This window comes from Parachlamydia acanthamoebae, from assembly GCF_000875975.1.
GTDB lineage: Bacteria > Chlamydiota > Chlamydiia > Chlamydiales > Parachlamydiaceae > Parachlamydia > Parachlamydia acanthamoebae.
Genome location: NZ_BAWW01000066.1, coordinates 173014 through 230684, shown reverse-complemented (window position 1 = coordinate 230684; position 57671 = coordinate 173014). Strand labels below are relative to the sequence as shown.

53 protein-coding genes, 1 tRNA gene and 4 pseudogenes (2 of these 58 only partly in view) are annotated in these 57671 nt (G+C 39.5%); 31 read left to right on the top strand and 27 right to left on the bottom strand.

The genetic code is table 11. The annotated features are described in order from the left end of the window. On the top strand, positions 1–1237 hold the 3' portion of the coding sequence (locus AOM43_RS10705; RefSeq protein WP_059360252.1) for a hypothetical protein. Its footprint begins 80 nt before the window's first position; 1237 of the gene's 1317 nt are visible here — the last part of the coding sequence; its start codon lies beyond the left edge, outside the window; it ends in the stop codon at positions 1235–1237. Positions 1238–1313: 76 nt separating this feature from the next. Here AOM43_RS10705 and AOM43_RS10700 read toward each other — a convergent pair whose 3' ends face one another. The 7 genes from AOM43_RS10700 to AOM43_RS10670 all read right to left on the bottom strand — a co-directional run bounded on the left by AOM43_RS10700 (position 1314) and on the right by AOM43_RS10670 (position 8552). After that, positions 1314–1976 (bottom strand): hypothetical protein, encoded by a 663-nt coding sequence (locus tag AOM43_RS10700; protein ID WP_059360250.1) that lies wholly within the window; start codon positions 1974–1976, stop codon positions 1314–1316. A 256-nt stretch (positions 1977–2232) separates the two neighbouring features. After that, a complete protein-coding gene (locus AOM43_RS10695; RefSeq protein WP_059360248.1) occupies positions 2233–3276 on the bottom strand; it encodes a hypothetical protein in 1044 nt (347 codons plus the stop codon). Positions 3277–3295: 19 nt separating this feature from the next. Beyond that, positions 3296–3760: a hypothetical protein gene (locus AOM43_RS10690; protein ID WP_013924316.1), complete on the bottom strand. Its 465-nt coding sequence runs from the start codon at positions 3758–3760 to the stop codon at positions 3296–3298. 85 nt (positions 3761–3845) lie between these two features. Beyond that, positions 3846–5237 carry an NAD(P)-binding domain-containing protein gene (locus tag AOM43_RS10685; protein ID WP_059360246.1) on the bottom strand — a complete coding sequence of 464 codons (1392 nt, stop codon included), beginning with the start codon at positions 5235–5237 and terminating at the stop codon, positions 3846–3848. A gap of 9 nt (positions 5238–5246) precedes the next feature. After that, positions 5247–6254, bottom strand: a complete 1008-nt coding sequence (locus AOM43_RS10680) for a 1-acyl-sn-glycerol-3-phosphate acyltransferase (RefSeq protein ID WP_059360244.1) — start codon at positions 6252–6254, stop codon at positions 5247–5249. A gap of 8 nt (positions 6255–6262) precedes the next feature. Continuing rightward, a complete protein-coding gene (locus AOM43_RS10675; RefSeq protein ID WP_006340241.1) occupies positions 6263–7801 on the bottom strand; it encodes an Rne/Rng family ribonuclease in 1539 nt (512 codons plus the stop codon). A 367-nt stretch (positions 7802–8168) separates the two neighbouring features. Next, the gene (locus AOM43_RS10670; protein WP_013924319.1) at positions 8169–8552 is read right to left on the bottom strand and encodes a hypothetical protein; all 384 of its coding nucleotides are present in this window, start codon (positions 8550–8552) and stop codon (positions 8169–8171) included. Positions 8553–8615: 63 nt separating this feature from the next. Between AOM43_RS10670 and AOM43_RS10665 the strand changes: the two genes are divergently transcribed. From AOM43_RS10665 to AOM43_RS10650, 5 genes are all read left to right on the top strand, one after another. Further along, positions 8616–9878, top strand: a complete 1263-nt coding sequence (locus tag AOM43_RS10665; protein ID WP_059360242.1) for a hypothetical protein — start codon at positions 8616–8618, stop codon at positions 9876–9878. A gap of 114 nt (positions 9879–9992) precedes the next feature. After that, a complete protein-coding gene (locus AOM43_RS10660; RefSeq protein ID WP_006340245.1) occupies positions 9993–10466 on the top strand; it encodes a YceD family protein in 474 nt (157 codons plus the stop codon). Between the two features lie 35 nt (positions 10467–10501). Further along, positions 10502–10687 (top strand): 50S ribosomal protein L32, encoded by a 186-nt coding sequence (gene rpmF / locus AOM43_RS13145; protein WP_079891743.1) that lies wholly within the window; start codon positions 10502–10504, stop codon positions 10685–10687. Positions 10688–10792: 105 nt separating this feature from the next. Further along, the gene (plsX, locus tag AOM43_RS10655) at positions 10793–11806 is read left to right on the top strand and encodes a phosphate acyltransferase PlsX (RefSeq protein WP_041534457.1); all 1014 of its coding nucleotides are present in this window, start codon (positions 10793–10795) and stop codon (positions 11804–11806) included. Positions 11807–11850: 44 nt separating this feature from the next. After that, the gene (locus tag AOM43_RS10650) at positions 11851–13122 is read left to right on the top strand and encodes a trypsin-like serine peptidase (RefSeq protein ID WP_059360240.1); all 1272 of its coding nucleotides are present in this window, start codon (positions 11851–11853) and stop codon (positions 13120–13122) included. A gap of 223 nt (positions 13123–13345) precedes the next feature. Here AOM43_RS10650 and AOM43_RS10645 read toward each other — a convergent pair whose 3' ends face one another. The 3 genes and pseudogenes from AOM43_RS10645 to AOM43_RS13140 form a co-directional block, all read right to left on the bottom strand. After that, positions 13346–13597, bottom strand: coding sequence for a hypothetical protein (locus AOM43_RS10645; RefSeq protein WP_059360238.1), 252 nt, complete (start codon positions 13595–13597; stop codon positions 13346–13348). A 29-nt stretch (positions 13598–13626) separates the two neighbouring features. Next, positions 13627–14040: a hypothetical protein gene (locus AOM43_RS10640; RefSeq protein WP_039378372.1), complete on the bottom strand. Its 414-nt coding sequence runs from the start codon at positions 14038–14040 to the stop codon at positions 13627–13629. A gap of 396 nt (positions 14041–14436) precedes the next feature. Then, positions 14437–15156: pseudogene (locus AOM43_RS13140) on the bottom strand (IS1 family transposase). A 76-nt stretch (positions 15157–15232) separates the two neighbouring features. Here AOM43_RS13140 and AOM43_RS14010 point away from each other — a divergent pair. The 4 genes and pseudogenes from AOM43_RS14010 to menC all read left to right on the top strand — a co-directional run bounded on the left by AOM43_RS14010 (position 15233) and on the right by menC (position 18140). Further along, positions 15233–15484, top strand: a complete 252-nt coding sequence (locus AOM43_RS14010) for a phosphate acetyl/acyltransferase (RefSeq protein WP_059360234.1) — start codon at positions 15233–15235, stop codon at positions 15482–15484. Positions 15485–15506: 22 nt separating this feature from the next. Then, positions 15507–15848, top strand: a pseudogene (locus AOM43_RS14005) (hypothetical protein); the annotation flags it as partial. A 55-nt stretch (positions 15849–15903) separates the two neighbouring features. Next, on the top strand, positions 15904–17079 hold the full coding sequence (locus AOM43_RS10605; protein WP_059360230.1) for a trypsin-like peptidase domain-containing protein: 1176 nt from the start codon (positions 15904–15906) through the stop codon (positions 17077–17079). An 89-nt stretch (positions 17080–17168) separates the two neighbouring features. Beyond that, positions 17169–18140 (top strand): o-succinylbenzoate synthase, encoded by a 972-nt coding sequence (menC, locus tag AOM43_RS10600; protein ID WP_059360228.1) that lies wholly within the window; start codon positions 17169–17171, stop codon positions 18138–18140. Positions 18141–18227: 87 nt separating this feature from the next. Here the strand turns inward: menC and AOM43_RS10595 are convergent, their stop codons facing one another. Continuing rightward, on the bottom strand, positions 18228–18518 hold the full coding sequence (locus AOM43_RS10595; RefSeq protein WP_226987541.1) for a DUF6176 family protein: 291 nt from the start codon (positions 18516–18518) through the stop codon (positions 18228–18230). A 181-nt stretch (positions 18519–18699) separates the two neighbouring features. On the opposite strand from AOM43_RS10595, the gene AOM43_RS10590 reads away from it, so the two are divergent. Next, on the top strand, positions 18700–19011 hold the full coding sequence (locus AOM43_RS10590; RefSeq protein WP_059360226.1) for a GNAT family N-acetyltransferase: 312 nt from the start codon (positions 18700–18702) through the stop codon (positions 19009–19011). A gap of 128 nt (positions 19012–19139) precedes the next feature. On the opposite strand, the gene AOM43_RS10585 is transcribed toward AOM43_RS10590, so the two are convergent. From AOM43_RS10585 to AOM43_RS10555, 7 genes are all read right to left on the bottom strand, one after another. Continuing rightward, a complete protein-coding gene (locus AOM43_RS10585) occupies positions 19140–19841 on the bottom strand; it encodes a lysophospholipid acyltransferase family protein (RefSeq protein ID WP_006340326.1) in 702 nt (233 codons plus the stop codon). Then, entirely contained in the window at positions 19838–21010 is a 1173-nt protein-coding gene (gene lpxB, locus AOM43_RS10580) for a lipid-A-disaccharide synthase (RefSeq protein ID WP_006340327.1), read from the bottom strand. The genes AOM43_RS10585 and lpxB overlap by 4 nt, the downstream gene beginning before the upstream one ends. After that, entirely contained in the window at positions 21007–21696 is a 690-nt protein-coding gene (locus AOM43_RS10575) for a lipid-A-disaccharide synthase N-terminal domain-containing protein (protein WP_013924332.1), read from the bottom strand. The genes lpxB and AOM43_RS10575 overlap by 4 nt, the downstream gene beginning before the upstream one ends. Next, positions 21693–22412 carry a glycosyltransferase family 2 protein gene (locus AOM43_RS10570; protein WP_006340330.1) on the bottom strand — a complete coding sequence of 240 codons (720 nt, stop codon included), beginning with the start codon at positions 22410–22412 and terminating at the stop codon, positions 21693–21695. The genes AOM43_RS10575 and AOM43_RS10570 overlap by 4 nt, the downstream gene beginning before the upstream one ends. 65 nt (positions 22413–22477) lie before the next feature. Then, a complete protein-coding gene (locus AOM43_RS10565; protein WP_059360224.1) occupies positions 22478–23245 on the bottom strand; it encodes an alpha/beta hydrolase family protein in 768 nt (255 codons plus the stop codon). Next, the gene (pcnB, locus tag AOM43_RS10560) at positions 23229–24500 is read right to left on the bottom strand and encodes a polynucleotide adenylyltransferase PcnB (protein ID WP_059360222.1); all 1272 of its coding nucleotides are present in this window, start codon (positions 24498–24500) and stop codon (positions 23229–23231) included. Before pcnB ends, AOM43_RS10565 begins: the two co-directional genes overlap by 17 nt. Positions 24501–24686: 186 nt before the next feature. Further along, positions 24687–25886, bottom strand: a complete 1200-nt coding sequence (locus tag AOM43_RS10555) for an amino acid permease (RefSeq protein WP_013924333.1) — start codon at positions 25884–25886, stop codon at positions 24687–24689. A 123-nt stretch (positions 25887–26009) separates the two neighbouring features. On the opposite strand from AOM43_RS10555, the gene AOM43_RS10550 reads away from it, so the two are divergent. Both AOM43_RS10550 and AOM43_RS14135 read left to right on the top strand, forming a co-directional pair. After that, positions 26010–29714, top strand: coding sequence for a DEAD/DEAH box helicase (locus AOM43_RS10550; RefSeq protein ID WP_059360220.1), 3705 nt, complete (start codon positions 26010–26012; stop codon positions 29712–29714). Between the two features lie 103 nt (positions 29715–29817). Beyond that, positions 29818–30523 (top strand): annotated as a pseudogene (locus tag AOM43_RS14135) (SDR family oxidoreductase). Between the two features lie 60 nt (positions 30524–30583). On the opposite strand, the gene AOM43_RS10540 reads toward AOM43_RS14135, so the two are convergent. The 3 genes from AOM43_RS10540 to AOM43_RS10530 all read right to left on the bottom strand — a co-directional run bounded on the left by AOM43_RS10540 (position 30584) and on the right by AOM43_RS10530 (position 33707). Next, positions 30584–30907 carry a hypothetical protein gene (locus tag AOM43_RS10540; protein WP_013924336.1) on the bottom strand — a complete coding sequence of 108 codons (324 nt, stop codon included), beginning with the start codon at positions 30905–30907 and terminating at the stop codon, positions 30584–30586. 734 nt (positions 30908–31641) lie between these two features. Then, on the bottom strand, positions 31642–33108 hold the full coding sequence (gene der / locus AOM43_RS10535; protein ID WP_013924338.1) for a ribosome biogenesis GTPase Der: 1467 nt from the start codon (positions 33106–33108) through the stop codon (positions 31642–31644). Between the two features lie 371 nt (positions 33109–33479). Beyond that, the gene (locus AOM43_RS10530; protein WP_059360215.1) at positions 33480–33707 is read right to left on the bottom strand and encodes a hypothetical protein; all 228 of its coding nucleotides are present in this window, start codon (positions 33705–33707) and stop codon (positions 33480–33482) included. Between the two features lie 248 nt (positions 33708–33955). On the opposite strand from AOM43_RS10530, the gene AOM43_RS10525 reads away from it, so the two are divergent. From AOM43_RS10525 to AOM43_RS10495, 7 genes are all read left to right on the top strand, one after another. Beyond that, complete coding sequence (locus tag AOM43_RS10525; protein WP_006340343.1) at positions 33956–34453, top strand: GNAT family N-acetyltransferase; 498 nt, start codon at positions 33956–33958, stop codon at positions 34451–34453. 12 nt (positions 34454–34465) lie between these two features. Continuing rightward, on the top strand, positions 34466–34786 hold the full coding sequence (locus tag AOM43_RS10520; RefSeq protein ID WP_006340344.1) for an ASCH domain-containing protein: 321 nt from the start codon (positions 34466–34468) through the stop codon (positions 34784–34786). 104 nt (positions 34787–34890) lie between these two features. Beyond that, positions 34891–35574 carry an ASCH domain-containing protein gene (locus AOM43_RS10515; RefSeq protein ID WP_059360213.1) on the top strand — a complete coding sequence of 228 codons (684 nt, stop codon included), beginning with the start codon at positions 34891–34893 and terminating at the stop codon, positions 35572–35574. A 70-nt stretch (positions 35575–35644) separates the two neighbouring features. After that, positions 35645–36745 carry a WD40 repeat domain-containing protein gene (locus AOM43_RS10510; RefSeq protein ID WP_006340347.1) on the top strand — a complete coding sequence of 367 codons (1101 nt, stop codon included), beginning with the start codon at positions 35645–35647 and terminating at the stop codon, positions 36743–36745. A 432-nt stretch (positions 36746–37177) separates the two neighbouring features. Next, entirely contained in the window at positions 37178–39031 is a 1854-nt protein-coding gene (locus tag AOM43_RS10505; protein WP_059360211.1) for a SulP family inorganic anion transporter, read from the top strand. Between the two features lie 133 nt (positions 39032–39164). Continuing rightward, positions 39165–40664 carry a WecB/TagA/CpsF family glycosyltransferase gene (locus AOM43_RS10500; protein ID WP_226987494.1) on the top strand — a complete coding sequence of 500 codons (1500 nt, stop codon included), beginning with the start codon at positions 39165–39167 and terminating at the stop codon, positions 40662–40664. A gap of 28 nt (positions 40665–40692) precedes the next feature. Then, complete coding sequence (locus AOM43_RS10495; RefSeq protein ID WP_013924342.1) at positions 40693–41034, top strand: hypothetical protein; 342 nt, start codon at positions 40693–40695, stop codon at positions 41032–41034. A 61-nt stretch (positions 41035–41095) separates the two neighbouring features. Here the strand turns inward: AOM43_RS10495 and AOM43_RS10490 are convergent, their stop codons facing one another. Further along, positions 41096–41866 carry a hypothetical protein gene (locus tag AOM43_RS10490; protein WP_059360205.1) on the bottom strand — a complete coding sequence of 257 codons (771 nt, stop codon included), beginning with the start codon at positions 41864–41866 and terminating at the stop codon, positions 41096–41098. Between the two features lie 174 nt (positions 41867–42040). Between AOM43_RS10490 and AOM43_RS10485 the strand changes: the two genes are divergently transcribed. From AOM43_RS10485 to AOM43_RS10445, 9 genes are all read left to right on the top strand, one after another. Beyond that, on the top strand, positions 42041–43798 hold the full coding sequence (locus AOM43_RS10485; RefSeq protein ID WP_059360202.1) for a hypothetical protein: 1758 nt from the start codon (positions 42041–42043) through the stop codon (positions 43796–43798). Positions 43799–43943: 145 nt separating this feature from the next. After that, positions 43944–45911 (top strand): tetratricopeptide repeat protein, encoded by a 1968-nt coding sequence (locus tag AOM43_RS10480; RefSeq protein ID WP_059360200.1) that lies wholly within the window; start codon positions 43944–43946, stop codon positions 45909–45911. Between the two features lie 67 nt (positions 45912–45978). Continuing rightward, positions 45979–46049: transfer RNA gene (locus AOM43_RS10475), tRNA-Gly, on the top strand. A 92-nt stretch (positions 46050–46141) separates the two neighbouring features. Further along, positions 46142–46948 (top strand): 30S ribosomal protein S2, encoded by an 807-nt coding sequence (rpsB, locus tag AOM43_RS10470; protein WP_006341968.1) that lies wholly within the window; start codon positions 46142–46144, stop codon positions 46946–46948. A 3-nt stretch (positions 46949–46951) separates the two neighbouring features. Further along, on the top strand, positions 46952–47791 hold the full coding sequence (tsf, locus tag AOM43_RS10465) for a translation elongation factor Ts (protein WP_006341967.1): 840 nt from the start codon (positions 46952–46954) through the stop codon (positions 47789–47791). Between the two features lie 70 nt (positions 47792–47861). Continuing rightward, positions 47862–48272: a hypothetical protein gene (locus AOM43_RS10460; RefSeq protein ID WP_226987493.1), complete on the top strand. Its 411-nt coding sequence runs from the start codon at positions 47862–47864 to the stop codon at positions 48270–48272. Beyond that, on the top strand, positions 48250–49182 hold the full coding sequence (locus tag AOM43_RS10455) for a phosphatidylserine decarboxylase (protein WP_226987492.1): 933 nt from the start codon (positions 48250–48252) through the stop codon (positions 49180–49182). Before AOM43_RS10460 ends, AOM43_RS10455 begins: the two co-directional genes overlap by 23 nt. Then, positions 49179–49445, top strand: a complete 267-nt coding sequence (locus AOM43_RS10450; RefSeq protein WP_059360195.1) for a DUF2608 domain-containing protein — start codon at positions 49179–49181, stop codon at positions 49443–49445. Before AOM43_RS10455 ends, AOM43_RS10450 begins: the two co-directional genes overlap by 4 nt. Before the next feature lie 10 nt (positions 49446–49455). Next, entirely contained in the window at positions 49456–50019 is a 564-nt protein-coding gene (locus AOM43_RS10445; protein WP_079978270.1) for a DUF2608 domain-containing protein, read from the top strand. Between the two features lie 94 nt (positions 50020–50113). Here AOM43_RS10445 and AOM43_RS13130 read toward each other — a convergent pair. Next, positions 50114–50356 (bottom strand): annotated as a pseudogene (locus AOM43_RS13130) (transposase family protein); the annotation flags it as partial. 29 nt (positions 50357–50385) lie between these two features. Between AOM43_RS13130 and AOM43_RS10440 the strand changes: the two are divergent. Further along, positions 50386–50622: a hypothetical protein gene (locus AOM43_RS10440; RefSeq protein WP_006342349.1), complete on the top strand. Its 237-nt coding sequence runs from the start codon at positions 50386–50388 to the stop codon at positions 50620–50622. A gap of 334 nt (positions 50623–50956) precedes the next feature. Here the strand turns inward: AOM43_RS10440 and AOM43_RS10435 are convergent, their stop codons facing one another. From AOM43_RS10435 to speA, 4 genes are all read right to left on the bottom strand, one after another. Next, positions 50957–51697: a Bax inhibitor-1/YccA family protein gene (locus tag AOM43_RS10435; RefSeq protein ID WP_013924358.1), complete on the bottom strand. Its 741-nt coding sequence runs from the start codon at positions 51695–51697 to the stop codon at positions 50957–50959. Positions 51698–51793: 96 nt separating this feature from the next. Continuing rightward, positions 51794–52759: a deoxyhypusine synthase family protein gene (locus AOM43_RS10430; protein ID WP_059360191.1), complete on the bottom strand. Its 966-nt coding sequence runs from the start codon at positions 52757–52759 to the stop codon at positions 51794–51796. 3 nt (positions 52760–52762) lie between these two features. Continuing rightward, positions 52763–53662: an agmatinase gene (gene speB, locus AOM43_RS10425; protein WP_059360189.1), complete on the bottom strand. Its 900-nt coding sequence runs from the start codon at positions 53660–53662 to the stop codon at positions 52763–52765. A gap of 15 nt (positions 53663–53677) precedes the next feature. Then, positions 53678–55549: a biosynthetic arginine decarboxylase gene (gene speA / locus AOM43_RS10420; RefSeq protein WP_013924360.1), complete on the bottom strand. Its 1872-nt coding sequence runs from the start codon at positions 55547–55549 to the stop codon at positions 53678–53680. A 150-nt stretch (positions 55550–55699) separates the two neighbouring features. On the opposite strand from speA, the gene AOM43_RS10415 reads away from it, so the two are divergent. Beyond that, positions 55700–57671 carry the 5' portion of a penicillin-binding transpeptidase domain-containing protein gene (locus tag AOM43_RS10415; protein WP_059360187.1) on the top strand. Its footprint extends 1481 nt past the window's final position, so 1972 of the gene's 3453 nt are visible here — the first part of the coding sequence; its start codon is at positions 55700–55702; its stop codon lies beyond the right edge, outside the window.

Here is a 57671-nt window from a genome sequence, read left to right as displayed (position 1 = left end):
TAGATGCATCAAATTAAAAGATGAGCTTTTACAGATACTAGAGAATGTTGGTGCTGAAGTAATAAAAGAAATCTTTGCTCGAAGAGCAGAAGAATTTTCTGCAGACATGTTTTTAGAACATGAAGGGGCAGATAGGGTCCTTAATCATCGGTCCATTTTAGAGGTCGCTTTAGAACAAAGTCGAGTCGATTTGCCTGAAGAAACTCTTTCTTTTCTTCTCAACCAGTATGTGATGCTGGCGAAAGATACAGGAATCAATCTTTTGCATATATTTGCGCGAAATAAGCTATCAACCAATATGCAATTGTTAATGAAGAAAACAGTACAAGAAAATCCTGAATGGCTCCAAGGACAAAATATAAGAGGTTTGACTCCTGTAGAAATGAGTATCCATAGTTTCCCGATCACACAGGATGACTCCGCTATCAGTTTCATGGTTCAAGAATGTTTTAAAAAATCTGCTCTCAGTGAAAAAGAGAGGGGCGAATTACTTGCGCGCATAAATGAACTGACTCAAAGCGAAGCGGTTTTGGTTAGGAACGTAGGTAAAAAACTTCATTCTAAAGTACATTCCATCGTAGATCCCACTTATAAAATCAAGCAGGCTATTAAATGCTTAGAATTGCAAAAAGAGTTGATGACCGTTTTTGCAAGAAACAGTTTTCAAGAGATTAGGGATCTTTTTGAAAGGCGAGGAGATGAATTTGTTGTTAAAATGGAGTCTTTAAAAGATGAAGATCATGACGATCGTTCTATCATGGAAAATGCCATGGTAGCAACAGAGAAAGTTTTATCCGTAGAAATAATTGAATACCTAATCAAGTACTACATTCAAGCATCCAATCAAACAAGCGATTTGAATTTTTTACATATCATTTTGAGAAATTGTTCCTCTTCGGAAAGATTAAGAGAGATTGCCAAGCAAATTGTAGAGCGTGATCCCAGACAGTTGCAGCCTTTATGCAGTTTTGGAGACTGTGGAAGAGTGAATGCCGTAGAATTAGCTGTGAGAGTTTCTTTCGACGAGAATTTAATTAAATATTTGATCCAGAAATATCAGCAAGCATTTGTTTTAGAAAAGGATGAAATAAAAAAAATATTGAAGCACGTGGATTCTCTTTCTACACATCGAGCATATGATGCTTTGTCCAATAATTTGAGGAATTATATCGAGTCGCTTTTGAACGCTCGAGCTTTGATAGCATTCCCTCTATTTTCGCTTGATTATGTCATTTAAAGTCATTCTAGAAGACATGGGGCTATCCCATGTCTTCTATTGTTTAACCCAAGAAACGCAGGGATGGAAATACTCTTTAAAAAATTTTAAAGTATGTCAGGAGCATTTTTTCCTCATCCGAAATCTCAGCAGCTTGATCCACAATAGCAGGGGATTGCTCATCGAGCTCCGCCATCATCATCTTAGCAATTGGATAAGATTTTATTTTAAAATATTCCCCATATAAATGTTCAGAGTATCTAGAGCTCACTTGAGATAATTTAAGAGATTTTTCTGCTATGGCAGCTAGGTCACCCCCCTCTGATTGAGTATTTTTTAAAGATACATCGAAGATAGATCCCATTTTATTCCTAACCTCAGTGGTCACCCTTGATAAATGATCACTGATTTCTCCAGGATTTAATAATTTTTTTGTAAATTCAAATGGTTCAACAACAAGTCGAGCTTCTTTTTGAATTAATATTTTCATAGAGCCCAAAATAACTGTTTGCATGACTTTAGTTATGCGTTGATCTAGTGCGGAAAGTTCATGGCTTCGTTCCTGAAGAATCCTGTTGTAAAATGTTAGATATTCTAATCTATAATCATCATCGGTTTTCTTCGCATGATCTATCAAAAGCGGTTGAGCTTCTGAAAAAATCAAATTGGCCAATTTAATGGAGGCTTCATCTCCTTTTTTTGTATACAATTCTGTAAATAAGGGGATGGGGCTTGGATTTACACAAAAATCTAAAATCATTAATTTAACCTTTAGCTAAATGGGATTATGCAAAATAAACTAAAAAACCTCGCATCCAAAAATTATTTTTCTAAAATAAGAAAGACAGTTATGGAAAAGCATCTCTATATGCATTTTTGAGGGATTAATCAAATTAATTTTATGTAATGAGAGCTTTTTTATAAAGATAATTAGTTGAAGATCTATTTTGTTAATAACTAATCACGTATTCAAACCTTAGAGAAAGATATGGACTAGAACCTCGACTACAATTGGCTTAAGGTTTAAACGAAAAGTGGTCTCGAAGGCGTTCGGGAATTTGATTAAACATCCAATTTTGGAGCTTGACGCGATGTTTTTGGTATAAAACGCCACAATAAATGAGCAAAATACCGATCAAGCTGAGAACAATAGGAAACCAAATTGAGTTCTCAAATATACGGTATGCCACATGACTGAGATAGGCAAAAATACCGATCGCTCCAACAATACAGAGGATTTTTCTTTGAAGAAGGATGGAAAGAGAAAGTAAAATAAAATTGATCAGTAGATAGATCAATAAAATCCATTCATTTTCACTATGATTCCACGCTAAATCACATAAGCTAGACCAAAAGGCGAGTGTTCCAAAGAAATAACTCCAGAAGGCGTATTTATCTTTGCCATAACGGTCCAAAAAATACCCCGCGATCATAAGTCCTAATCCGTAATATAGAGATACCCAAGTGATAAGAGGATAGGTGTATTGGCTTTCACCTCTCAAGAAATGCACTCCATCCATAACCAGAAACCAGCCAGCCACAAAAATGGGGATGGTGATGAGAGAGGAATTAAAAAATCTCAAGGCGAGGAATCCCGCTAGTAGCGTACCGATTTCCATAAATATCCAACTTCCTTTAACGCGGGAATAGAAATCGGCATATTCGCCAGGGTAATCGGTCGGCCAAACTTGCAGATAGACTTCTAATCCATAAATGGCTAAAGGAACCATGCAAATGGCGAGCGTAATGAGTAAGCTAGCTGGCGTTCGCAAGGTTTTATTTTTCCATAGGACACTTCCAAACCAAGTCAGAAGAATGGAATACAGGGATGCAATCAAAAAGATACCCCCGCCGCCGAGAAGCTCCCAATTTAAGCCCATAAATAAAATTATGGCGCTGATGGTGATCAAGGAGCCGAAATAGTACAGAAGTTTAAACGGGGTTGTTTCTTGAGAAACAGAGTGTATATTTTGAAGCGCCTTCCAAAGGACATCCGCTTTTTCTTTGGAGATATTTGCTTTTAAAGCGTGCAAGAAAAAGTCTTCTTTTGAGATGTCCATTGGAATGGCTCATAGGGCTTTAGTTAATATGCACGAGATCTTCCTGACCGGCATAGAGATTATAAACAGTTGTAAGCTCTGTTATCTGATTATCTTCATTAAAATGCAACATGGCAAAAGTAATGTAAGCTTTTTCTTCTTTTGTTGTGCAGATGTAATAGATTGTCGCAGATTGTGTTTCGGGAGAGACAGTCACGTTTAAAACCTGTGCGTACCATCCGCCCACCCAAATTTTGGCAAATTCCATTTGTTCTAAAAAGCTTTCGGGTGTTTCATCGGAAAGTTCACCGTTTACGGATTTTCTAAATGTAGGAGCAAATATGGATTCGCTACCTTCAGCTCCCCCCTCTTCTGAACCAAATTGGTTCACAAATTCGACATAGCGCGAAGTGGAATCTAATAAACTTTGATAATCAGCAGAAGCGTAATTGGGTGCCGCAAAAGAAGCGAAAAACAAAGCGATAGAGAGAAACAAATATTTCATAATAAATCCCTTTTTTTGTTTAGGATGGTTATATAATTTTAAATTATATGAGTATTTATTGGAATAAAAACTGATCTATTATTTTTTAATTCTGAAAAAATTTGTAATTATCTTGAATAAATTCATTAACTTGGAATTCTTTGAGTTGTGTGTCGTAATCCATCCAATCTTCTGTAAAAAAATCTTTGGTAATTCCTCTTGCTAAACGTTGAGCTCCTCTTCCAATACCGGGGATGTCCCCACTTAATTGACCGTGACTCAGCGTAGCAGCATAATTGAAGCAGTAAATGTTTTTAAGAAAGGGTGCTTCGCCCTTCATTTTTTCCAAAAATTGAAAGTGAGGGCCTAAATAGGGACTTTGATAAAACCAATAAGGTCCGTTTAAGTGCTGAATTCCAGGACGATCTTTCCAAAGAAGGATCTGATGCATAAACGGGGCAAGTTCAGGTTGTTTAAATCCATCAATCTCAAAGCCTGTTGCCAAGATAAGAAAATCGTAGGTGAGAGAGCCTTTATTTGTATCGATTAAAATTTCATGCTGGGTGGTTGTGGCGCGGGTAATTTCTCGTCCCAATAGAACTTGAAAATGGGGAAACTCTTTCATTCTTTCTAGAACCTCGACAGGAGGGGGTATTCCGTCGCGATAGCAGGCGTCTAGAAATTGCCACCGTTGGTTATCATCAAGATCGTAATAGCCTTCAAAAAAGCCCGTATACGTCAGACTCGCAGCTTTGTTCACATGGGGTAAGCTGGGTCGTCTGATTAGAATGTCAGCAGATTTAGCCCCGCATTCTAAAGCTGTTTCTGCAGCGTCAAATCCAGAAGCGCCTCCTCCGATAATTCCAATCCGTTTATTTTTCAGTGTCTCATAGGGGAAGCTCTCATTGGTATGTGCATAAAATTTTTTGGGCAAAGGATACACAAAGAAAGGGAATCGCGATCCCCCGAATCCCCCTCTTCCCGTTGCGAGTATTAGCTTACGCGTGGTGATGGTTTGATCGTTGATTTGAAGTTGAAGGCCTTGGTTAAACTCCTGAATATTTGTCAGGGTTCGCTTGTTTTCAACAGGAAGGCTAAGGATATGGCGCAACCAGCACAAATAATCCATCCACAGGTTGGTTGGAATTTTCCTCAGCCTTTCCCACTTTTCTTTGCCGAACAGATGTTCATACCAAGCATGGAATGTGAGGGAAGGAATGTCGAGAGCAGGACCAACGAGTTCTTTCATAGAGCGTAGGCTTGGCATACGGGCGTAAGTGAGCCAAGGTCCTTCAAGACCTGTTTCATTTTGATCAAAAATCTGGATGTTTGAAACGCCTAAGCGTTGGAGGGCAAAAGCTGCGGCCAATCCCGCCATGCCAGCTCCAATAATCACAACATCATATTGAAAAGAGGAGGGGACAATCCAAGAAGGGGAAGGGGACTGAATCTTTTCTAAATCTTCGGCTATTTGTTGTTTCAACTTAAAACTAGCCATCGGTCGCTCTTAAGCATTCATGTATTCAGATATTTTTTTATAATCCTTGCGCACAAGCTCCCAAATTTGATCGGCGCGTAATTTTCGACGCAACTTTTTATCTGATATCTCACTTCCATCAAATTTCTCCATGTCAAATTCCGCACCAAAAGAAAGGCATAGAGGTGTGCAACGCGCATATCGATGCTCACCCAGCTCTTTTTTAATGCTATTGGGAGGAGGCAGTAAGTCATAAGTTGCAAGAGCTAGGGGATAGAAATGTGTCGGATGTTGAGCTTGTTGTGACATCAGCCAAAACATTTCAATGCTCTGCGGATTAAAAGGGGCGACATCAAGTCTTCCGTGTTCATCAGGGCGGTCTCTACCGCCACTAGGAGCCACATAAATACATTTGCCTCCTTCGGAAAGCAGCTGAGCCATCTTTTTCATTGTTCGCTGATTGTGCTGAAGCTTTTTAGCTTTTTCTTCTGGTGGATTTTCAGTATATTTCTTTGAGTAGATACATAGCAAGTTGCGCCCTTTGCTAAAGGGAACAGCCATTGGATCCATGACCACGCGATGACCTGCAACGAAAATCATATCCTCGGCAAATTTGGGATGCGTATTCTCGAGCAAGAGGCTAATTGCTTGTGGGTCTGGTTCTGTTTGATGGTTTGCAAACAAGATCACATTATGTTTTTTAGCCAGCAATTCCACCATTTCGTCGACTCGCTCCAAGTGAAAAACTTTGGAGCGGTCCAGCTTAACAAGAGGACGCATGTAATCAAGACCAAATTCATAGTAATTAAAGGGAGAGGTAATTTCCTGGTGAAAGGGCTCAAAATGAAAAGGGGAGCGAATTTGCTCAATCACAAAATCTAAAAAGCGATGATGAAGCGGTTCGAAAGAGGCCATGCATTGCCCATTCGAAGTAATCGCTTCTGCATAGCTTAAATAGAAATTTTTTAACGCTTGCGCGAATGACTCTGAAATCAGCCCCTCGTGCAAGGTTTTTTCCACCCTTTTGATATAGTCCATGTCGATTCTTATACCTCAACTTTTTTATCGGTAATGGTCGAATAGAAATGGAATTCATTCAGATGAAGATTGTCATTCACATCAAATTCTAAGCGAGCATTTAGACCCTCAGCGATTTTTAATAAAAATCTCTTATCGATGGAGGCCAAATAGTGGTCCAGCTCTGGATGAACGACTAGCTTAAGTGCAAATTGCTGGTTGTGTGCGATGGCTTTTTTCAAGGCTCGCTCAATCTCAATAGAAACGCTTTCGTGTGTTTTAACGAGGCCTCTTCCACTACAATAAGGGCAAGTGGTAAAGATTGTTTGGATTAGAGATTCTCGATTGCGCTGACGTGTCATTTCGACAAGACCGAATTCACTCATCCCCAAAATCGTACATTTAGCCGAATCTTCTTTCATGCATTCTTTCAGGCGATCGAGGACTCTTCTTTGGTTTTTACGATAACGCATGTCAATAAAGTCGCAGATGACAAGTCCCCCGATATTACGTAGGCGTAATTGTCGCGCAATTTCATCAGCGGCTTCCAGGTTGATTCTGACGAGCGATTCTTCAACATCCACTTTGTTATTGGAGCTGCGGCCAGAGTTGACGTCAATTGTATACATCGCTTCAGTGCGGTCAAAGAACAGATATCCACCGCTTGGGAGCCAGATTTTTCGACGTAATGTTTTATCGATTTCTCGTTCTACGTTAAACCGTTCAAACATGGGGACATTATCTCGATAGTATTCGATGCGCAAGGCATGTTCACTGGCATAACGGCTATAGAGATTTTTGCAACTTTGATAGACCGCATAGTCATCCACTAAGATGCGCTCAAAACGTTTGTCCACAGCTGTGATGACTGCCCGTTTGATTAAGTCTGATTCTGCATATAGCAAAGAGGGGCCGCTGGATTTATGGAAGTTTTCCATAATGGTATGCCAAGTGCTCAGCAAATCTGTTGCTTCGGCAATTAACATTTCCGGTGTGGCGCGAGCACTGGCCGTACGGCAAATTAAACCCATATCCGTTGGCATTTCAAAGGCTCGAATCAATTTTTTCAGTCTTTCGCGCGCATTGCGATCTTCAATTTTGCGTGAGACTCCTCGATGTGAAGAGTTAGGCAGCAACACCAAATAACGTCCAGCTAGAGAAATGTTGGAAGTTAGACGGGCCCCTTTGGAACCAATGGGCTCTTTGACAACTTGAACGAGCACAGGTTGATCGATTTTCATGACCTCTTCGATATCCTGCTTTTTTTGCTGTTTATCATCGAGTCCTTTAATATCATAATCTAAATCAAAGTCCATGTCATAGACTTGTTCAAACTTTTTGGTATTTTCCAAAATGTCTGAAATGTGAATAAACCCGTTTTCGCCTTCATTGATGTCAATAAATGCAGATTGAATATTATGGAGAATATTGGTCACGCTGCCTTTGTAAATGTTGCCGGCCAGCTGTCGCTCTCTTTTTCTCTCCACAATGAGATTATAAAGTTGCCCATTTCTAAGATGGGCATATCGAAGCTCTTTGGATTCGATATTAAGTAGAATTTCATCCATTGGTCACCCTAACAGGTAGGAAAGGCGGATGCGAAAAAGGACTGGTTAAAAGCAATAGATCTCATCTGTTCGATTTTAGCAGAAGATGTCCAGATTTGACGGCTCTAGCTTTTGACCCACGCTTTAGATTGAATAGATAAATTCTTCAGAAAAATCATCCATGCTTCAGATTTATGGCGTCATTTTTCGCAGTGAAAGCCTTTCTGTTTAGCTTGTTTTTTCGATTGATTGTCATCCCAATAAAATTGGGAAAGGCGATCGCTTTTTTATCTGTTATAAACAGAATAAAATCGCACTGCACTTAAAGGATCTATTTTAAGATAAAAGCAGGATCTTTTCTACAAAAAAATAACTGGAGGAAAGGTGATTAAGAGGAATGCGTGTTGATTTGTTTGAGGATTTTTTGAAATTGCTTCATTAATTCTTGTAAAACTTCAACTTTTGCTTGCAGACGCTTAGATTTTGCCGCGCATTCTTCGGGGTTATCTTGATCAATTTTTTTATTGAGTTCTTCTGTGCATTCCTTTTTGATTTTTTTGCATGCCTTTTGAATGGCGACAAGGGAATTGAGGGTTTCTTGATTGATTTTAGCTTCTGAAATCACCCAATCTGGGCTATTGGGATCAGGAGAAGGAATTAAAAGATCGACCGGTGGATATTTTAAAGGTAAATCAACGGCTTCTTTTTTGAACTGGATAATCCATAAAGGCTTGGGCATGTAAGGATTTTGAGAAAATTCTTTCCAATCCATAAAAATCTCCTGGTTTGGAGGACCTCTCATTTATTATTATAAAATTTTATAAGTATTTTAACAATGGAAGCTTTGGAACAAATGATGATGGAAAAATGTGCTACACAGGTGGAATTTCATCAAAAAATGGATCAAATTGCACAAGTCCTTGAGGGACAACGGTGGTTAGATATTGATCTTCTTCCTAAAAAATCTTACGGGAGATGGTATAAATGGTTAAGGTGGGCGACCTCGTTTCTTCCAGGAGATCGGTTTACAACAATGCGTATTTCAAATGTGGTAAGCTCTTTGTCTTTGTTTTGTGAAAAAAATAAGGAATGGATGGAATTGACTGATTGTTCCAAACTGAAGGATGTGATGGATTTTTTCGAGCTTAAAGCAACAAAATCTTCAGAAAAAAGAGAATGTTTAGAATCTCTGTGCAAAGTGCGCATCAGTTTAAAAAAAATCGAAGAAGAAAAGAAGCCCAAGGTCCCAAAACTAGAACAAATTCAGACTCTTTCTCCTTTGGAATTTGAAGCCTATTTACAACCCTGGATCGAGCAAAAAATGCTCGAGCCTTTACTCGATCTTATCCCTATGATCGATTCGGAACTGATCCGAGTTTTTGTGGATAAATGCGGCGATGATGAATGTGCGTTAAAAGCTTTATATCAAAAATTTCCCACTGGCGTTGTTTATTTATCTGATCCCCAATTAATATGTTTAGTTAACGGATTAAAAAAAATGCGAGATCGGGAAGAACAGGTCTTTAGTCTTTTTTCGGCAATTTGTCGCACGCCTCTCTCGACCAAAGAGATTATAAGAAAATATCTTCTTCTTTTAGAAACGCTTACACCTCTCTTTTCTCTATCTCTTTTAAGAAAAAAAGGGGAGGATACTAAAGTAAGATGCGAAAGAGTCTATTTAACAACGGCGGTTGCCTTGAACAATTTAAGAAATGAGAGAAAAAGAAAAATTAGTGAAGTTCTCGATTGTCTCAATTTTGATCACCGCATTGAATCTCCTTTTTTCATCATGCTTTTTACCGAAAATGCTAGCGTGAACGAAGTTAGAGAGCTGCTTTCTCTTTCTGCTAAAGCGCGAGAAAAGGTTGCTGAGTTTATGGATTTTGCGATGCAAAATGATAAAAAAAGCAACATTGAAAGCTTATTGCCCTATATCAATACATCCGAAAAGTTTCGCTACATTGTGCAAAAAATTATACTTTCTTCAAAAAGGCAAGCACAGCACGTGCATTTGTTTCTTCATGGGACATCCCTTTATAAAAGCCCTTTGGCGGCAAAAGAAAAGCTTGCGATTCTTCAAGAAAACGGCATTTATTAGTTATTGAGAAAAGGAGTGTTAACGAAGGCTAGGAATTTTATGGAAAAAAAGAAGAAAGAATTGTAGAATTGAAGATTATTTAAATATAATCCCTTAATTTTAAGATAATCTCCTATGGAACGTTTGTTTAAAATCTATGTTGATCGCCTGAAAACAGGAGATAAAGTTGAAATTCATGAGACAGTTTCACCAGATTTCTTGGACGTTCATGAAGATGAACTTTCATTTAAGAAACCGGTTGTCGTGGATGGAGAAGCTTATTTAGCTGGTGATGAACTCATTTTGCATTTGCAAGCAGAAGCGGAAGCACATATTCCCTGCGCAATTTGCAATGAGGATGTTTCAGTAGGCGTATTCTTGGAGAGTTTTTATCATGCCGAACCTCTGGCAAAAATTAAGACCGGTATATTTGATTATCAGGAACTTTTGCGTGAAAGCATTTTGTTGGAAACTCCCGAATTTGTCGAATGCGAAGGCAATTGTCCCAAAAGAGAGAAATTTAAAAAATATTTAAAAACTAATGATTCATCCTCAAATGGGGGAGATCCCGATGGGCATCAACCGTTTTCGGATCTTGAATTAAATTAATGCCTAGGCAGTTTTAAGGTTAAAAGGAGTCACTCATGGCAGTCCCACGTAATAGATCGTCAAACGCAAGAAAAAATTCTCGCCGATCACACCACGCTAAGAAAGCAAAAAGTGTATCTGTATGCTCAAATTGTGGAGTATCAAAACTTCCTCACACAATTTGTCAAGCGTGCGGTGCATATGGCGATCGAGTTGTACTAGGTAAATCAGAAGCTGAGTAAGCTGTTCGTTTTGTCTTTTTTCCTCGAGCTAAACGATTGCGTGATCTTTAGCAGTTGCTCTCACTATAGCAGAGCTAATTGGAATTTTCTTTTTAGAGTGCCAAGATGAGGAAACAACAAGAAAAAGTCTGTATAGGGATTGATTTAATGGGGAGCGATAGCTCTCCAGAAATCCTTTTTGACGCTGTATTAAAAGCAGCAGAGCTTCACCCTGCCCTCTCTATGCTTGTGTTTATTCCACAAGAATCCTCAGAAGATTTCCAAAAAAAAATCCCTTCTCACATGCATGTGAAGTGCATCGCTGTCCAGCAAGAAATCTTGATGGAAGACCATCCTCTTGAAGCGATTCGGCGTAAACCTCTCTCTTCACTTGTGCAAGGCATCCAGTATTTAAAAGATAAAAAAATCGATGCGTTTGTTTCTGCAGGAAACACCGGGGCGCTGATTGCTGCTGCGACTTTGAATATACCCCTTCTTCCCAATATAAAACGTCCTGCTTTGTTGATCACAATGCCGGCTGAGAAAGGAAATGTTTCCATTATTGACGCAGGCGGCAACATCACATGTACAGCAGAGCATTATGTGCAGTTTGCCCAATTGGGAGCCCTCTTTCAAAAGAGCATTGAAAAGACAACCTGTCCAAACGTGGGTCTACTGAATGTTGGCATTGAACCTTTAAAAGGGCATCATGAACTGAGGAAGGCTTATCAAGAACTACAACAATACGTAGAGACATGGCGTCTCAAAAAAATAGATCTTCCTTTAAATTTCATTGGGAATGTGGAGGGAAAAGATGTTTTTTGCGGAAACGTGGATGTCGTTGTGACGGACGGCTTCACGGGGAATATTTTATTAAAATCTTGTGAAGGTATTTCTTCGCTGATTTTTAAGCTCCTCCGCAATCAACTGGGCAATAGCGAACACTTTGATGCCATCGAAAAATTATTTGATCATGCCGAATCTCCAGGTGGTCTTCTATGCGGTCTTGAACGCATTGTGGTTAAATGCCACGGTAATGTCACCCCTCGCTCTATGCTAAGCGGTATTTCAGGAGCCGTTCATTTCATCCAACAAAATCTGATTGAGCGTATGAAAGCGCACTTTTCTCTTTTCTCATAAGAAACAGATTTTAATCAAATTCACAATCAAAAAGGATCTCTGTCATGTATTCTTATACGGATTATTCTTCTAGTGTAAAGGCTTTTGAATCTTTAATTCCCGCAACCGGGGCAAGCCAGTACGCTTCTCTTTTGGGGCAATTTCGCGTACAAAGACTTCCACAGGCTAATATTTGTGAGGTTATTCAAAAAGATCCTGTAGAAGAAGGGCATTTAAATGACCTCTATGATGTTTCTTTGGCAGAAACTTTAAAAAAAATTCAAGCAGCTGTAGGCAAGGTTAACGATGAAACTGGTCAATTAGGGACCTGTTCACTCCTTTCTTTTAACTTGGCCATTGTTCCCTATCATTGCATTGCAGGTCAGGAATTGAAAAACTTGACTGTTGTCTTTCAAAATGTCATTTACAATAGACGCGAATGTAGAGGAGAACCGTTTCCCGTACAAGGCGTTGTAGAGTGTGATGTCGAATTAGATTATGCGATCATGCAATTAGGAGGAGATCCCGGTAGAAAATATGGGTGGTTACCTCTTTGTCAAGACTCTGGAATTTGTTCTGAACCTTTACTTTTGCATCATCCTTTAGGAAAGCCACTTAAGGTGTCCGTTCATCATATGGAAAATGATACAAAAACGACGCCTATTTTTGGACGTCTTTTGACTTATCATGATACCGATTACGGCTCTTCTGGAGGGGCCTATGTAAATCCTCGAGGACATTTTTTCGCTATGCATTTAGGGACAGAGCGAGAAATGACAGGATTTAATTTACTTAGGATTGCCATATCCATCGAAACGATGATTCAACATCATCCCAGGGGATTATTGAGTGCTTTTGCTAGAAAAGAACTTCCACAAGACGCAACAATTCAAACGAGGCAGTGTGTTGAAAGATTAACTCCTTACGATTATCCCTATATTACACTTGAAAAATTTATTCATGCTAATCTTAGCAATGGCAATTATATACTGCGAAAACCTACCAGGGACTTGCCAGGAGTGATGATTGAGCATTATCAAGCCAAGCATACTCCGCAGTGGCCAAAACCATATCCAGGGAAAAAAGGGAGCTCTTTTAACGGATTTTATTTAGATGAAATTATTGAATTGGCAGAGGCGATTATGGCGAGTCGGCCATTATTTAGAGAATTTCATGCGAAAAACGTAGCAGGAAACCTCATTAGAATAAATTCTGCAGATATTCTTGTAAGTAAAGAGTTGTCAAAAAAACTAAAAAATGTTCGCACAGTTAACCTTTATGCAGCTTTTGATTTTCAGACAAAATATTGGTCGATTCATTTTTATCCTGAAAAATAAAAGGCTTCAAAACATCTTCACGAAATGATTCAAGAAGGGCTACGATGGATTAGCCCTTTATCAGTTGCGAAAAACTTCGTAAACATTACGTGAAGGTGAATATTCAAATTGCAAATCCTCAAAAAAATTCTTGAATTTTTTTAGTTTCAACGTTCTCTGGTATTTATTAGGGGATTTTTCAGACATAGAATTTATCGTTTAGAGCGGCTAAGCCGCCCTTATATTACTTGTCTTTCTTCCTTTGTTCTTGATCGTAAGCGTCCCATCTAGCAAGAGCGTCGCTTCCAAGAATTCCTACTCCAGTATTTAGCAACCAACCTCCTGCTATTTGACATCCAGGAAGAGGAACATAAATTAAAAATAATCCACACAAAGAAACTGTAACACCTACCATAATAGTTACAGGCACTTCCTCACGCTTTTTTTCTTTTCCTTTTGCAGATTTTGCTATGGTGTAATTTATATCAAAACGCATATCGGCTTCAAAACTTGTATAGGGAATGTTTAACTCGTCACATTGAGCAAACCAAACGGCGCGATGTTTATGCTTTTATCTTCTTTCTTAAAGTCTTTTTTTATTTGTTTAATGTATTTATCATCAATTTTTTGCCCTCGTGCTCTCGCCTCTTTTTGGGCTTGATCTATCTGCTTATTAATATCAATTTTGGTGCCAGTATACTGTTCAACTTCATGTTTAAAATCATACATGTATCCTATAAGTTTGTTCGTTTCACCCTTATCAATAGACCTTTTGACTTTCTCATATATTTTTTCGATTTTAATCCCGAAATTGATAGTAGCAAGATCAAGATTTGCAGCCATTAAAGGGGGAGAAACTAGAGTTGCAGTCGTAAAAGCAATCGTTGTAAAATATGCCACCATAGTGCTACAGAGGAGAGACTGAAAAATATTAGCCATAGCGTCCTTTTTTTTGTTTTTTGTGTATATTTGATTTCATAATAATCTAATTCATTAAAAATTGTTATTCTGGAAAGAAATGAAAAAATAAATATAAAAACAAAAAAAATTAATAAAACTAAAGCTTTATCCCATTCCGTAAATACGATATTCATTAATTGTCATTTTCCTTATGTTTTTTTTAGAATTAAAATGGGTTATTGTAGTTTTTATTGTATTAACGCATAGTTGAAATTTCGGTTCATTTATGTATTCATTAACAATAAGTTTACATGCATTTTCGAACATGCCTTTTAATGTGTTTTCGATATTTAAATAGTCATCCATTACGTTTCCTTCTATTGTAAACCAATATTTCCAACCAATTTTATTTCCATCGTTCACTTGCAGGTAGTCCTAAATATGTAATGCTCGATGTTGATTGTAATCGCAAATAAAATATTTGATCATCCCGGCATACTTTGCAAGTTACTTTGAGAATGATAGCGTTTTTCTTATACATCGTGCACATCTTTTTCTGAGCGTATTATTAAATCTTTCAAGTAACTCGTTTTTCCTGACTCCTTTCCGACTGGTCGGTGTCGTATCCAAGGAACAACTTCATAGTACACTGAGAATTTATCTGCATAAAAGATGGCTTTTTTTAAGTCTTCAGGTAATTTTCCCCGCAAGCATTTAGCATCTTTTCGTGTGCGTTTACCCACATGCATCGCTAAAACTTGTCGCGTAGGCGAGTGAAAAGCTAGCCAAAGCCGTTGCTGATTATTCTTGCTCCCTGCATAGCTCCACTGTTCATCCAATTCAATAATGGCAACTCGAACTCTTCTGTGTTAATTACTGTGGCATTTAAGTTCTCGGGTAAATCCTCAATTTCGTTAATGAATTGTAAAAGCCACGGCATATTGACGGTAAAAATTCGACAAATGCCCTCTAATGAAACCCGTTCTAAAAGTGACTGACGAATTAAACCCCGTCTCTCTTCGCTAATAATTTTGTTTTGGGGGCTATGACAAACTGATACCCACATTTAAGACACTGATGATTTTGCTTTCCATTGTGGATATGGCCATTCTTTTTGATCGTCGTCGAGGTACAGATTGGGCAAGTCAAAGTCATTGTAGGTCTCCAAGTAAGATCTAAATAAGAAAGACTTTTATCACTGAAAAGTCAATAAAATTTAAGTCAGCATTACATGTTTAGGACCACCGATGAGAAAGGCAATGTTTCCTTTATTGATGCAGGCGGCAACATCACGTGTACAGCAGAGCATTATGTGCAGTTTGCCCAATTGGGAGCTCTCTTTCAAAAGAGCATTGAAAAGACAACCTGTCCAAACGTGGGTCTACTGAATGTTGGCATTGAACCTTTAAAAGGGCCTCATGAACTGAGGAAGGCTTATCAAGAACTACAACAATACGTAGAGACATGGCGTCTCAAAAAATAGATCTTCCTTTAAATTTCATTGGGAATGTGGAGGGAAAAGATGTTTTTGCGGAAACGTGGATGTTGTTGTGACGGACGGCTTCATGGGGAATATTTTATTAAAATCTTGTGAAGGTATTTCTTCGCTGATTTTTAAGCTCCTTCGCAATCAACTGGGCAATAGCGAACACTTTGATGCCATCGAAAAATTATTTGATCATGCCGAATCTCCAGGCGGTCTTCTATGCGGTCTTGAACGCATTGTGGTTAAATGCCACGGTAATGTCCCCCCTCGCTCTATGCTAAGCGGTATTTCAGGAGCCGTCCATTTCATCCAACAAAATCTGATTGAGCGCATGCAAGTGCACTTTTCTCTTTTCCCATAAAAAAAAACTTGTTAAGAATTTTTTATCTTTAATTAGAAAGCAGTGAGGTGTTGTCATGCATTTTTCAACTGATTTTTCTTCACAAGAGGGGTTCTGTTTAGAGGGCAACCAACAGTTTGTGCAATCTAACGGAAATGAACCCGTAAGCTATTCTTTGTCATTCACGCTTCGAAAAATTTGGCAAGCTGTAGGAAGGATAAACGATTCTACAAGCCAGCTGGGAAACTGTACGCTCATTTCATTTAACCTGGCCATTACTCCTTACCATTGTATCGCTGACGTTGATGTAAGAAATTTGACAGCTGTTTTTCGAAATGTTTTTTATCAAGGAAAGGAACTTCCAGGACAATCTTCCAAGGTACTGGGGATCGTCGAATGTGATCCTATCTTAGACTATGCCATTATCCATCTAGATGGATTACCTGGAAAAATGCTCAGTGTTTTGCCAATTTGCGATGGTTCAGCATTTACTCCTACCCCCATTTTTTTGCATTACCCCATAGGGAAGTCTTTAAAAGTGTCTTTTTATAAAATGGAGGTAGAACAAAGAGTTGGTGCAATCACTAACCGTTTATTCACCCGGGAAATTAAGTATAGGTCTTCAGGAGGAGCATACATTAATCAAGAAGGAGCTTTTGTTGCTATGCACCTAGGCGTTGAACGAGAAAGAACCCATTTAGATTTGCAAAGTGTTGCAATTTCTATTGAAGCTATAATGAAAGTGCACCCGGAGGGGATATTAAGCTCTTTTGCTAAAAATGAGCTTGAGCAAAATGCTGTAACGCTGCCGCTAAACCCTCAATATGTTTACGAGTTGGATTTTTGCCCTCTGTCATACATGCATGCGGAATTTTTTTCTCATAAAAATTTTGAAGATGGAAATTATGTTTTAAGACGGCCTGCAATAAGAGTGCCAGGGATTGTGATTGAAAAAGCGCAATCCAAATACACGCATTGTTGGCCGGGTGAAGAGAAAGAAACAAGTCTATTGCGATGGTTTAATCTTGATGATGTTGTTGAGTTGGCACAAGCTATTGTCAAATGTCAAATTCCTCTTAGAATATCTCATCGAAGAGATATCCCTTACATACACGTGCAAATTAATCCATTAGATATCATTTTAAGCAACAATTTGTCAAAAAAGCTTAGGGAAGCTGATTACATCAATCTTTTGGCCACTTTTGATGAAAAGAGTAAGTATTGGTCCATTCATTTTTATCCCAATAAGTAAAAAAAATCACTCGCATTAATTCATCAAGTCATTTTAAATCGGAGTTTTGCTAGGAAGTTGCTCATTAAAAATTTGAACTTAGAATAAATATGCGTATTCAAACACTGTCTCTTTTTCCTTATCAGATTCCCTTAAAAAACCACCAAATGAGAGAAGGGGTTTTGTTGCATGTTGTGGATCAGTTGGGGAATAGTGGCTGGGGGGAAATTGCTCCTCTTCCTAAATGGAGTCGAGAGACATTGAAAGAGGCTTTAGCAGAGCTCATTCAAAAGAAACAAGATCTATTAAATCATATATGGGAAAAGTCTACATGCTTAAAAGAACTGGCAAAATTTGATCTCTGTCCATCCCTTACATTTGGTTTTGAGTCTGCCCTTTTTTCAATCTTAAATCCGCTTCCATCTATTTTTATTCCTGTCAGTGCATTATTTATGGGGTCTGTAGAAGAGATTATGCAGCAGGCAACTTTAAGATACGCCGAAGGATTTACTTCCGCCAAGTTGAAGGTCAGCAATTTAACTTTTAAAGAGGCTGAAAGCATCATTGCGCTTTTGAAGAATCGATTCCGTTTGCGCATAGATGTTAATCGGGCATGGAATACAAAAGAATCTCTTGATTTTTTCTCACAATATTCTTTCGATGCTTTTGATTATGTGGAAGAGCCTTTTCAAAATCCCCAGGATCTTACCCTATTTCAACTGCCACTTGCTGTTGATGAATCTTTTCCGCATGATTTGTCTCTGGAAGATTTAGAAAAAATCCCTGCTTTGAAAGCGGTGATTTATAAACCAACAATTCAGGGAGGGCTATTAGGATGTCTTGATCTACATGAATGGACGCTTAAAAAAGGGATCAGTCTCGTATTAAGTAGTTCATTTGAAAGCGATATTGGTCTTGCTCATGTGGCATCTTTAGCGAAGCGGCTTTCGTTAACAGCCTCTGTGGGATTGGGAACCTATCATTATCTCTCCCAGTATCTGAATACGTATCCCTTGCAATTTTCGAATGCACATATCCACATTCCGGAAAGAATCATTCCTAAGCTAGAGGATGATCCGTGAGTTTTTCAGTTAAGATCAACATGAAATGATGGCTCATGGACAGATTTGTTGAAAAGATGCTTTCACTGATAGAGTTTAAAGGTTGTTTTATTCCTTGTAGGATTTTAAACTTTCGAATCTATCAATGTCTAAAAGTTCCTCTAACACCTCGCGTCCTTCACAATATGTTTTCCAGCAATTTTTGTAATAATGATCAATTGCTAGATTTGATTTGGTAAATACCTCATACGCACGAGTGATATCTTCGGCTTTCATATAGTAAATGAGATACAGGTCATTCCCCTGCTGATCAAGAAAAGCTGACTCCACAAAAACTCCTTCATTTTCTAAAGACTCTAATGTTTCGTTCATCTTTTCTTTGAGTGTCTGAAACCACAGTCTAACTTTTTCAATTAAATCCTTTCACAGCCTGGTTTTGATGCATATTGTTTTCATTAATTTTTCCTTGATCATTTCCGATGATCATTGAATAATGCTTAAATTTAAATCAAAAAATTATTTTTCGGAATAACTTGCAACATTCAAAGCTAATACCTGGAAGAAAACCTAAGGCTGTTTCATGGAAAAAAATTATATCAATCTTTTAGACGAATCATTTCCGGGAATTAGAGACGTGATTATCCGTCGCAAAGCTCTTGGATTTTCCTGGGAGGCAAGTAAGCTCTTTATCAAGCAAGAACAAGGAAACATTTTGTCCCATGTCGCCCTTTTGGAATGTCCGATGCTTATCGAAGGGAAATGGCATAAAATAGGTGTCCTGCATGGGATTTGTACACATTCAGCTCATCGAGGCTGTGGATTAGCCATGGAATTGATTCGAGAAGCCCTTCAATGGGCGAAAGGTCGTTATGAAATAGCCCAAGGACTTTGACGAATGTGGGGAAGGATATATGTTTTGGGATTGCTGTAAATGTGGTTCTTGGAATGACTATTCAAATAAGACATGTCAAAATTGTTACAGAAGAAAATGTTCAGAATAGTTGGTTAGTTCGTAATTTTTTAATTAGGCCATTCAGCAGGATTCGTAAACAATGAAGTGCAAGCCTTGAAATCAATCCCTTTTAAGGCATTTTCTAGCGTTTTTGTGCTTTCTTCAAGAGGCGAATTTTGTTGTTCGAGTTCGACAGGTGATCCAAAGATCACTGAGATGGTCGAAAAAGGTTTTGGCAGAATCAAACGATCCCATGTATTAAATTGCCAAAAGCGGGTGGCTGACCAGCTCATCGGAAATACTGCCGCTCCGGTTTGTTGGGCCGCAAGTGCTATTCCAGGTTTCACTTCGTAGCGAGGCCCTCGGGGGCCATCCGGGGTAATAAGCATCACTTCTTTGCCTTGCTTCAGGCGCTCAATCATCTTTTTTAAGGCTTCGTGTCGACCTGTGTGGGGAACGCGTATTGTTGTCCCACAAGGGTAGCTTTCAGCCAGAATGGCAAGAGGTTCTCCATCGCGACTGTTGCTGACAAAGGCTGCATACATAAACTGTGGGGCAAATTGAGAAACAATTTCCGCACATAATGCCAAACGGTTATGCCACAACATGACAATACAAGGGCGGCTGGAACCCATTTGAACAAATTGCTCCACTCCTTCGACTTTAAATCGGCATGTGTACACCAGAAATCGCACGATGGCTTTGCCTATGTAAGCGAAGATATAAGGAAGACTTTTTTTCTTGAACCTTTGATAAATCGCACGGATCATCTACCTAGCATCTCCAAGAGCGCTTGAGTGGCTTGTTCACAGGGATTGTTTTTTTGCGAAAGAAAGGGGACCAAGTCTTGACATTGTTGGATGCAGGTTTGGCGATTGTTGGACTCTGGATCAGCTAGATCTTCCATTTTGGCATGTACATTTTTAGGTGTAAGACCAGTCGCAATCAGCTCTGGGAAAAGCTGTTTTTGAGCGAGAATGTTGGCGATGGAATAGTAGGGGAGATTCAATCGAAGAATATATTTAGCGATGAAGCGATTGAGTGCCGTCAGTTGATAGATCACTGTCGACGGCCTTTGATGGAGAGCCAATTCTAATGTCACAGTTCCTGATTTCGCAATAGCGGCGTGGCTGTCCTTCATCAATTCGTAAGTATACGCTTTGGGGACAAGAAAAACATCTTGGTGCAATTTTAAGTCTGTCTCTTCAAGGATGCTTTGCATGACAGGAATAATTTCAGGGTGTGCACAAGAGATGGCAAATGTGCGATCCTCTCTTTTCATCAGCTGAGCAGCTTTTAACTGGATGGGTAAATTGCGTTGAATTTCCCCTTTGCGGCTTCCAGGAAATAGAGCAATCAATTGATTCGCGGGCTTGATACCCAAAAGCTCCATCCAATCCTGATGATAAGAATAGCTCTGAATAGAGGTAAGGAGTGGATTTCCAATGTATTCCACACGTAGAGGGGTGTGTGAAAAAAGTTGTTTTTCAAAGGGCACAATCGAGAGCAGCAAATCTAAGGTGTTTGCCATATGCTCAATGCGCCCTTTTCCCCAGGCCCACACGCTTGGGCAAATATATTGGACGATTTTACCTTTGTATCCTTTTTTTCTTAAGGCTTTAGCTAGTCTTAGATTAAATCCAGGATAATCAATGAGAATGACAGCTTCTGGCAGTGTGTCGAGAATGGCATTTCGTACTTGATAGAACTGACGAGTTAGCTTGGGAAGGGAACGTAAAACATCTGAAAAACCCATCACCTCAAAATCTTCCATGCGCAAAACGGAAGAGGTGAAAAAAGGACGCATTAATGGTCCGCCGACTCCTGAGAAAGTATAATCGGGTAGCTTTTGTTGCAAATGCTGCAGCAGATTTTGACCATGCAGGTCGCCGCTTTGTTCTCCAGCAAAAAGAAAAATAGATTTTTGTTTTGCGTTCATGCTTCCTGCTTTACCTGTAGAGGTTTTTTTGCTTGTGCAATCAACATCAAATTGCGGATTGCAGGGATTAATCCAAAGGCTGGGCCAATAAAGTGCACAGGGTCAAAAATGCGTAAAAAGTAAACGAGACTCAAGCATTCACCAACAGCACTTAACCACCAGAATAAGGGTCCTAAATAACTTTTTTTGTGTTTTTCTGCACACCACCATTGAATCCAGAAACGGCTAGCGAATAGGGCCAGGCCAATTGTGCCTAAGCAATGCCAAAAAAAGCTCGTTTCTTCACCTTGGTGCCAGGGAGAAGAGGGGATCCGAAACCAATTGGAGGTTTCCAGGAAGTGCGCTTGCCCATAAAAGCCCAAAGTCACGCTGCAAATGCTAAACATAAAGAGCAGGACTACTGTGCGAAATGCTGCTTGATCTGTTTGTGGTTTCATTAAATTTAAATTGCGCCAAGAAACCACAGCATTCGCGGCTTGAATCACACAGACATGATACTGCATTTGAATAAAAGCATGCACTAGCAAGAACAGATTTCCGGCTAAAGAAAGTTTCCAAAAAGTTGGAGTGACCAAACTCTTCTTTTCTTTTTCACTGATCATCCACTGCAAAAGCGCGCGCCCTGTAAACAACGCGTGGGGGAGAAAGCCTAAAATGTATAATCCTTCACGCCAATTGTCACTCATGGCAGCTCTTTTTCAATCGTATAATTCAATTTACGCTGTGTCATCCAACGCACTGCTAGCATATCTGCCACGGTATTGAAGGAGCGGTTGAAGAAATTGTATTTGGTTGTACCTTGCGTGCGTTCGCGGTGGTTGACGGGCACTTGAGTAATGCGGAATCCTTCCATCCGAAATAAAGCGGGTAAAAAACGATGCATGCCATGAAACATTTTAATTTGTTTAAGGCAAGTCGTACGATAGACTTTGAGGGAACATCCGGTGTCTTGCACGCCATCTTGGCATAAACGACTACGCACAAAGTTGGCAATGCGAGAGGTGATTCTTTTCACCCAATTATCTTTCCGTTTCGTACGGATACCGCAAACTAAATCATATTCTTTGGCGGCTTCTAAAAGGCGAGGGATATCACTCGGGTCGTTTTGTCGATCTCCATCCAATGTGATCACAAACTCTCCTCGTGCAGCTTTAAAACCAGCATCAAATGCACTCGATTGTCCAAAATTTTGCGTGAAGATAAGCGCGCGTAAATACGGTTTTTCTTGCGCTAAAGCTTTTAAAATATCTGGCGTTTTGTCTTGCGAACCATCTTCGACGCAAATCAATTCCCAGGGCTGTTCTAGTTTTTCCATCACTGATTCAACTTCAGCGATTAATGGGATGATGTTGTCTTCTTCATCTTTTAAAGGAATCACGATGGAGTAATATGGATGCTTCATTTTTTATTGTCCCAATTGATTTTGAGGAGAATTATAACTTTTTCTCAATTATCCTGCACGCAGGTTCAGTTTGTTAGCTTTTCCGCTAGCCAACGAGCTCCCTCTTCAAAGATATAAGGTGGAGTTCCATGTCCTTTATGTCCAATTGAAGGAAAAAGTACAAGTTCTGCAGTGGGGGAGCGCCTGCCATGTTCAAAAGCTGCATCAGCAATGGTGCGAATGCATTGAAAGCAGGCATCTGTGCTAACCCGAAGATCTCGATTGCCAATATAATAACGGATATTTTTATCGATTAACAAATGGGCGAGGGTATCCAAATGATGCTGGGGGAAAGGGATAACAGCGTGTTCTTGATATTCAGTTAAGCAACTAAGCTGAGTCAATGGGGCAAATCCTAAAACAGAAGAAACATGTGTATTTTGAGCAGCCAGTTGGGTTGCGATGAATCCTCCTCGCGAGAGTCCTGCTGCCCCTATCGCTCCAGATGAGGTATAATTTTTCTCAATCAGGTAATCGACAATCTCACCACAAGAAGCTACAAATTTTTCGAGAAAAAAAGGATCCTGGCTTAAGGCTTGAGCCCAGTAATGCATGGCTTCTCTATTTTCAAATCCATCTCCATGCCCTGGCAAATCGACAGCAAAAACACGGATGCCAAGAGCATCCCATACGGTAGAGGGCTTATTGTAAGGATCGACAAAAAGGGTATCCTTTTTAGAAAGTGCGAAATAGAAAACGGAAGGCAAAGGCCCCTCTTCAAGAGAGGGGCCACGAAAAGAAACTTCCATTCCAGAAGGAGCAATCAAAACCTGCTTCTTATGAGGATTGGGCATGATGCGAACCTTTTTTAGAAGAATGCATATGGCTAGAAGTCACCGGATGAGTCCGCTTGTAGCCATGTTTAACCTGCTGTTTCCAAAGGTTTTTGGAATGGGTGTAGGTCTCTTCAAGAGACTTATCCATTAAAGAACGCACCTTCAAAAATTTTAAGGCATAGATGAATTCTTTGTTTCGCATCAACTTAGGGTTGCAATGTCTTTTCCCTGAAAGGGGCGTTAAGCGATATTGCATGGCCAGCACAAATGCCATTGTAGAGCTCAAACGGCGGGGAAAATGGGTAAAAGAAGAGGTGACGACTTCCTTTATAATCGAGGAAGTGAGCATCATAATCTCTCCCATATGTGGCGTTCTCCCGTCATCGAGATACTGCTTTTTGACTTCCTGTTGTAAAATAGGAAAAATCAAACAGGCGCTTAAGACAGCCCTTTCAAGCAGGTTTTTGCCAGCATTCTGGTTGATATAATCGACCGTTTTTAAATGCCGATAAATCTGTTCGCCTGCAGGCGTCGCTAAAAATTGGGTTAAAAGAGGAAATAAAAGCTCAAGGATTCCTCCCTTTGCCATCAAATGAAAAAATGAGGCCGCAGAACCTGATTCTAATATTCTAAAAATTTCTTCCAAAACTCTTGCGGGCGAACTTTTCATGATTTCTTTGCGACATTGAACAAGCGCTTTTTTGGAGTCGGCATCAATTTCAAAGCCGAATCGAGCGCGGAACTTGAGCAATCGAATCATGCGAACGGGATCCTGCTTAAACCGGATGGCCGGATCACCAATCGTGCGCAAAAGTTTATGTTTAATATCTTCCCAACCACCCACGAAATCAATGATCGAGTGGTTAGCGGGATCGTAAAATAGGCCGTTAATCGTAAAATCTCGACGTAAAACATCTTCTTCCGGAGAACCCCATTGGTTATCCTGAAGGATTAAATCCCCTTCATTGTCACCAGAACGGAAAGTCGAAACTTCAATGATTTTATGCTTAAAGCGAATGTGAGCTAAACGAAAGCGTCGTCCGATTAAGAGGCAGCTTTTTTGGAAAAGCTGCTTAATTTCTTCTGGTTTAGCAGAAGTTGAAATATCGTAATCTTTAGGAGTTTGCTTAATGAGTAAATCTCGAACACTTCCCCCAACGAGGTAAGCAGTGTATCCCGCATCTCTTAATCTTTGAAGAACATAAAGAGCATCGGAATCAATCATCGCATGATCAATTTCATGCTCGCTTGCAATATAGGTTTTTGGTTGCACAGAAAATTCGCAGCTCCCTCAATACCAGGAATAGATCCGTTTGAAATGTGATTTGAGAGAGAAATTGTGCACTAATTACAGATTAATCTGTAGTATCACTTTTTAACACTCTCAATTAAACAAAAGCTTAATTATCAGTAAATTATTAAAATACTAGTAAAATGTCAAGCGAATTATCAGGATTAATTAGCTGATTAATTTCTGAAAAGTCAAAGTCAATCCTACTATGATTTCAAATATAACAAACAGGAAGAGAACGCTCAACAAAAGTCTTCCTCCCCACAAAGCATATGGGCCCTTTAAACCCAAACGGTAACGTCCAGACCATACCATTAAAATCGGTAATAAGCCTAATAAAATAGCACATCCAAATCCTCCTGCATACTCTAATGCCGTTAAAAAAATATGCGGAAAAGTAAAGGCAATTGCAAGAGGAGGAATAAAAATGAGTAGGCAAATAAAAAACTTGCCCATCGCTGTTTTTTCAATTTTGAGGCCATCCGCCAAAAAGTCGAGTAATCCTAGGGTAACCCCAAAAAAAGAGGTCACAAGCGCAAAAAAAGCAAAACACTGTCCCACAATATAGACAGAGGGGTGATCAATAAAGTATTTAAGAGGTTGCACCGCCGTATCTCCATTCTGGAGGGCTTCTGCCAAACCACCAGGACCATAAGTCGGCACAATTCCCAAAATTAGCCACTGCCAAATGATGTAGGCAATGAAAGGAATTGCGCTACCAAACAAAATGGAAAATCGAATCCGTTTGGTATCAAAAGACATGTAGTGCACGAGCGTAGGAATAATCCCTTGGTAAGCAAAGGCTGTAAACGAAACGGGAAGCCCAATCAGTGCTAGCGTCCAATTACGCTCTCTTAAATTTTGAGGATCCACAAACGGGACGCCAATGACAACAAAGGCACAGAAAAAAATGGCAAGTCCCAGCATGAGATAGCTATTGACCCTGCTGACAACATGGGCTCCCGCAAAAACAATTGGTGCAAAACAAATTACAAATAGCAAAGAACCCTGCCATTCAGAAATCGAGTGCGGGAATAAATTGACGACTAAATCTCCACAGCCCACAATGTAAGCGACTGTTAAACAGTAAAAAAGGAACAAATAGACAATCCAGGCGACAATTTTTCCAGGTAAGCCTAGGGTTTGTTCTGCCATGGAAACGATATTCGATTCCTTACCCATCCAAAGAGAGATTTCCAAAAAGAGAAGGCCGGTGCAAGCCATAAAAAGCCAACAAAGTAGATAAATGACCAAAGAAGGAAGAAATCCCCCAAGGCTGGTTAAAACGGGAAGTGCCAGCATTCCACCTCCGACTGAGGTCCCAGCAATTAGCAGTGTTCCGCGAATGATATCTCTAGTTTGGCTCATATATACCTTAAAAAAAATAAATAAATCTCTCAGTGAAAATACGTGTAAAAGTGTATGTTCTATTGCAATCTTTTTCAAGTTGTTTATTCTTCGGTTAAAGCCGGATTAGATAGGAGTTAATCTATGGTTGAACTTCCAGAGTTTTTAAAGTTCTACCAGCAAAGTGCGGAAATCGCATGGAAAAATCATGCAATTCGTGATTTAGAATTTTCTGGTCCCACTTACCAAGTTCAGGTAAAAGACCCACATACGAAAAGAAAAGAGTGGGCGTTTTTACAGCTAGATGAAAAAGGGCAGATAAAGGATTGCTTTTGCTCCTGCATGGGAGAAGAAGAAAATCCTGGTTGTTTGCACCTTTCTGTTGCTTTTTTAGGCATTTATGGAAAGCATCACGAGCCTCTACATCAACGTTTTGAACGTTCTTTGTGGAACCAGTTATGCCGCGGATGTGCCATGCAAGTGGGCTACTCCTCAGATGTGATGACGAAGGTTGACGACACCCTTTATGTGGGAAGTAAGGATGCAGATGTTTGGGTAAAACTCGAATTTCTATCTGCTGAGGTGCAAACGCGTTGGCATCAAATTTTGGATTCTCCCCTAGATGAAACGGAAGAGACCTCTTTAAAATTTTCCAATCTCACACAAGAGGAGCTCATGCAGTGGAGGTCTGGGCAACCGAGCCTTGGCTTGAGCTATGTACTTTCTTTTTGGAGCGATTTAGCAAAATGGCTGATGGAAATGCAAGAATTAGAGCGTTCATATACCATTGATTTTCAGGGTATTACAGGGGAAATTCCTGGTGGCATTTCGATCCAATTTCAAGAAGTGCACCTATACTTTAAACTATCCAAAGATATCCTAGAGCTCATTATTCCTGCGTTAAATACTGTCCACTCTCCTTTAAAAGTGTTTTCTCTTCCCGAAGAGGCCATCGATCAAATTGAATTTGACGATCAAAAAGGAACTATGGAAATCCACATTGCCGAAAACGGCTCTTGGATTAAAAAAAATGGGATCCATTTTCATGAATGGATGTATTTTCCATCCGAAGGATTTTATGCTTTAACTCCTGCTCATCTTTTTCCTGCCAAAAAATTGCACGGAGAACAAATCGCTCAGGCTTTGGATAACCATCATGCTTTTATTAAATCTCGTTTGAAGAAGGTTCAATTAGAAGCAACCCCGCATCCCCTTTCCTATACATTTCAATTTGATACACACTGGAATTTGCACATTGAAGCGCATTTATTTGAGCGTGGAGATCTCTCTAAATCGGGATCCTGGATTTTTGGCGATTGGATATTTCTCAAAGCACAGGGCTTTTCCCGCATTGAAGGGAAGTTTTTTGAGGAAATGCACGTCGTTGTGGCAAAAAATGATATGAATGATTTTGTGAGTCAATATCGTGTATGGCTCAATATGCAACCAGGTTTTGAAGTCCATTTAACGGGCAAAGAGCCTCGTTTGGGCTATATTTTGGATGATGATAATCGCCTGCATTTTTTTAAATCGGTAGAGGGAGAGAAAGGGGTAATTAGAGGGTGCGATTTCGGGGCCTGGGTCTATTTGGAAGCTGAAGGCTTTTATCCCAAAGCTGAAGCGAGTGCTCTTATTGCCGCCCATCCAGGTTTATCGATTTCGGCCGAGCAGCTCCCTTTGTTTATCCGAATGAATCAAGATGAATTGCATCTGATCCCACGATTTTTTAGTGACAGTTGTCCTGTTGCCAAATGTGGCCTGGAAATTTCGGTCAATGACGATCAAGAAGTTATGATCAGTCCCAAATATGAATATACCAAGGGATATCAGCCTGAAAATGTGCGTATTTTTGAAGGCTTTTCCTTTGTAGAAGGAGAAGGCTTTTACGAATTAACGGGTGAACGTTTTCTGCCTGAAAAATACCGTTTCCCATTTGTCGTTGAATCCAAAAGACAAGCTGAATTTTTTTCAGAAGAATGGGAAAGCGTAAAAAAATATGCCTGGACAATTGATCCTAAGCTTGGGGTGCCTCGTTATCAAAGTTTAGTCATCCTAAATCTCATCAAAAAAGAGGTTCTGGAGCGAGGATGGTATGTTCTTAAATTGGCATATCAAACAGATAAGGGGATGGTTGATATTCCCACATTTTGGCGCGCCCTTAAAAATAACCAGCGTTATCTTTTTACAGATGCAGGCCGTTTTGACCTACTGGAAAAAAGGTATGAATGGCTGCGTATATTTGATAAAAAGCGGATCGATCTGCGTTCAAGAAGCATGGCAATGACTGCTTTGGAGCTGATTCGGCTGCAAATTTTGGAAGATGTGAATTTAAGTCATCTCGATAAAGCTTCGTTAAGCGTTTTGCAAGAGCTACTTTATTTTCATCCTCGAGAATTTCCCGATCTTCCCCAACTGAAATGCCAGCTGCGATCCTACCAGCAAGTGGGCGTTTTGTGGTTGTGGTTTTTGTATCAACACCATCTTTCAGGATTTATTTGCGATGATATGGGCTTGGGTAAAACTCACCAAGCCATGGCTTTAATGGCTATGATCCAGGAATCACTAGCTAAACAAAAAAATAAAATACAGGCCAAATTTCTCATCATTTGCCCCACATCCGTCATCTACCACTGGCAAGAAAAAATGGCGATCTTCTTGCCTTCTGCCAAAGTCTTTACTTTTTATGGAAGTGGAAGACGTTTGGAAGACTTTGATGAGCAGTATGAGGTAATGTTGACTTCCTATGGAGTATGGAGAAATGAACAAAAAGTTTTAACTAAAGTGTCTTTCACCGTCGTTTTTTTTGACGAAGTCCAAATTGCAAAAAATCATACCAGCCAAATCTATTCCTCTTTGATGCATGTAAAAGCCGAAATGCGTATTGGCCTAACCGGAACACCCATCGAAAACCATTTAAGGGAGCTGAAAGCTCTGTTTGATATTGTGGTCCCTACTTACATGCCGAATGATGCTTCCTTTCGGGAATTTTTTATCAAACCGATTGAAAACCAAGGAAGTGTAGAAAGAAAGCAACTGCTTTCTCGTTTTGTAAAGCCATTTATTATTCGAAGAAAGAAAGAAGATGTGCTGCTGGATCTGCCCGAAAAAACAGAAGAAATCTCTCACTGCACTTTGGTGGATGATCAAAAACATTTGTATGTGGAGGTCTTAGAGAGATCCCGAGAAAAAATTCTGCAAGTTTTGCATGATCGCACGATTGCCATCCCATATATGCATATTTTTGCCTTGCTTTCCTCACTCAAGCAAATTTGCAATCACCCCGCGGCCTTTTTAAAAACACCTGAAGAATATCAAGATTATTCCTCTGGTAAGTGGGATCTCTTTAAAGAATTGCTAGATGAAGCGCGAGAAAGCTCGCAGAAGGTTGTGGTTTTTTCTCAATATTTGGGTATGCTCGATATTTTTGAGTTGTATTTGCAACAAAATGGGATTGAATACGCCACTATTCGCGGTTCAACCGTCGATCGAAGGGCTCCCATCAAACGCTTTAATCAGGATCCCAACTGCGAGATTTTTGTCGGTTCATTGCGTGCAGCTGGATTGGGAATTGATTTAACCGCTGCATCTGTAGTTATCCACTATGACCGCTGGTGGAATGCAGCGCGTGAAAATCAAGCCACTGACCGGGTGCATCGGATGGGACAAACACGCGGAGTCCAAGTTTTTAAATTGGTTACTTTAGGAACGATAGAAGAGAGAATCGATCAGTTAATTTCGCAAAAAGGGCAGTTATTGGAGGATGTTGTAGGGGTAGATGAACAGCAAGTGTTAAAACAATTCAATCGAGAAGAATTGATTCAACTTTTACAGTTCATCGATTTAGGTTAAGGGATTTTTCTCCAATGAAACGGACCATGCTTACTGTTTTTGTTTGGATTAATTTATGAGGACCTGGTCATGATGATTTTTTTAGAAAAAATAAGGGGGCATCGTGGCAAAGATCTCTATTATCGGTCGCGCAGTTGCGAAACGATTAGCTTTCGACGGCTTTTCTGTCGTCGTTAATTACGCTAACAGTGCAAATCATGCAGAAGAGGTTGTTGCAGAGATTAAGTCTTCGGGTGGAAATGCGCCATCGCCTTGAAGGGGGGCGTCGCTAATCCTATGGATGTTGAGTACTTATTTGAAGAAACTCTGAAAAAATTTGGAAGAATCGATGTGGTCGTGAACAATGCTGGTGCCATGTCACTTTCTCCTTTGAGGAGATGTAGAGCTTTTTGATAAAGTTATTCATACAAATTTGCGAGGAACATTTTTGGTGTCAACACAAGCTGCAAAACGCGTTGCTGGGGGAGGGAGAATTGTTGCCTTTTCAAGTAGCGTATTAGCGAAATCCTTTCCAGCATATGGTTCCCTATATTGCGTCAAAAGTGCGTGTGGAAGGCTTGGTTCACGTGCTAGCTAACGAGCTGCGCGGTCGAAACATTACGGTCAATGCCATAGCCCCCGGACCAGTTGCTACAGAACTCTTTCTTGATGGCAAAAGCCAAGAGCAGATTGCTCAAATTACGAAATTGGCCCCTCTTGAGCGGCTTGGTCAGCCCTAAGATATTGCGAATGTTGTGTCTTTTCTTGCTGGGCCAGACGGTGGGTGGGTGAATTCTCAGGTTCTTCGTATCAATGGGGGCTTTGCATAGATAGAGGATCAATGGTGGCTGGGGTAATTCTGGAGAGATGCCTCTCCAGAATTTGTCAAATTATTCAGGGCAACCACAGCGATAAGGGCAATACCATACACTGCACCCTTCACAAAAAAAACAGACGGTGGAATGGCCGTTATCACACCAACAGTCGAGGGGTTTAAAAATATAAATTCCTTCTGAATCACAATGAATGCTAGAAACTGGATGTTGCACTCCATCAATATTTACAAACAAACCGGATAAAGTTGTGAGAGCATCTTGGGGTTGGATATAAATTTTGTTTGAAGTGTTAAGTTTTTTTTCGGAAGCAAGAAGATTGTCTACAATTGAGCAAAAGAGCAAAGCACCAAGAATAAAGGCTGCTAGAAGCTTTTTCATGACTCTCCAATTTCAGTTTGATTAATTGAAATGTATCTATGCTCTCGAAATGGAGATCCATTTGAGAAAATCTAATTTTTAGACTCTGCGTTATCTTGGGTATTTAAAGAATTTATGTAAATAAATAATGATAGGGTCTTTTTTGAATGAAGAATGAATTCATTGCGGTGATCAAATCTATTCCAGCGAGCTATGACTTATTTAAATCAATGACCTTTAATAAAGGGCGATTTAGTTTATTAATTGTGCATAGTTTTTGCGAAAATGCTGCAATAGAACCCCTCCATTTTTTTTGAAGAGGTAGTATGTCTCTAACTGTAAAAAACGATGATAAATTACCCAAATCCTTTTTTAGGAAATCGGAAACCATTTATGAGAGATAGTTTAATAGAATAAATTTGAAGTGCGGGTAGAAAAATTTTCATTATGTCAAGCTTGAAAACTCTCAATTGAACAGTGGAAGCTTTCTTTTTTTAAGGCTTATCCCGTCATCTATCCCACCATCGAATCTCTGAAGATGTCAAATTTTTTTGCAGCCGCACGCCCACAACTTAAAGTCCCAGTGAATCCCAGCATTTATTCCCTCGTATTTTAAGTGTCTAAAATGGATGCAAAAAATTGGGAAAATTAACAGATGATGAGAGCAGGACTTTCAGTGAGAGTCAAGAAGGCTGATGAAGGATGTTGATTGAACATTCCGCTCAATCAACATCCTTTCCCATTTAGCTGACTTTTTAAGGCCAGTTTAAATTATTTTCATCTTCTTCATCCCAATCGGATAATTCGTCGTCAACTTCGAAAGGTTCTTCCTCTTCACTTGGGGTGAAAGCCATTTTAGGGGGTTTTGGACGCGCTTGTTCGCGGGCTTCTTCTTGCTTTTCTTGACGGGTTTTTTCTTTTCCTTTTAAGTGCATCAGAATCGGCACGCCAGTGAAGCCGTAAGCTTCCCTAAACTGATTGTATAGATACTTTTTATAGCTCTCCATCATCAAGTTTGGATAGTTCACGAAGAGGATAAATTTAGGAGGGTTAACTGCCACTTGAGCCATGTAATAAATACGTAAACGTTTACCCATCATCATCGGTGGGTGATTTCGCTGCATCGCAACTTCTATAAACTTATTCAATTGGTGAGTGGTAATCCGTTTTTGTGAATTTTCGTGAACTGTTTGAATTTCCTCAAAGATCTTCTCGACATTTCGTCCTGTTTTTGCGGACATAAAAATCTTGGGGCAGTGATTAAGGAAGGAGGCTTCACTTTCAATTTCTTTGAGGCAATGCTCCATTCGGAAGCCTTTAACAAGATCCCATTTATTGAAAAGTAAAATGCATCCTTTTCCAGCTTCTTCAATCAGATTAGCGATCCTTTTTTCTTGAACTGTGATCCCTTGTTGAGAATCCAGAACCAATAAACAGATATCTGCTCGGGCAATTGCACGTTCTGTACGAATCGCGGCAAATTTGTCCACGACCTCGTGTTCAGAGTGTTTTCTACGGATTCCAGCTGTATCGATAAGCGTGTAGGCATGTTCGTTATGTGTAAAAGACACATCTACGCTGTCGCGTGTTGTCCCCGGAATGGGACTAACGATGCAACGTTGTTCATCTAAAAGGTAGTTAATCAAAGAGGATTTTCCGACGTTGGGTCTTCCAATAATCGCGATTGCTAATGGCTTATCTGTTTCTTCTTCCCCGATTTCAAGGCTTAAAGGATCTAAAGCGGCTTCTAAAAGTTCGGCAATGCGCCAGCTTTGTGTGGCGGATACGGCAACTTTATTTGTGATCCCAAGAGATTGGAACTCATAAATAAGGTGCTCTTGGGAAGGATGGTCGATTTTATTAACAGCTAAGCAAAGTGGTTTTGAGGTGCGCAATAAAATCTGGGCAACTTCATGATCCAGAGCCGTTAAACCGACATGCGAATCGACAACCATCACAATGGTATCGGCTTCCTCGATGGCAATTTCAGCTTGTCTTTTGACTTCTTCATTGAATGGCGCATCAGAGCGAGGGTTAATTCCGCCGGTATCGATGACTTGAAAATGGCGACCAAACAAATCTGCCTCGGCGTAAAGACGATCTCTCGTCACACCTTCTGCTTCATCCACAATGGCAATTTTTTTCCCGCAAATCTTATTGAAAAGGGCGGATTTTCCCACGTTAGGTCGGCCAACGAGAGCAAGTTTTGGTAATCTTGACATAATCAAATCTTTCACCTTAAGTTTTATGAAGTTACTTACTATAAAGAAATAAAGCTTAAAAATAAATAGAGTATTTGATTTTTAGCGAATATTTGAAAATTTGAATTTATCTTATTGGTTATATTTTCGCTGTTTAATAGCTAAAATATCAAAAGATTGCCTACTTTGTTGTCGAGCCGCCCTAAGCATTTCATCTCATTTTATTTGTTCGATTTGCCTTATAACGAGGTCACCAGCTTCATTAGTTGATCTGCAACTAATGTTAAAACACTAAACATGAGATGGCACGCCACTTTAACAAATCCACGAACCCTAATTTTACAAGCACCAAACTTATCTTTCAAACGTGCATTGGCTCTCTCCTCATCCTTTTAGAGCTCCTTTTTTTTCTTACTTGATTCAGTCATTTTAGGTTTTAGCTGGGCTTTTTCTCTAACCTCAATTGCTGCAGAATCCCATGAATTATGAAAAATAACCTCATCTCTCAACGGTTTTTTGATCAGTGCTTCACGCTCATGTTGTGGAAGTGCAATATCAGCAAACTCTGCAAATGCTCTTGAAAATGTCGATTCGCTTAGGGATTTGGCAAGACTTTTCAATCCATATATTTTTCTCAGGTTTTTATCCGAATTTTAGTCGCTATTCAAAAAACGGTTATGTCAATATTGAAAACCATCTTGGCTACAAATGATCTCTCCATTGTACCGCGTGTTTTTGTTGACAATATTTTTCCAACCACATAGGTTTTTGCACAAATATTTAAAATTTAAACTTCTCTGAAATAAAATAAATTTTACTGTAAAGGTTAAAATTTGATTCTTAAAAAATTTAAAGTAAAAAGGTTCTTATGCATACTGAAATTTCACTTTCTTTTGTACCTGTAGATGGTACGCATTCGCTATTTAAGCAAGTAGAAGATTTATTTAATTCAACAATAAAACCCCTTTATGGAGATCAAACACAAGCTCTCCATAAAATTAGTCTGTCTTTAGATCGCAAATGTGAATTATTAGTTAACGGAGAAAATATTGCAGGGATTATTGTTTATAAAAAACAGCCTACACAAGAATTCCAAGAATATTCTGATGCATTTGAACTGAAAACTCTCTTTGTTGTTGATGCTAAAACTAATTCAAGGAGAGGTTTAGGAACCATTTTATGGAATCGTGTTAATGATGTCGCTTTGCAAACAATTGGAATCAAAAGAATAGCTGTTACAGTATCCGAAACAAAGACAGAATCATTAGCATTTTTTCAAAAAAAAGGTTGTGAAATTGTCAAGTCTTTTCCCGACAAATATATAAAAGGTATAACTGAGCACCTTCTCATTAAAGAACTTAAGTAAAAAGATAAATCAATGTTAGACATTAACGTAGAAGATCAATTTTTCAAGCTAATTAAGCAAGGAAAGAAAACAGTTGAAGGCCGTTTAGCCAAATCCAAATTTTTAAATTTAGCACCTGGTGATTGCTTAAGGATAAACAATCAGCTCATTGTCTTTGTTCAAAGGGTTGATTGCTACCCTTTTTTTCGAGATATGCTCTTCCATGAAGGGCTTAAAAATGTACTGCCTGGTTGTGCCAGTCTCGATGAAGGTGAAAATATTTACTATCGCTTTTATTCGAGAGAAGACGAAAAAAAATTTGGTGTAATTGCTGTAAAATTAAAGCTTGAATAGAATGGTTGAGATTTGTAAGATCTTTTTTCTCACAGTTACCCATTTTGGTTGCATCGAAACCTTATTGCAACATCGCATGATCAATAACAAATTTAAGGAAGAGTATGAATCATAACACCATTCGGCCCAGATTTTTCCCTAACACCACAGTCCCATCTACGCATATTTCAAGAGAGCGTTCAGCGAGAATTTTTAGCAGTGATTTTTCTTCAACAGAAAGAATAAATCGGTCATGGTCTTCTAGAAGTGGCTCAGGGAGCCTTGATGGAAAAAAATTTACATTAATGAAAAAGTATCTCGATTTAATCAGAAGTGGACAGAAAACTGTTGAAGGAAGGATTAATTCTGGTGCTTTTAAATGTGCAAGGATTGGTGATCGCATCACATTTTATTGTAGGTCATCGGCTCCTGTCCAATGTTTAATTACAGACGTCAATACATATCCCTCATTCAAAGAAATGCTTGTTAAAGAGGGTCTTAAGGCATGTCTTCCAGACGTAACAGACCTCAGCAAGGGGATTGAAATCTATGAAAAAATTCCGGGTTACAAAGAAAGAGCCTCTCAACATGGTGTCATTGCGCTAAAAGTTTCGCTTGAAGTTCCTAATGAGCAGCCGAACCAAAAAGAACAAAAACGTATTTTTGAGATTAGTCCGTCTTCTAATGAGTCTTCTAGAAAAAGGGCTAGAGAGCAAGAACGGTCTGAGCCTAAAAGAAAAAAAAGACGGGATGAATCGACGATTCTAAGTCATTCTTCCAAAGCTTCTGTGATTAATCTAAAAAGTTAAGTTTGGTAAAGAGAAAGAGACTGAAGTTAATTATAATTTCAAATGGTTTAATTTATATTTAAGGTTTAAAATGACACCCACTTCTTGGCAAGATCCTCTTACAAGTTCTTGCTTTACTTCGATAAGTCAGGCCTTTGGAGTTATTGAAAATGTTCATAATGACGATGTACATGGACTGATCAAACTAGAGAATAACACTTTTGTTAGCGGATCTAAAGATACGACGCTTAAGATATGGGATGTTGATTGGAACTGTATAAGTTTATTAAGGCATCCACATGAGCGATTGCAACCCAAGAGCTACTGTCATTGGATTACTGCTTTGGCTATTGCCGAAGATGGGCAGTGGATGAGTGGAACAAGAGATGGTAGCCTTGCTCTTTGGTCTAGTAGTGGGGGGCTGGTTAGCTGGCATCAAAACAGTTTTAATCACAATGTGAAAAGTAAGGATAGAAACATTTGTCGTATTAATTGTTTAACAACAATTCCGCGCAAGGGGGAAAGCCTTATGTTTCTTTCAGGTCTTCCCGCTATGATGGCGACGTGGACAACAAAAATAGATAGAAATAAAAAAGTCGGAATTAAGCGATTATCGGGCTTAGATTTTTCTTTGAGTAAAAATGACTGGGTTTATTGCATTAAAGCCGTTTCTTCAAGAAATGATACTTTTTTTGTTGCTACTGGATCTGATTTAGATGTTGTTAAAATGAAAAAATTACCGTCGGGTGACGTAGTTTCGTGGAAACAAAAAGAAAAAGTTGTGAGAGAAGCATTAAATACAACCTCTACTATTAAACAGAGACCTTTTATTTCATATCTAGAAAATCTTTCAGAGGAAACACTAGCTATTGCTGCATTTTCTGGAAAAGTCTCTTTATTAAATATTGAAACAAAAAGGATAACAAATTCTTTCCGTGCCCATAGTGGGAGAGTTTGGACAATTTGCAAAATTTCAGAAACTTTTTTTGCAAGCGGTGCTGATGATAAATCGATTGCATTTTGGGATATACGACAAAAAAGACCCTTTCATTTTTTAAGAGGTCATAGTGGAAGGGTTTCATGCTTGCTTAAGGTTGCTGACTTTAAAGTTGTCGCTGCTTCCTGTCCCGATAATTGTAGGGCAGTCCATAGTGGAGCTTCTTTTACAATCTGGGATTTACGTAACGATTGAGGGTCTATAAATTACAAGTGAGAAATACCTAATTGAGTTGATATCTTTTAGAGTTAGCGCTCTAAATATTAGGATGTTAAGGGATTAGTTTTTGTGTTATTTGCATTGGCTAAATGCTTTTAATTACTTTCCTCTAACGTATATTAGCATTATTCTTAAGCCCCTTTTAAAGTGAGCATCTTCTTGTCTTAGAATTTTTAATCATTAAGGAAAATTTGTAAGCAAATGAGACTTTTCTATAGTAATAGGAAGTGCAAATATCTTTTTAAAAGTTATTTCTTTTAAAAAATAGTAATATCGAATACAATTAACTTTTATTTTTTATCAAATTTCGGCATTTGTGTTTTTTAATGACAAAATGCGCCTTATCTATGCTAAAACTCAAAAAGAAAGCTGCAGATTTTTTTCTAAATGCTCATGGAGATGACTGAAATGGGCTCTTCGGTTGATCGCATCTCATTTTTTACATCCTTAAAGGATTTGAAAAATTATTCTTGGGGATTTTTAGCTCAAGACGTTAGTGCCGGATTTTCAGTCGCCCTGCTAAGCGTTCCTCAAGCCATGGCCTATGCAATGGTTGCGGGGCTTCCTCTTTCTTGTGGCCTTTTGGCGGTGATTTTTTCTTCTTTAATTGCAGCAACCTGGGGATCTTCTCGTCATTTAATTGTAGGGCCTAGTAATGCCATTGCCATCATGGTTCAGTCGGGGACATCGCAAATTCTTTTTAATTATTTTCGAGATCTTGATGGACCCGAAAGAGAGTGGATGGCGGTCCAGATTTTAACGCAATTGACCCTCCTTGTCGGAATTTTTCAGATTTTAGTGGCTTCATTTAAATTGGGACGCTTGACGCAATTCGTGAGCCATTCTGTTGTTGTTGGATACGTTGTGGGAACAGCCATTGCGATTGTCATCGATCAATTTTACATATTTCTTGGAATTCCTCCTATGGAAGGGGTGCATGCATTTTATGAAAAAGCCTGGTACTTAGTCTCGCATTTAAGCCAATTCCATTTACCTACCCTATTAATTAGCTTGGGAAGTTTGTTTTTGATCGTTGCTTTTAGGCAAAAAGACAAACGGATTCCTGGAGCCGCAATCGCGTTCGGATTTATGGCGATTGTTGTCCAACTAATGGGGTTAAATGTTGAGGGGGGAGAATCTTTTGTGGGAGAGCGCCTGCAACAAGTCGCGTTAGTCGGTGATACTGGTGAAGTTTATACTGGATTGCCTGCGCTTTCGTTTCCTTATTTCAACACGCGCATTTTGAGTAGTGTCGTCCCCGTTGCTTTTGCGATTGCTTTGATGAGTATTCTTGAATCCGCGGCTGTTGCTAAATCAATTGCGGCCATCACAGGCCAGCGGTTATCTCTTAATCAAGATATTTTTGGGATTGGATTAGGAAATTTCTGTGGTTCTTTTCTAGGCGGAGCAATGCCTATTTCAGGAAGTAATTCTCGCAGCATTTTGAATTACATTAGCGGGGCACAAACCCGATTTGCAGCTATTTTTGGGGCCATTTTTGTTGCCACGTTTCTACTCGCCTTTGGATTTTTTATTACACGCATTCCCGTCGGATCTTTAGCGGCTCTCTTGATAGTGACGGCAGTCAGTATTGTCAATCGCAAACAATTTTTACTCTGTTTAAAAGCGACGAATTCGGATGCGCTTGTCCTTTGGATTACGATTCTCTCTTGTGTATTTTTGAGCTTAGACGTGGCTTTTTATATTGGCGTCGTCATTTCAATTACTCTTTATCTTAAAAAAGCGGCAATTCCTCAGCTAATTGAATATGGTATCGATGACTCAGGTAAATGGTGTTCCGCTGATGCAGCCAGAAAAAACGACAAGAAAAAAATTCGAGTCATCAAAGTCAAGGGGGAGTTATTTTTTGGGGCAGCAGATCTTTTCCAAAGTACTCTAAAATCAATTGCTGAAGATGATACAACAACGAAAGTGATTATTCTTCAGCTGAAACATGCGCGCGATCTCGATGCAACGGGTTGCTTGGCTCTACATCAACTTTACAATTATTTACAAAGCTCAGGCAGGCATCTTATATTAAGTGGCTTAACCTTTCCAACATGGGAAGTCTTGAGCAATTCAGCTTTAATCGATCTGATCGGAAAAGAAAATCTGTTCTTCTTAAACGAAAGACGTCCGCATCTCCACATGAAAAAAGCATTGAGAAGGGCTGAGTCTCTTTTGTGTGCTACTTCAACTTCTTTGGAATCAGAAAGTTTGGATCTGGCCGGGGAGAATTATCTAGAAGCTCGCGCAGATTAAAAAAAAAGATAATCCCCTATCTTGCAATCAACTTATTTTTTTGCAATAGTCAGTTTATAAGAGAACATCTTGTAGATTTTTCTTTGCGCAAAACATGTTTGTTGCAATTCAAATTAAATTGAGGAAAGAGACCATGCATCCTCGAGCTCTTATTTTGCTGGGAATTCCTGTCAGTGACTTAACGCAAGAAGAAGCAGTCCAAGTCATTCTGAAAGCGATGGACACTCCTGCAGCCCAAAAAGTTTCCCATTATGTGTGCTTTATGGACATGGAAAAACTCATGCAAATTTGGGGATGGGGCTTAGAAACCATCGAGAACCGTGAACTATTAGCGATGGTTTTTAAATCATTTCTCGTTTTGCCAACGGATCGCTCACTGGCGTGGTTAAGCAAAATATTAGGAAATCCCTTTAAAGAGACGATCGATGGGAACGTATTTTTATCTCAGTTAATAAAAGAATTAGCAAATAAAAAAAAGTCCATTTTCTTTCTAGGAGGAAATGAGGTAGAAGTTAGGGCCTTTGCAAATGGCCTTAAAAGAAATTATCCAGGAATTCAAATTGCAGGAATCGAATGTCCTCAAGTACGTCTTGAAGGTGAGAGCCTCGCTCATATGGATGATTTGGATAATGTCATCGTCGAAGATATTAATAAAGCTGCTCCTGATTTAATTTGGATCCATTTGGGCAGCCCGAAACAGGAAATATGGTTTAAACGTGTTAACCAGCGTTTAAAAGCTCCTGTGACAATCGGAACGGGAGATGCATTTCACTTTTCCGAAATAGATGAGACTTATCCACAAAAAATACCGAGCTTGTGGCAAAGGACTCTGGGGACGGTGAAATTTTCCTTGCTGACCCTTCCCTTGATCGGCTACCAGAATTTGTTAAGCTTATTTTATCGACATAAAATTGCTAACTCTGTCGACGCAAGTGTTAAAGATCCTCTTTTATTTCTTTCGTCCGAACAAAGCTTTGTTGTCTTTCAGCTTCCTCCCATATTGAATCGGAGTGCCAGTGATCAAATTATGCGTCAACTAAAGGATGCATTTGGCCACCCTTGCCTTATCTTTGATTGGCGTGATGTTGTTTACTTCGATTTAGAGGGACTTAATTTTTTGATTCAAATGATGACGAGGGTTTGGAAAGAAAAAAAAGAAATCTATTGTTGGGGATTGGCATCTCATCTGAAATACTTATTTAAATTGCAGCGCATTTGGCCCCTGTTATCGCCCCATTTCTTTGATACTCCGCCCCAGTTTATTCCCCATTTTTGTGAAAAAGAAAGCGTTAGAGATCATCTCTACCTTTCGATCCAGCAAAAACATGCACATGTTATTGTCACGTTTTTCGGAACGATGGGAAATCAGTTCAATTACACAAGCTATCTAGCTAGCTGGATACCCATGATCGAAGATAAGGGGTGCATCTTAGATTTTACTTACTGTACAGCAATTGATAGTCGAGCATTCGGATTTTTGCTGCAACTAAGGAATTATTTAAAATCTCATCACAAACCTTTGAAAATTTGCGGTCTCAGTCGCAGTTTAAAGCACGAATTCGTCTTAGCAAAAGTGAATGATTCATTCAAATTTTTTCATAATCTAGAGGATGCCCTAGCTAAAGCCTCTTAATTTAAAACTCAAGCCATTGGAGGAAAATATGAGAAAAAAAATCATTCTTTGGATGGTTATTGGGTTATGCGCATGTTCTTCAATCGTTTTTAGTGAAGATGTTTCTAAAGAAAAACCTAAAGAAGAGGTTGAAGAAGAAGAGCATATTCATGATGAAGAAGTGGCAGATCGGAATTCCAAAGAGCGAGATCAGAGAAGTTTGTATCTTCAAAATCAAGACAACGTGCGTCGTAGAGCGGAAATGCGCTACAGCCGTTGGCAAAGAGCTCAAAGAAGACAAAACCGGTGCTGTCGCGACGGTGCTGCAGTCGAATTTCCTTCTTCAAATCAATCCATTGGTCTTAGCGAAGAAATCTTTGATGTAGAATAATTACGCATGCAAATAAATGATTATTCTTCAGATCCGTTGAGGAATAATCATGGTGTGTAACTTAGGACTGAAAGGCTTCAGAAAAACTTTTAGGTAATTTTCCTCTTTGAATTTCATGAAAATCTTTTAAGCTGAATGCCTTATAATCCATACCAATATGCATGCCATTTCCACCATGCATATCAATTTCATGTGGAAATAAGATATTGAGGTAGACTTTATCAAGAAATCTTTTTTCAATATTTTTATCTCTAGGAACGAGTAGAATTAAAATTTTAGATTTTTCTTCGGGAGTCAGGTTTAAGACTAGATTAGGATCCCATTGCCCATCGTGACCAAAGATGATATCCGATTTGTCACCGCTTTGAAAAAAACAATAAACTTTATCGTAATGGCAAGATGTTTCTTTGTGTCTCTTTAAGCCAGTAATAATTGTTTCAATCCATCCATTTATTTCTGATCGGTGAGGCCTCAGAGGGGGTTGATGTTTTTGAACAATCACATCCCATTTAGGTGAGGGCTTGACCTCTCCACATACCTTTTCCATGAAAATTGCGGCGAGATTTTGAGAATCAGAAGAGCTCGCATTCAGCTTATTTAAAAGAGCTTTTTGATCAAATCGAAATGTCTTGCTATAACCTGAAGATTTAAAAGTTACGAAGTTGATGATTTTTTGAATAAAAGAGGGCGGTTTTTCATTAGGATTTACGATCTTAATTTTCACCTTTTTATTGAAAAGATTTAGAATACCATTTTTTTGCAGTTCCTTATTAGGATCGAAATCTGATAATTTCTTATTAAATTCATTAAAATCCATTCGATATGTATGCATAAATTTCCCCTTCTTTATCTAAACAAATTATATCTGAAATTTTGAATGTTTTCAATTTCAAAAATCTGATTTTTTAAAATGTTATGAAAATTGATGAAATAGAAGGCGTAAGTGATTGAGATAAATTCATGGATTAGTTATAATTTTTTTTAAGTTTAATAAAAAGGGAATTATATGAATTTTAATAAGTCTATTTCTGGAATTAATGCATTTACAAATCACCCGCTATGGCAGGCTGCTGAAAATTATCTGCGTGTCGGCAATAAGACTTATCAAGTAAGGATGATGAGCGAGAATACTATGGTGCTTGAAGCCAAAGTTAAAAAAACAAATTTTGTATTACTTGCGTTAAAAATGTTTTCCTATATCTCGATCGCATTACCTGTGGGAGCCTTGATTATTAAACATCAACATCGGAAAAAGCACACCTTCAAAATCATCGAGCTCGCAAGCCAAGTTCCCCCAGAAAAAAGAAATGCGGCCGTATATAAAGCTTGTTTAGAGACTTTTTCAAAAAAAAATGAAGATGTTTTAGGGAATGTTTTCACTCAGCTTAAGCCAAGGTATTCTCAGCATTTTTTCGAAGCAAAGAAAGAATTAGATGAATCTCTTCAAAGTTGCTCAACTTATTTCCAGTCTCAGGATAATGTGATTCAAAATATCCACTCAGCTCTCCAGGGGATTTTAGATCATCCGCGTTCGCAAGAAAAAATCGATCATGCTCGAAATGTTTATAAGGCATTAGCTTTTTTTCTGCGAGCACATACGAATGAGGCCTCCATCCCTGTTTATCGAGATTATATGGAAAAGAATTGTTTCTTTGACGGAGTCCATTCAATACATAAGCCGAGCTGTTATCTCTTGCAAGGAGAGAGCGTCTCTGCAAGTGAAAAGGAAAAACATGTTGTTGTCTTGTTTTTACTCAAAAAATTAAGAAGGCAAATTAAGCTTGCTTCTAAGCACGATAAAATTGCGAGCATGATAGAAAATTCAGCGGAAATTCAAGAAATTTCCCAAGAAGTTGTGAAAAAAGCGTTAGCTTACCTGAATTTAAGTTGGCTGCACGGGACAAAAGCCAATGTGATTAAATCTGCGTGTGAAAAAACGAATAACAAGTTGCTTTGTGTAGGAGCATTACGACAACTTCAAGTGCAAACATTATCAGGAGAATTGCGGGAGGGAGCAGGCGTGAATGGAATTAACCAACGCTTTCTTTCTGGTGTAGGTTTGTCCTCGGCTTCTAGAAGTATTAAGTATGCTAAATCTTTCAGTTTTGATTTAGAAGCTGAACTCAGTCGTTACCAACAATTTCTCACAACAGAATTGAGCTTTAAGACCCACCGAGATTTTTTAGATGCCGCTTCACTTGGACGTACTGTTGAAGCTTTAAAGCGGATTAAGAAATTACAGCCGGAAACATTTGAGCAAGATAAAGAATTGATCATCAAAAAGATTGCAGAAATTCGTGCTGGAATACAAAAAATGTTCGATGAAAATGCTGATGTGCTTTTCGCGCGTATGCAATTGTGCTATGGAGTTTCCTTTTACAATTACATGAAATCCTTTGAAGAGCTTGAATCGATTTTTGGGCTTGAAGCGGAGGTTATTGATCCTGAAGATCAAGAATTAGCTAAAATTGGGGTTGTGGTTGCCTCAAAGAATCGCCAAGGAATTACGTATGATTTGAATCCCGCATACGAAGAAAGTGAAGAGGTTTATATGGGCGGCATTGAATTAGCGAAAGAGGCTCAAGTGTTGTTTGTAAGGAATGAAGATCTTTCCAAGGTACAAGCACTTGTTCAAGCAGTGGGTCTTGAAGAAGTCACAGTGGAATCCATGGATGTTCTTAAAGCGGCTTCCAAAATGGATCAAATTTTAGCGCCTTATTTTTACGATGTTTATAATATCCGAAAGTGGAAAACTGCGGTATGATTTCTGCTAAATAAAGCCACAGACGTTTTATTGGTGTCATCCTGAGGTGATTTGTTCTTTTAAAAAATCTAGCAGTACGATAAAACAGAGCATATTATCTATAGGTTTGTTTCCTTAAAACATCTGACGTGAATTTGGTGGATCTATGCGCAAATGGGTTGTCTCTATTCTTTCTCTGATCGGCATCGCTGCTGTGATTGGAGGATCTTTTTACTGGTTGAATCAGGAAGAAACGCTTGCAGTCCCAAAGACGCACATGGAAGAGGCCCTTGAAATGCAGGTGGCTACTCGTTTTGTTGAGGATGGTCGTTTTGCAGAAGCTTTGGCGATTATTCGGCAATATGAGCCTGAAATGGAGCGATATTCTGCGAGTGGCAAGCAATGGCTAAGACTCATGATTGATGCCAGTGAGAAACAGGGGAACATTCAACAATTACTGATTTTGCATCGTTCATTTCCAGATGCCTTTGACGCAAACGAAAAGGCTGCTTTGACGATAGCGGATAAGTGTGTGCTTGATCAAAAGACGAAAGAGTATCAGTGCATTCGGTCTCTTTGGGAGGGGCAGGAGGGACAAAAAGAAAAATGGCTTTTCTTAGATGTGGAAATGTTGGCACGTGCAGGCCGTCTTTCAGATGCGATTACACTCCTTAAATTTCAACCATTGGGCGATCAAAAAAGCGAATTAAAACGGTTGAGCCATTTGGCGCTTCTTCATCTCAAAGATCAAAATCCACGCATGGCCTGGGATTACCTCAATCAAGCGCATAAGCTTTCTCCGCATGATCCAGAAATTCGTTCATATCGTGGAAAAGTTCTTGAAACCATCGGGAAAAAGCAGTTGGCCTTCAGTGAGTATTTAGCGGCTCTTCAAGAACATCCTGATAATCTGTTTTTGATTGACCAGGCTGCCGAATTTCAGCTTAGACAAAAAAATTATGTGGATGCAATCGACTTGTGGACCAGAGGGCTTCCTCTTCCGAGTTTAGACACTATTTGGTTGAAAGCCTTATTTTGGAGTCGCATGACAACTCCGGCTCAATTTAATTGGAAGGAAGAAAAGGCTCCGAGAGGAAAATTAAGGCCGTTCATCAATTATTTATTAGTTTTAAAGCCTGGTGAATTTTGGGATGCGCATGCATTTGCACAATTGAATGCCCCAGAGGTTTATCTCAACAATCAACAAGCCACATTTTGGTTGCAAATGTTAGCGGAGCTTAAACAAGGGAACGAAGAAGCTGCTTACCAATTGATTGCCAAAAATCCATTTAAATTTGAGTCTTGGAATCCAGAGCTTGAGCAGGCATTACGCCAAATCATCTCCTACAGACAACGGAAAGAGCTCGAATCCTTTGATGAATTATTAAAAAATGAATCGGTTCCTCACCCCGAAGACACGCTTTTTTCAGAGCTAAACACTTATGTGAGAAGTGGTTTCAGGCCGGATGAATTCCCTCAGCCCTTAAAAGAAATTCTGGAGAGTGACCATGCTTTTACGGTGGCACTTTTAGCTGCGGGATGGAATGAGGCGGCTTTGGCGATGTATAATGGAAGAGACCTCTCCGAAAATATTCCAGACTGGGTTGCTTATCGTTTAACGCACGCTCTATGGGAAAATCGCAATGCCGAAGAGGCATTACGTTTTGCGCTTGGACAAAAGAAGTCTCCAGAGCTCTCGTTAACGATCGGGGAACTCTTAATTGAGCGGGGCGATATTGACGTGGCTCGTGCAAGGCTTCATAATTTGGTTGGAGAGCCAGAAGTCGGATTAAGAGCCATTCAATTAGTCAGCGAATTGTATCAGAAACAAGGCCTCTATGGGCAAGCCAAAAAATTCATCGAGCAATTTCCCGATTTCAGCGATTCCATCATGGGAAAAGAGGCCCTGGCTCGCATCGCTTTAAAGCAAGGAGATGAATACTCAGCACGTATGTTTTATCGCTCAATTCAAGATGAATCAGCAGATGCGAAAGCTTATTTCGTGCGGAAAGCGATTGAAGAAAAAGATTGGGGACAGGCCAAAGCTTTAACTCTAAGTATGCTTGTCGAATCTCCAACGGATTCTTTTTGGTTGGATACACTGAAAAAAATCAAAGAAGAGCAACAAAAGTAAAAAATCATGAAAAAGAGAGTTGCAATAAAATCCGAAAATTTGCATACTCTCTATTTTCACTTGAGCCGCGCCTGTAGTTCAATGGTAGAACAGTAGCCTTCCAAGCTACGAGTGTCAGTTCGATTCTGATCAGGCGCTACTTTTCACAATCCAAATAAACATCAAAAAAAACCAAGACCGAAATTTTTCCCTCAGGGAGAAATGCCGTCGTCAAAAGAAAGGGACAAGGCTTGGCACAACAAGAAACATATCAAGAAGTTACAATAAAAGATTTATTGGAAGCTGGCGCGCATTTTGGACACCAAAAACGTCGCTGGAATCCAAAAATGAAGCGCTTCATTTTTGAAGAGCGCAACGGCCTTTACATCATTGACTTAGCAAAAACATTGCAGCAAATCCGCTACGCAAAAGAAATTGTTAAGCAAGTTGTCGAAAGCCATAAATCTATTCTGTTCGTTGGAACAAAAAAACAAGCAAAAGCCGTTGTTCGCGATTTAGCTGAACAGTGTGGCGAATTCTACGTTTGCGAGCGCTGGTTAGGTGGAATGTTGACAAACTTGACAACCATTCGTCAGTCAATCAAGAAACTTGAGCGTATCGAAAAGCGTATTGCAGCAGGAACAGAAGGATTCACCAAAAAAGAATTCTCCTTGCTCACTAAAGAACAAATTAAACTTGAAAAAAACCTTTCCGGCGTTCGTGGCATGCGCAAACCGCCAGGACTCGTGATCGTTGTTGACCCAAGCAAAGAACACTTAGCTGTTGCAGAAGCAAACAAACTAGGCATCCCAGTCATGGGCTTGGTCGATACAAACTGCGATCCAGATCCAATCGAATACGTCATCGCATGTAACGACGATGCTTTGAAAAGCGTTAAACTCATCGTGCAAGCATTGGCACAATCGATCATCGAGAAAAAGAATGAAATGCGCGTCGCATCTAGCAAAGGTGACTTTGTGGAAGAGGATGAGGAAGAAGGCGAAGAATTTATAGTGCGCGTTGGCTCAGATGATGATGCAGGCAGAGGGGAGGAGTAAACTATGTCCACACCCGTAACTGCAGCAATGATTAAAGAGCTTCGCGAGCGTACAGGCATCGGCATGGGTGCTTGTAAAAAAGCTTTGGAAGAAGCAAATGGCGACATGGAACTCGCGATCACTAATCTACGTAAATCTGGAGCAGCTTCAGCTGTGAAGAAAGAAGGACGTACGACGAATGAAGGCATGATCGGTGAAGCTCAGAACGATAAAGCCATCGCCCTTGTAGAAGTGAATGCAGAGACAGATTTCGTTGTTAAAAACGAACGTTTTCAGCAATTTGTACAAGCCATTGCGAAAGAAATTGCAGACACAAATCCAGTATCTTTAGAAGCATTTCTTCAACAGAAATATTCTCAAGACAGCAACATGACAATCGATGATCTGCGTTCTTCGCTCGTTCAAGCAATTGGCGAAAACATCCAAATTAAACGCTTAAAAGTGCTGCCTAAAAAGGCAAACACTTCGGTTGGAGTTTACTCTCACCTTGGCGGGAAAATGGTAACTGTCGTTGAAATCACAGGAAGCAATGAGCAAGAAGCCCTCGCAAAAGATATTGCGATGCATGTTGCAGCAGCAGCACCTGAGTATGTATCTCCGGAGCAAGTTCCAAGCGAAGTATTGGAAAAAGAAAAAGAGATCGCACGCAGCCAAGTTGTTGGAAAGCCTGATTTTGTAGCAGACAAGATTATTGCAGGGAAATTGAACTATTTCTACGATACAGCATGCTTAGTTTGCCAAAAGTACATCAAAGACGATTCAGTCAAAATCGAAGATCTCGTCAAACAGAAAGGCAAAGACCTTCAGTTGACAAGCTTTGAACGTTGGACTGTTTCTCAGTAATTTTATGAAACCAATCGTGAGTTATCTTGCGATTGGTTTTTTTTATGAAGTTCATTTTAAAGAGGATCAAATGACTAAGAAACTTTCTCTTCTGTTAGTTACTTTAGTTGCTTTAACCCAAACTTTATTCGCTGATGAGCTTCGTCCAATCACAGCCGATACTCCTCATTTTAATCAATCCATTGAATCTGAAGCAAATCCTCTTGCACAATTAGACCACGTGATAAAAGCATCTGAAGAACTCTCGCAGCAACAAAAGCAGTTGAAAGAGTTATTAACAGAATATGTGCGTATGCAAAACGAGTATATTCACAACCAACAAGATCGTGAAATGCTTTTTCGCCTTGTGAAAGTGGCTTATAAGGCTCAAACTCTCATTGAAGAAACCCATTTGTCCCATGCATTTCCTCCTGAGTTTTTAAAAGAACTTAGCCTTTTCTCCCAAGTTGGAGCAAAGCGTGGATTGCCAAGACCCTCTTAATATGGAAACCATTCAGTATATCGATCGCCTTTCACAGACAGTAGAGACCGAAAAAGTTTACGGAGGACAATTCCTCAAGCTTTTATATGGACGCGATCTATTAAGTCGAACCTTGGGGGCATCCGTTCTGTTTTTTCTTGCGCGCTTTCCCATTTTTTCTTCCTTTTATGGTTGGTGGCAATCGCAATCGTGGACAGCAAAAAAAATTCAGCCTTTCATCGATGCATTTCAGGTAAATCCATCAGAATTTGCTCTGCCTGTGGAACAGTTTAAGTCCTTTAATGATTTTTTCATCCGTAAACTCAAACCAGATGCTCGTCCCCTTGCCAAAGAAGAGAATGTGGCGATCATGCCCGCTGATGGACGGTATTTGTGCTATCAAAACATTGAAACGATTGATGGGTTTGTTGTGAAAGGGAAGAAATTCTCTTTGGATGAATTGCTTAAGGATTCAGTATTAGCCAACCGATATCGACAGGCGACCATGGTGATGGCGCGTTTGTGCCCCACAGATTACCATCGGTACCATTTTCCTTGTGAGTGTATTCCTGGCATCACAAACATGATTCCTGGTGACCTTTATTCCGTTAACCCCATTGCCATTCGGCAAAACGTGGAAATCTTCACGGAAAACAAAAGAACGCTATGTGAGCTCGAAACGGCTCAGTTTGGCAAAGTGCTTTTCATTGAAATTGGAGCCACCTTCGTCGGTAGTATTCACCAAACTTACACTCCCCATTCCCCAATCAAAAAAGGGGACGAAAAAGGGTATTTTTCGTTTGGAGGATCCTCCCTTATTCTCCTTTTTGAGCCAAACACGTTGCATTTAGATGAAGATCTTGTTCAGGCAAGCTTGAACCATATCGAAACTAAATGTCTAATGGGTCAATCGCTCGGACGTAGATTATGAATAGATTGCTCCTTTTTCTCTTAGTTGTGTTTTCTTTATTGTGGTCCAGCCATTCCTTTGGGAAAATTTTAAGAATTACGCATATCCACGAAGCTCAAGCGAGTTTAAAAAGTGCTGATGTAGATACTCTGGTTTTATTTGATATAGATCGTACATTAATTATCATGAGCGACCAGGCACTTAAGTCAGGAAAGTCAGGATTTCTGAAACGAATCAAAAACTTACCCTTCTTACGCTTCGCTATCTCAAGAGGAGCAAGATAGGCTTTTAAGTATTGTACTATTAAAAACATCCCATCAAATTTTTGAGAAAGATGTTGTTGAGATCATTCAACACTTACAAAAAAATCATATTAAAACGATTGCCTTTTCTACCATGTTAACAGGACGTCTTGGAGATATTCCTAGTATGGAACAATGGCGGTTAAATGTCTTGCATGCTTTAGGGCTATTTTTTCAAAATGCATTTCCTGAAACAAAGGAAATTATATTTTGTCCAAATCAACTCAATAGATCACCTACGTTTAAGGATGGTTTGTTGAGTACTTCTAAGCAAACGAAAGGGGAAGTTTTAAGATTATTTCTAGATAAAATTAATTGGCATCCCAAAAAAATTATCATGATAGATGATCAAATCTCTTCTCTTGAATCTGTTGAGGCCAGCCTTGACAAATTAGGTATTGCATTTCAAGGCTTTCAATACCAGTATGTAGAAGAAATGCTCAAAAACCAGACCTTTAATGAAGCTCTCATAACCTTTCAAATGAACTATTTGCTTAAACATCATGTATGGTTAACAGATGAAGAAAGCCTACCCCTTCTTTGCGAGAATAAGTAAGTATTGGACACGCCATTAGGTCGGCATTTGGGCCACATGATCATTTTCTTTTCTCTAACCTTTCCTAACAACATTAGACTTCTTTCGAAATTCCTTACGGCAACTCCAAATTGTGTATCCCCGCGATCAGGTTAAATCTTAAGCCAAACCGTTTTCTTCGATTTCTATACCTATCACTTATAATCTTAAATCTTTTTAAGCTGCCTATAACATTCTCATTTACAACTCTTTCTGACGCGATTTCTCTATTTTGTTGTTTTTCTTCCGCTGTTAATGGCTTTTTCTTTCTTCCTTTCTTCGTTGCTCTGCTTGTAATATCTTTCTCTAAATTTTGGAAAACTGCTCGAAAATCAGGTTTATCTAGATTTGCGAAGGCAAAAAAAAGAGATTTTTTATTACAGCACCAGCGAAGATTACGAAATAGATTTTATTACAAAAGATCGTGAAGGGCAGTTCGAAATGATTCAAGTTGTTTGGGATAAAAGCGATCCCCTTACATTTGAAAGAGAAGAAAGAGCTCTTATATCTGCAGAAAAGAAATTAGGCATCAAGGGCAGAATGATCGATTATGAAACATATCTAAAATCTTTTCAGACGCTCTAGAGCGGACTTACATCATCGGTAAACAGTTTCACAAAAGTTTCAAAGTAACGACCATCTTTAAAAGCTTTTTGGAGATTCAATCGAGTAGGGGAACCATTGGAGGAATTTTTGAAAGTTCGCAAAGTTGTTCACTAGAAACCGGTTTTTCACCGCATAAAGTATATCCAACAAAAGTCTGGTGCATTAAATATTTTTAAAAAAAGACTTGAGTTTTTCCTGGTCATTCGGAGGCCATAAGTATTTGAAACGATTAGGCGAACAATGCAAAAATAAAAGAAATATTTTTTCATGTAATAGTTAAAGAAAGCCACTCCCAGAGGAGTGGCTTGTGGATTTAGCGGTCTCTCAATTTAGATAGTAGGCGTAAAAACTCTACATACAGCCAAATTAAGGTCACCATTAAAGCGAATGCTCCATACCACTCCATGTACTTTGGAGCTCCTTGACGGGCACCTTTTTCGATGAAGTCAAAGTCTAAGATGAAGTTCAATGCTGCAATGACAACCACGAATAAGCTAAATAAAATGCCGAAAGGTCCGCTTCCATAAATATATGGAACATTGATTCCAAACATAGACAGGAGCATGGTTGCAACGTAGACGAGTGCAATGCCGCCTGTCGCAGCCACTATGCCTAGTTTAAAATTGTCGGTTGCTTGAATAAAGCCGGAACGGTAGGCGGCCAGCATGGAAAACAGTGTGCCGAAAGTCAGTGCTGTGGCTTGAATGACAATACCTGGGAATTGTTTTTCAAAAATGGACGAAATTCCCCCGATAAAGAGTCCTTCAAGTAAGGCATATCCAACGGATGTAACTGGTGCCCATTCTTTTTTAAAGGCTGTCACGAGAGCTAAAACTAAGCCTCCAATTGCACCGAGCATCATCCAAGGGTAAACCACTTGAACGTCACCTGTTTGGTAAAACTTAATCCATGTCCAGCCGGCTGTTAAAAGAACGCAGGATAAAAGGATTCCTGTTTTATTAACGACCCCAGACACAGTCATTTGTTCGTCTATCGAATAGTATCTTTCGCTTCGGAAAGTGTTGTCTTGTAAAGTAGGATTTGATGAACGCATAGTTCTTTCCTCCATGGTTAAGAAAGTATTCAGATTAATTGATTTTGGAATTCTTGACAAAGTTGAGAAAAAAAAGCTGCCAAGCGGCAGCCCTTCTTAATTTCCTAACACATAGTTGAAAACGAGCGGAGCGACGATTGAGGCGTCTGATTCAATGATAAAGCTGGGTGTTTCAACACTCAATTTTTCCCAGGTAATTTTTTCATTCGGAACGGCACCACTATACGAACCAAAAGAGGTAATACTGTCGCTGATCTGGCAAAAGTACGCCCATAAAGGAACTGGTTGCTTTAAATCTTGTCTCAGTAAGGGGACGGCACAAATGGAGAAATCTCCTGCAATCCCACCTCCAATTTGAAAAAAGCCCATCTTGTGTTGTTGGGATTGCTGCTTATACCAGTCCACGAGCACAGCCATTTGTTCAAAGCCTGTTTTCACAATTCCATAAGAGCTAAGGTCTTTTTTGATGACGTGTCCGATGAAGATATTCCCTAACGTAGAGTCCTCCCATCCAGGAGTAAAAATCGGAAGATTTTTTTCTTTTGCCGCGATTAGCCAGGAATCTTTCGGATCAATTTCGAACGATTTTTGAATGCTTGGCGAGTCCAAAAGTTGATACATGTACTCATAAGGAAAATAGCTTGAGTGGCTTTCGTCAGCCTTTTTCCAAAGTCCCAAAATGTCTTTTTCAATGCGTCGAATGGCTGTTTCTTCAGGAATACAGGTATCAGTAACTCGGTTCATCCCTTTCTTTAATAGCTCGTTCTCATCAGCTTTGCTCAAGGTGCGATAGTGAGGAACGCGCACATAGTGATTGTGTGCGACCAGATTAAAGATATCTTCTTCTAAATTAGCCCCTGTACAACAAATGGCATGCACTTTGTCTTGTCGAATTATCTCTGCCAACGAGATGCCCAGCTCTGCAGTGCTCATGGCCCCTGCCATAGTTAGAAACATTTTCCCCGATTGGCTTAAATGGGTAATCCATGCTTCAGCGGCATCTACACAAACAGCGGCGTTAAAATGTTTGAAATTTTTTTGCATGAAAGTTCGAATGCTCATGATCTACAACCTATTTGAATAAAATGTATAGCTTAATAATTTATAAATGAGCTTGGCGGCCAAAAAATCGCAAGAAAGATTGGCGGGATTTGGGCAGAGTTCTACGACATCAAATCCCACAATTTTTTTGTGTTTAGCTACCTTTTTTAAAAGTTGTGTGGCCTGATTCCATTGCAATCCTCCTGGCTCAGGTGTGCCTGTAGATGACATTAAGGAAGAGTCGAATGCATCAAGATCGAAAGTGATGTATACCTGGTCTGACAGTTTTGAAAGGACTTGGTCGATCCAATGTTTGTTGTCATCTAGCGTATGCGCAAAGAAAGTATTTGGAGGATCAAGATTTGGGAGCTCTTCGGAGCTCATGCTACGTATGCCAACAGAGACTATTTTGTCGACTTGTGGAATCTCTTTTACACGGGCCATCACGGAGGCATGACTCCATGGATCATCTTCATAGGCATCTTGCAGGTCTGCATGCGCATCAAATTGTAAAACGGAGATGGAACCAAAGTGTTCGGCATGGGCGCGTATGGGGGCGTAGGAAATGGAATGCTCTCCACCAAGTGTAACGACAAATTTGTTATGGGAGAGGAGTGTCTTGGTACGCTCATGAGTTTGCTGTAACATGTCTTGAGAAGTCTTGGCTTGAATAGGCTGATCTGTATAGATGCCTTTTTTGTAGACTTCGGAATCGGTTTCAATATCATACAATTCCATGTTTCGAGAAGCTTCAATTAGGGCCGCAGGTCCTTTGTCACTGCCTTTTTGGTAAGTCGATGTTAAATCAAAGGGAACCGGGAGGATCACGATTTCAGCACCTGATAATTGTCCGTAGGGGTCTGGCAGCCCTACATATCTGCCGGCAACGCCTATGCCTTGTCCAATGGGGTGTTTTGATTGCATGGGATAAACCTTTTTTTAAACAACTAAATACGTATAACTTTCAAGGGCTTGCTTGAATTTTTTCTTAATTTGAGCCGATTCTGAAAGAGTAATACGACCAGCTTTTAAAGAACGCTCAATGTGTTCATGTAAGCGTGTCGTTAGCTTTTCTGAGTTATATTGCACATAGGAAAGCACATTGGCCATGGTATCGCCTTCAACAAGTCTCGATAAGTCCCATTGCCCATTGGCTCCAAGTTCTGCATGCACAACATTTGTATCTCCAAAAAGATTGTGCAAACCCCCTAAAATTTCCTGGTAGGCTCCCACAAGGAAAATGCCAACGTAATAGGGTTCATTGCGATAGTCGTGCAGTCTTAAAAAGTGATTGGGTTCGTATTCTCCAATAAAGGAATCAATCTTGCCGTCACTATCACAGGTAAGGTCAGCCAAAATGGCTTGATGGGAGGGTGTTTCATGTAAGCGTTGAATGGGCATTACAGGAAATAGTTGATCAATCGCCCAGGCATCTGTCAGCGATTGAAATACTGAGAAATTACAGAAATAGGTTTCGAGCAGGATTTTGTCTAATGTTTCGAGTTCTTCAGGAATTTGACGGAGCTGTTTGTAAAATGTGCGAATCTTGGCCAATAGGTGACGGATCGCTTTTTCTGCGTAGGCTCTTTCTTTTAAATTCATAGTTCCATAAATAAACTCTTCGAGTACCCGATCTTTCAATTCCATGACGTCATGTAATGTTTCACGGCAATTTTTTAAAGAAAGTTCATCCTGTAATTCATCCAAAGTTGTTAATATTTCATGCTTGCTATGTGCATTCCATTTTTCTGGGATATTGGGGGTGGTGGTGACATCGATGACTTCTGTAACTAAAACAGAATGATGGGCGACAATTGCACGTCCTGCTTCTGTGATGATGATTGGATCAGCAACATCGGCGGAAAGGCAGGCCTCTCCAATGGCAAAGACCACATCACGAGCATATTCTTCCATGGTGTAGTTCATAGATGAATCAGAATCGCTTTTTGATCCATCATAGTCAACAGCAAGTCCACCACCAACATCAAAGAAAGATAAAAAGGGAAGCATCGTGGCCAACTCTGTATACATGCGTGAAGCTTCTTTCAGGGTTTTTTTGACAGATTCAATCGTCGTAATTTGACTTCCCAAATGAAAGTGTAAGAGCTTCAGCCAATGGGTTTTTTCATGGTGTTGAAGCGTTTCGATGCATGCAATAATTTCATGGGAGAAGAGACCAAATTTAGAATGTTCGCCTCCAGAAGATTTCCAACGGCCAGAACCTGTATTGGATAGCTTCATTCTGAATCCAATTTCAGCCTCCACTCCTAATTTTTTGGCGGCATCTAAGACAAGCTGTAATTCGTAAGCTTGTTCAATAATAATGAGGGTTCGACGCCCTAATTTACTAGCGATTAACGCTAACGAAATGTATTCGATGTCTTTATATCCATTACAGAGTAGAATGGTGTCTGGATGTGTATCGATAGCAAAAACAGCGATGAGTTCAGGTTTACTGCCGACCTCTAATCCCATTTTAAACTCTTGGCCAGCATGTTGAACAGTTTCAACGACGTGCCGTTGTGGATTGACCTTAATGGGAAAAACCATTTGATGGGTATTGCGGTAGTTAAATTCCCGAATGGCAGCTTGGAAGGCGGCATTCAAGCGTTGAATACGATCCCTAACGATTCCATTGAATCGAATCAAAATGGGAGCTTCAATGCCTTGTTCGACTAAAGATGTCATGAGTTCAAAAAGATCGCCACCGGCTCCTTGTCGATTTGGTTTGACGACGATATGTCCTAGGGCGTTTACATCAAAATACTCTTCGCCCCATCTTTTGATCCAATAAAGGTCCTCATCATGCATTTAAATCATCCTCTTTAGGAATCACATCTATTTATTGTGGATATAACGCATGCGCGTTAATTTTGCGATAGCTAAAATAGAGCGAGTTTTTCTTTCTTCTTTTCGAAAATTGAGAGAAAATGAAGATCGAATGGATTAATTGGAATCGGCATGGCAAAAAATCGTGAACCCAGAAGGTTTTACCGACCTTCCATACAGAATTTAGATATTCCGGCAAAGGCCAATCGGGTCTTAAATGTGATCTTAGTTGCACTTTTGCTTGTGATCGTACGCGTATGGCATTTATCTGTGGTTCAGTATGAAGATCGTTTGGAATCATCTAGTAGACCACAGAAGAAAGTAGTCTTAGAAGCCTCTAAAAGGGGAACGATTCGGGATCGCTTTAATATTCCTTTAGCCGTTAACAAAATCCAGTACAACGCGGCGATTGTATATGCTGAATTGCAGCAAATTCCTTCTACGTCAACCGTTTATGGAGCTGACGGAAAAAAAACTAAGGTTTACAAAAGAAAAGAATATATTGAAAAACTCACCCAAATTTTGGGCAAAGAGTTGCAGCTGGATCCAAATTGGATTGAAGATATCATTTACTCAAAAGCTGCCTTCCAATATCACGTTCCTTTTGTCATTAAACGAGAAATTACGGAGCAGGAGTATTACCGACTCAAAGGTTTAGAAAGTGAATGGCTGGGTATTCATGTGATGTGCGTGCCTAGGCGTTATTATCCGCAAGGAAAAATAGGGTCTGACATCATCGGTTATATGGGCTCTATTAGCAAAGAAAAATATGAAGGAATTTTAGCTAAAATTTCAGAGTTAAAAGAGTATATCCACAAGGAAGAATCGGGAGAAGATCCCTTTCTACCTGATGGGTTTGATTCCTCTCAGCAGGTTCGACAAGCTTTAGTCGAGCTTGAAGAACATGCTTATACGATTAACGACTGGGTCGGCAAAACGGGAATTGAATCTCAATTCGAAGCTGATCTAAGGGGCTATCACGGCAAAAAATTTTACCATTCAGATGCACGTGGAAATTTTCTAAAAGAATTGCCAGGTTCCACCGAACCTTTATCAGGACGTCGTTTTCTTTTGACGATTTCTTCTGAATTACAAAGTTATGCGGAACAATTGCTTGCCCAAAACGAACAAATTCGGAAAGTCCGGGTAACCAAGGAAGATTCGGTCAATTTGACTACACGTGAGCCATGGATAAAAGGGGGCTCCATTGTCGCCATGGATCCAACCAGCGGGGAAATTTTGGCCATGGCAACCTATCCACGCTTTGATCCAAACGACTTTATCTCTTCTAGCCATAAAACAATTGGCAAACAAAAACGGGCAAATGTGCTTAGGTGGTTAGAGAATGAAACCTACATTGCAGATATCTGGAATCAGCGACGGCCATTTGAAAGAGAATTCTATGATAAGAAAAAAGAAGAGTTTTACGAAGAGGGAATCATGATGGAGTGGGAACAATTTCTGTCGATGATTTTGCCTCCTGATAATGCTGTAAGGACCCCTCTTCAAAAGATTAAAAATATCAAATTAGCTGTCGAATTTTTGAATCATATTGAAGCTTTGATTCAATTATGTGAAGATTGTCGCCTACCCGCCATTCTTAATCAGCTCTATAGGGAAGATGGGCACATTCTTTTAGGCAAGGCACTTCCTGCCATGGAAAAAGAAGCGTTACTTCGAAAGATTCGGGAAAACCAAGAGGCTATTCAGGCACTAAAACAAAAGCTTTCTCCTTATTTTGAATCTCTTCCCACCAACTATGACAAAATATTGCTGGTAGATATCTGTCGGTTAGCTGTGCAAGAACAAGCATTTTCTCCTGAGCTTTTAGCTGCTGTTGGAGATCAGACTCTCGTCTTCTATTGTGATGCTTCTGCTGCACAAGTCGGCCTTATGGAGGGCATTTGTGCCATCTCTAAAGAATTATTTCACAAAGTGGATTTCGCAGATTGGAGAAAGCAAAATCAGCAAGTCTTTTTAAAACAAAAGCGTCTTGAAGAAAAACAAGCGAAGCAATATGCCCGTCCCTATCTGGATTTGCTAGACCGGCAAGAAACGGTCCTGTTTAACGAATTTTGGGATCAAAATAAATGGGATCTCGTAT

What these genes read in the sequence shown, in the direction of transcription:
- AOM43_RS10700 (WP_059360250.1), bottom strand. Translation starts at nt 1,976, where the DNA reads ATGATTTTAGATTTTTGTGTAAATCCAAGCCCCATCCCCTTATTTACA.
- AOM43_RS10695 (WP_059360248.1), bottom strand. Translation starts at nt 3,276, where the DNA reads ATGGACATCTCAAAAGAAGACTTTTTCTTGCACGCTTTAAAAGCAAAT.
- AOM43_RS10690 (WP_013924316.1), bottom strand. Translation starts at nt 3,760, where the DNA reads ATGAAATATTTGTTTCTCTCTATCGCTTTGTTTTTCGCTTCTTTTGCG.
- AOM43_RS10685 (WP_059360246.1), bottom strand. Translation starts at nt 5,237, where the DNA reads ATGGCTAGTTTTAAGTTGAAACAACAAATAGCCGAAGATTTAGAAAAG.
- AOM43_RS10680 (WP_059360244.1), bottom strand. Translation starts at nt 6,254, where the DNA reads ATGGACTATATCAAAAGGGTGGAAAAAACCTTGCACGAGGGGCTGATT.
- AOM43_RS10675 (WP_006340241.1), bottom strand. Translation starts at nt 7,801, where the DNA reads ATGGATGAAATTCTACTTAATATCGAATCCAAAGAGCTTCGATATGCC.
- AOM43_RS10670 (WP_013924319.1), bottom strand. Translation starts at nt 8,552, where the DNA reads ATGGATTGGAAAGAATTTTCTCAAAATCCTTACATGCCCAAGCCTTTA.
- AOM43_RS10665 (WP_059360242.1), top strand. Translation starts at nt 8,616, where the DNA reads ATGGAAGCTTTGGAACAAATGATGATGGAAAAATGTGCTACACAGGTG.
- AOM43_RS10660 (WP_006340245.1), top strand. Translation starts at nt 9,993, where the DNA reads ATGGAACGTTTGTTTAAAATCTATGTTGATCGCCTGAAAACAGGAGAT.
- rpmF (WP_079891743.1), top strand. Translation starts at nt 10,502, where the DNA reads ATGGCAGTCCCACGTAATAGATCGTCAAACGCAAGAAAAAATTCTCGC.
- plsX (WP_041534457.1), top strand. Translation starts at nt 10,793, where the DNA reads ATGAGGAAACAACAAGAAAAAGTCTGTATAGGGATTGATTTAATGGGG.
- AOM43_RS10650 (WP_059360240.1), top strand. Translation starts at nt 11,851, where the DNA reads ATGTATTCTTATACGGATTATTCTTCTAGTGTAAAGGCTTTTGAATCT.
- AOM43_RS10645 (WP_059360238.1), bottom strand. Translation starts at nt 13,597, where the DNA reads ATGCGTTTTGATATAAATTACACCATAGCAAAATCTGCAAAAGGAAAA.
- AOM43_RS10640 (WP_039378372.1), bottom strand. Translation starts at nt 14,040, where the DNA reads ATGGCTAATATTTTTCAGTCTCTCCTCTGTAGCACTATGGTGGCATAT.
- AOM43_RS14010 (WP_059360234.1), top strand. Translation starts at nt 15,233, where the DNA reads ATGTTTAGGACCACCGATGAGAAAGGCAATGTTTCCTTTATTGATGCA.
- AOM43_RS10605 (WP_059360230.1), top strand. Translation starts at nt 15,904, where the DNA reads ATGCATTTTTCAACTGATTTTTCTTCACAAGAGGGGTTCTGTTTAGAG.
- menC (WP_059360228.1), top strand. Translation starts at nt 17,169, where the DNA reads ATGCGTATTCAAACACTGTCTCTTTTTCCTTATCAGATTCCCTTAAAA.
- AOM43_RS10590 (WP_059360226.1), top strand. Translation starts at nt 18,700, where the DNA reads ATGGAAAAAAATTATATCAATCTTTTAGACGAATCATTTCCGGGAATT.
- AOM43_RS10585 (WP_006340326.1), bottom strand. Translation starts at nt 19,841, where the DNA reads ATGATCCGTGCGATTTATCAAAGGTTCAAGAAAAAAAGTCTTCCTTAT.
- lpxB (WP_006340327.1), bottom strand. Translation starts at nt 21,010, where the DNA reads ATGAACGCAAAACAAAAATCTATTTTTCTTTTTGCTGGAGAACAAAGC.
- AOM43_RS10575 (WP_013924332.1), bottom strand. Translation starts at nt 21,696, where the DNA reads ATGAGTGACAATTGGCGTGAAGGATTATACATTTTAGGCTTTCTCCCC.
- AOM43_RS10570 (WP_006340330.1), bottom strand. Translation starts at nt 22,412, where the DNA reads ATGAAGCATCCATATTACTCCATCGTGATTCCTTTAAAAGATGAAGAA.
- AOM43_RS10565 (WP_059360224.1), bottom strand. Translation starts at nt 23,245, where the DNA reads ATGCCCAATCCTCATAAGAAGCAGGTTTTGATTGCTCCTTCTGGAATG.
- AOM43_RS10555 (WP_013924333.1), bottom strand. Translation starts at nt 25,886, where the DNA reads ATGAGCCAAACTAGAGATATCATTCGCGGAACACTGCTAATTGCTGGG.
- AOM43_RS10550 (WP_059360220.1), top strand. Translation starts at nt 26,010, where the DNA reads ATGGTTGAACTTCCAGAGTTTTTAAAGTTCTACCAGCAAAGTGCGGAA.
- AOM43_RS10540 (WP_013924336.1), bottom strand. Translation starts at nt 30,907, where the DNA reads ATGAAAAAGCTTCTAGCAGCCTTTATTCTTGGTGCTTTGCTCTTTTGC.
- der (WP_013924338.1), bottom strand. Translation starts at nt 33,108, where the DNA reads ATGTCAAGATTACCAAAACTTGCTCTCGTTGGCCGACCTAACGTGGGA.
- AOM43_RS10525 (WP_006340343.1), top strand. Translation starts at nt 33,956, where the DNA reads ATGCATACTGAAATTTCACTTTCTTTTGTACCTGTAGATGGTACGCAT.
- AOM43_RS10520 (WP_006340344.1), top strand. Translation starts at nt 34,466, where the DNA reads ATGTTAGACATTAACGTAGAAGATCAATTTTTCAAGCTAATTAAGCAA.
- AOM43_RS10515 (WP_059360213.1), top strand. Translation starts at nt 34,891, where the DNA reads ATGAATCATAACACCATTCGGCCCAGATTTTTCCCTAACACCACAGTC.
- AOM43_RS10510 (WP_006340347.1), top strand. Translation starts at nt 35,645, where the DNA reads ATGACACCCACTTCTTGGCAAGATCCTCTTACAAGTTCTTGCTTTACT.
- AOM43_RS10505 (WP_059360211.1), top strand. Translation starts at nt 37,178, where the DNA reads ATGGGCTCTTCGGTTGATCGCATCTCATTTTTTACATCCTTAAAGGAT.
- AOM43_RS10500 (WP_226987494.1), top strand. Translation starts at nt 39,165, where the DNA reads ATGCATCCTCGAGCTCTTATTTTGCTGGGAATTCCTGTCAGTGACTTA.
- AOM43_RS10495 (WP_013924342.1), top strand. Translation starts at nt 40,693, where the DNA reads ATGAGAAAAAAAATCATTCTTTGGATGGTTATTGGGTTATGCGCATGT.
- AOM43_RS10490 (WP_059360205.1), bottom strand. Translation starts at nt 41,866, where the DNA reads ATGCATACATATCGAATGGATTTTAATGAATTTAATAAGAAATTATCA.
- AOM43_RS10485 (WP_059360202.1), top strand. Translation starts at nt 42,041, where the DNA reads ATGAATTTTAATAAGTCTATTTCTGGAATTAATGCATTTACAAATCAC.
- AOM43_RS10480 (WP_059360200.1), top strand. Translation starts at nt 43,944, where the DNA reads ATGCGCAAATGGGTTGTCTCTATTCTTTCTCTGATCGGCATCGCTGCT.
- tsf (WP_006341967.1), top strand. Translation starts at nt 46,952, where the DNA reads ATGTCCACACCCGTAACTGCAGCAATGATTAAAGAGCTTCGCGAGCGT.
- AOM43_RS10460 (WP_226987493.1), top strand. Translation starts at nt 47,862, where the DNA reads ATGACTAAGAAACTTTCTCTTCTGTTAGTTACTTTAGTTGCTTTAACC.
- AOM43_RS10450 (WP_059360195.1), top strand. Translation starts at nt 49,179, where the DNA reads ATGAATAGATTGCTCCTTTTTCTCTTAGTTGTGTTTTCTTTATTGTGG.
- AOM43_RS10435 (WP_013924358.1), bottom strand. Translation starts at nt 51,697, where the DNA reads ATGCGTTCATCAAATCCTACTTTACAAGACAACACTTTCCGAAGCGAA.
- AOM43_RS10430 (WP_059360191.1), bottom strand. Translation starts at nt 52,759, where the DNA reads ATGAGCATTCGAACTTTCATGCAAAAAAATTTCAAACATTTTAACGCC.
- speB (WP_059360189.1), bottom strand. Translation starts at nt 53,662, where the DNA reads ATGCAATCAAAACACCCCATTGGACAAGGCATAGGCGTTGCCGGCAGA.
- speA (WP_013924360.1), bottom strand. Translation starts at nt 55,549, where the DNA reads ATGCATGATGAGGACCTTTATTGGATCAAAAGATGGGGCGAAGAGTAT.